Raw genomic sequence first — 41420 nt, 5'->3', positions numbered from 1 at the left:
AGCTTATGTACATCGCCTTCCCCGCCTCGGCGGGGAAAGCAACTCTTTTTAATACGTTATTCACTTTTCCCCTATACTTTGTTTCCTATATGTCACGATATTTATCCTCGCAAGTGTGAGGATCTTTTCCAGACAATGCCAACGGATACCAATAAATAATCCAAAACATTGCAGGAATTGAAAAACTAAGGTGGTTATAGCGACGGGGCTCACCTCTTACCATTCCGAACAGAGAAGTTAAGCCCGTTTGCGCCGATGGTACTACATCCTTGTGGAAGAGTAGGTCGCCGCCTTCCTTTAAAGACCCAATCATGTATTTGATTGGGTCTTTTTTTTGCGACAAACCTAAAAAGATTGAGCACTGCTTCAAATCTATAAATTGGGATGATTGCTTTTACTATACAGACACACTTTTTTGGACGGTATCGCTCATCTTTATGCGTAAAATTATATCCGTTGCGGGCTGAATATGTTCAGCAAGTCGTAATTGAACTTATAGTATAGCTCGATACGATTTTTAAATAATAATCACTTGAATTACCATCGGTTTGTCCAATTAAATCGATAAAAGGACAATGGGTATTATGCCTATATATTTAGCCTTTTGCTAATAAAGTGGATAGAAAGAAATGGTCTTACTTTTTGATGCAGTATTTGTGATTTCCTGTTCGTAAGTAAAGCTATGCATCAGGATGGAATGTGGTATCAAGAAGTTTGAGGAACCAATAGCGTCTTAAACTGTTATTTGCAGCGTCAAATTGTGGATTCAACAGAACAACTTATTAATATTCGTAAAAGCTGGATTATTTAAATCCGTAGCGGAACATAACTAGGACCAAATGCAGGAAGATGCTAAGCTTTAGTAATTCTCTGAGGTTATGCCTGAGTATTTATCAGTAACTGTTCCCTAAGATGGCTAAACTATTTTCCATCGGAACTAGTCAATAAAAAAGCGACCTATTCCTTGGAACGGCCGCTTTTTCAAAATTTCACGAACAATAGACTACTGCTTTAGAATTTTAAAAGTTTTGGTAGCATTTGCCATATTGAGCTTTACAATATAAACACCGTCATTAAGCCTTTCCAAATTTATGTTTTCGGCACTGTTTGATAGGTTTTTGTTCAGCACATTTTGCCCTAAAACATTAAAAATAGAAATTCCGCTAAAACGGGCGTCATTAGATTTTAAGGATAAGATTTTAGCCTCGCTATTGTAAAAATGACTTATGGTTTCCGTAGTTTCAAAACTGGATATGGCCAACGGCTGCGAATTGGTTTTAAAGTTGTCTATATATGCCGAGCCTTCGTAGTTATCGTGAACAAACCGTAACTGATCTACCTGCCCCACAGAAACGGAAGTGCCCTCATAAATTACTTCGCCATTAATGTAGAATTTAACATCCTCACCAACTGTTTTAATCTTTACGTTGTACCAAGTTTCTTTTTCCCAATTATGCCCGGTGTAAACAACCTGAATACCCGTAGGGCCACCTTTTACGAAAACGTTTATGGAACCATCAAAGAAAAAGTTGATATAGGTTCTATAACGAGACTCAGTGATGTCAACCAACGCCATCAAAAAATTGAAATTGTTTGGATCTTGCTCTGAAAAATATAGATCTGCGGAAAATTCAGTATCATCCATTGAGACTGGGTCAGAATAATTATAAAAAGCGCCAATATATGGATCCAGTTTTCCGGGAAGATCAGGTTCTTTATTCAGTTTTAAGGAATAATTGCCATTACTGGCAAGTTCATCAGTAATAATTTGGTTTTCGATAAAGCCTCCATTTTCATTGTCTGTTGTTTCCCAATTATTTTGCCCATATATATTGCCCAATTCGTAACCTTCAGAAATTTCGAAAGATATTTCCTGTGCGCTTAGGTTAAAAGCGAAGGCAGTAATAAGGGTAAGTGCCAATGTAATTTTTTTCATAGTTTTATTTTTTAATATTCTGACAAAACTACCCAAATTTAAGAGAAGAACTGGGGTGTTTTGGCTTCATTGTAATAATTAAAATACTGAGAATAGGTTCCCAAAAAAACAAATAAACTTGTGGTATATTTATAGAAATTTTCTTTCCGCTTGGCCATCTCGGATTTTCCAGAGAACAGAAAGGTCAAGAAGCTGAAAATTTATTCCAAAAATTAAAAAATAATTAGTCGTGTCCGACTAAGATATAAGACCGCTGCGCTGAAAGACATAAGACGTAAGACTTGCTTTTTAATAGATTGAAAACTAGATAAAATTGATTAAACATACTTTTTAATTGATAAACTTTGATGCTAAGCATAATAGCATGCTGTCATTAAATAAAAAATATTCTAATTGCCTATTATCTGTGACTCAACAAATTTTCTCACTCTTTTAATCGGACACTAATGAAAAATCATGATCAAATAATTTTTACCTCATTAATTCCAAGTGGTTATAGAACAACTAACTGGCCAAAAAAACTACCGTTAATAAATTGGTTGGCACTATGGCGGATAACATTTTAATTTTGTGATTGGGAATATATTGCACGAGCAGGAAACCCAGCCACCAACGAATATTTAATTATCCTCAATTTGCTGCCGTAGGAGCAAATAACAAGACGTTTAGTTGGGCAAATATTCTTTCAAGGCAATGCCATCTGCTAGATTCACCCGTCTATAGGCTTAGTCAAAGGTCAGGATAGGCTTTACTTCCCAATACAAAAATTAGCAAAAATATTCCCTAAAAGCTCGTCGTTACTTATTTCACCAGTAATTTCACCAAAGTAGTACAGCGCTTGTCGAATGTCTATTGCCAAAAGATCGCCGCTTAGGTTATTGTCTATTCCTTCCTGCACTTTAATGATTTCTTCCAGTGCTTTTAGCATAGAATCGTAATGGCGACTGTTGGTGACGATGGTTTCGTTATTGCGAAGGGCGCCGGTGTTTACAAAATCAAGCAGCTGTTCTTGAAGTTCGTGAACGCCTTGGCCGGTTTTGGCAGAAAGTAATTTGAGGTTTGGGATTTGGGATTTAAGGTCTGAGACTTCTTCCTCGGAAAGGGTATCAATTTTATTTGCAACAATAATGAGGTTTTTGGCCGGATATCTATTTTTAATTTTTTCTATTTCTAATAAAACAGATGAATATCCTCCCCCTCGGGGGGAGGTGCCGAAGGCGGAGGGGGAAGCATCAAACAAATAAACCACCACCTGTGCAGCTTCAATTTTTTCAAAAGTTTTCTTGATTCCCATGCCTTCGATGGTATCTGTGGTTTCACGGATTCCAGCGGTATCTATAAAACGAAAACCAATGCCGCCAATCACGATTTCATCTTCAATACTATCTCTTGTGGTTCCGGCAATGTCGCTTACAATGGCGCGTTCTTCATTTAAAAGCGCATTCAGTAGTGTAGATTTCCCAACGTTGGGTTCGCCAACAATCGCAACTGGAATTCCGTTTTTCAGCACATTTCCTGTAGCAAAGGAATCTATCAAGCGTTTAAGTACTTGTGTTATTCTAGAGATAAGTTTTTGGAAATCGTCCCTATTTGCGAATTCTACGTCTTCTTCAGAGAAATCGAGTTCCAATTCAATTAATGAAGCAAAGTTTAATAATTCTTCGCGCAGTTTTTTTATTTCCGAAGAAAACCCACCACGCATTTGCTGGATAGCCAATTGATGACTTGCCGCACTATCACTGGCTATTAAATCGGCTACCGCTTCGGCCTGGCTTAAGTCCATTTTACCGTGTAGAAATGCTCGTAGTGTAAACTCACCCGCTTGGGCCATTCTACAGCCGTTCCGAAGGCATAATTGTATTATTTCTTGTTGAATATAACTACTGCCATGACACGAAATTTCCACCACGTCTTCGCCTGTATAGCTATTTGGATTTTTGAAAATAGTAGCGAGCACTTCGTCAACTACTTTATCGCCATCCTTGATATGCCCAAGGTGGACGGTATGTGTTTTTTGTTCTGAAAGTTTTTTTCCTGAAATAGAAACAAATAGAGTAGAGGCTATAGCAATAGCTTCAGGCCCTGAAAGTCTTATAACGGCAATTGCGCCGGCACCCGCAGGGGTTGCCATTGCTACTATGGTATCTGTGTGTGTCATGGACTGCAAAGGTAAGATTAAGTTTGAGAAAATTTTTAATCTTTCTTGAAGTTGCCAATACAATGGGGTTTATCCAAGCTCAATTTGCTTTTTTACCCATGCCATATTTTTTTGAAGTCTAAAATTGAACCATTCTTCTCTATAATCGGAATCGTTTTCTATTAAATGTTTGAAATTTCGAAATGGGTTATGTCGGTCAAGAGCATCTAATAATTTTGACGATACGCTGAGGGAATCTACTTGTCGGGCAAACTCCTCCATAACCTTGAACGCTTGAGTGGAATGCATGGGGTCAATTAAAATATAATCATCTTCATTCTCTTCAACCTTCTCAATTACTTCTTGCCACGGATTTTCTTCTTCCATCATCAAGAAGTCTTCAGCTTCTTCGGGAATTTCAATAAAAGTATTCGTAGCTTTTTCGTAATAGCATACCATCCCACACAATAAACTGTCTGCAATTTCCTGGATGACATTCTTTTCGGTTTTCATATTAAATATGTTAGAATTAAAGGGGGTAAATTTAATTAAAAATATTCGCCAAAAATGAGTCTATGGTAGCAATAATTTCAATTTGATCTGGCAATGATTATCAGAGCTTGAATTCTGGTTATAGCGTTTTAATGCTATTTTTTATTAACGGCAACTAATGCCTATGCAGTAGTTATACCAACTCTTTAATTTGAATTAATTCAGCATATAATATGTGGGAATAAACAAGCTGTTTTTTAAGATGAAATAAATTTAAGCCCAACTATTGAGGCAATGAGGGTAGCAATAAAAAAGATACGCCAAAAGGTAGCCGGTTCGTTAAAATAAAAAATGCCAACCAAAACGGTGCCTACAGCGCCAATTCCGGTCCAGACGGCATAACCTGTACCTATGGGGATGGTTTTGGTTGCTTGTATTAGAAAATACATACTAATGGCCAAGCTTAAAATAAAACCTAAAAACCAAAGTCGCGACTCCATGCCTGAAGTTTCATTTGCCTTTCCCAGACATGCTGTGAAACCAACTTCAAAGAGGCCGCCGATTATTAAAAGAATCCAATGCATTACAAATGTTTAAAAGTGTGGTGAGTTTATAGCTGTTGAATTTTTAAACACACATAATTGTTGCCGGCATTCAAAGTGTATAATTTGAATAGGGCGTACATCAATCTAAAATAAAAATAATTCAATCGGCTGGAGCAAGTTTGCTTAACCCTCCACTCTCCCGATAGCTATCGCGGATCATTTTTTACGTAAAATTTTACTAGGCCAAAACAGCGTATTTAAAATTTTGATTTTTTTGAAAAAAATACTCACTTAAAACAACATAGAGCAATTATTACGAAGTATGCTCATAAATTCTCTCGTATAGATCAATATATTGCTTTTTAATAACTTTTCGCTTCATTTTCATGGTTGGCGTAAGCTGTCCGTCCTCTATGCTCCAAACATCGGGCGTTAATTCAAATTTCTTAACTTTTTCCCACTGTCCAAATCGTTCGTTATAGAAATCTACTTCTTGTTGAATTCGGTCTATTACGGCCTGATTCCTTACAATTTCCTTAGGATCTGACGGAATGGTCCTTCCTTTTCTGCTGCCCCAGTCTTTTATAAACTCAAAATCTGGCTGAATTAAAGCTGCTGGCATTTTTTCGCCTTCGCCAATAACCATAATTTGTTCTATAAAACGAGATTGTTTCATTATATTCTCGATGGTTTGTGGGGCTACGTATTTTCCACCGCTAGTTTTAAACATCTCCTTTTTTCTATCGGTAATTTTTAAGAAACCTTCGCTATCCAATTCGCCTATATCGCCCGTATGGAAATAGCCGCCTTCCATAACTTTTTCAGTTTCTTCTTCATTTTTAAAGTATCCAAGCATTACTTGGGGGCCTTTTACCAAAATTTCACCATCGTCTGCTATTTTTACTTCGGTTTCTCGAAGTGGTTTTCCAACGGTTCCAATTTTAAAACCATCTTCGCGCATATCGTTCACCGAGATTACCGGGGAAGTTTCAGTTAAACCATACCCTTCCATGACCGGAATTTGAGCCGCATTAAAAACACGTGCCAAACGCGGTTGTAGCGCTGCGCTTCCAGATGCAATAGCCTTAATATTACCGCCCAAAGCTTCTCGCCACTTACTAAAAATCAATTTGTTTGCCAGTTTCAGTTGCGTTTCATACCACCAGCCGTTTGCGCCATAGGGCTCGTATTTTAAGCCTAGGTCTATCGCCCAAAAGAAAAGCTTCTTTTTAATTCCAGAAAGTTCACCTCCTTTGGAATAGATTTTATCGTAAACTTTTTCTAATACCCGCGGCACTGCCGTCATCACTTCTGGATGTACCTCGTTTAGGTTTTCACTAATTGTATCGAGCGATTCAGCAAAATAAAGCTCAACACCGCAAAATTGGTACATATAGTGTAACATACGCTCGTAAACATGGCATACAGGCAGAAAACTTAAACTAGACGATTTACCATTAATAATTGGGAGGCGTTCCGCACTAAACTTGGCGTTACTGGCAATGTTTTTATGCGAAAGCATTACCCCTTTAGGCTTTCCAGTGGTGCCAGATGTATATATTAAGGTGGCTACATCATCTTCGTTAATAACCTCCATGCGTTTTTGCACTTCTTCTTGATTGCTGTCGTCCTTACCTTTTTCTAATACCTCGCTCCAATTTTTGGCACCTTCAATTGTATTAAAAGTAAAAACGTCTTTTAACGAGGGCACATTCTGCTTTATGGCCATTACTTTTTTATAGACTTCCTCATCAGAAACAAAACAATATACACACGCGCTATGGTTTAAAACATATTCGTATTCTTCCTCTGAAATTGTAGGATAAATAGGTACATCCTGGGCTCCAGTTTGCATAATTCCGATATCGCAAATGTTCCATTCCGTTCTATTGGTAGAAGAAATTATGGCAACTTTGTCATTGGGCTTTACGTCCATTCGCAATAGGGCGCGACTAATTGCATTGGCTTTATCTAGATATTCTTTAGTTGAAGTAGCTACCCATTTACCGTCATACTTGGTGTTGAGGGCTTTTTGTTGTGGGTATTTTTCAAGTTGATAGTATGGAAAATCGAAGAGTCTTTTTGGGTCGTTCATTATCTGAATTTGTTAAGGAAGTGAAAATAGCAAAATTATTTTAGATTCTCTTAAAAAGAAAAAGGAATGACGCTGTTACGCCATTCCTTAAAGATACAAGTTTTTAAATAATTCTTGAATAAAAATACAAAAAGCTACTATTTATTCGCTAACCATTTTTCCGCGTTTACAAAAGCTTCAACCCAAGGGGAAACTTCATCGCTTTTTCTTTTTTCAGGGTAGTGCGCCCAGTTCCAAGGGAATGTGGAGCGTTCTAAGTGTGGCATCATCACTAAATGACGCCCCGTTTTATCGGTCATCATTGCGGTATTAAAATCGCTGCCATTCGGGTTTGCGGGCAATTTATCATATCCGTATTTCGCAACAATGTTGTAGTGCGCTTCTTTTTTAGGAAAACTGAACTTTCCTTCACCATGGGCAGACCAAATTCCTAAAGTGCTTCCTGCCAATGAAGATAGCATAACTGAATTGTTCTCCTGAATTTTTACTGAAGTGAAAGCACATTCAAACTTACCAGTATCGTTATGAAGCATTTTTGGCTTTTCTTCGTCGTCTGGATTAAGCAATCCTAGTTCAACAAATAGCTGACATCCATTGCAAACACCCAGTGATAACGTATCATCTTTCGCGAAGAAATTCTTTAATGCTCTGTTCGCTTTTTCATTGTATAAAAATGCCCCGGCCCAGCCTTTGGCACTTCCTAAAACGTCGCTATTGCTAAAACCACCAACCGCTACTAATAGCTTTATATCTTCCAAAGTCTCTCGGCCTTCAATAAGGTCAGTCATGTGCACATCTTTTACGTCAAAACCAGCAAGATGCATCATATACGCCATTTCGCGTTCGCTATTACTTCCTTTTTCCCGAATAACCGCAGCCTTAGGGCGTTGGTTGCCAAGCGGAGTCGAGGTGGGAAGTTTTCCTGTGAAATTCTTCGGAAATTCAAACTTTAATTCCTGGTTTTTATAGTTTTCATAACGCTCTTTTGCCAATGTTTTACCGCTTTGGTTTTGGTCTAGCAAATAGGAGGTTTTATACCAAACATCTCGCATTTCTGGAATGCTGAAGCTAAGATCTTCAGAATTATTTTTTATATGAAGTGTTTCGTTTTCTGAAACAGTTCCTATCTTTTTGAAATCTATATTCTTTTCAGACAGTAATTTTTCAACTGAATCATCGTCACTAGCTTGAATTACAACTCCTGCATTTTCAGCAAAAAGTAATTTTACTAAGTCGTTTTCGCCTAAGGAAGAAAGATCTAGGCTAGCACCCAAATTAACAGCTGCAAAACACATTTCTAGTAAGGTGGTAATTAACCCCCCTGAAGCAATGTCATGGCCGGCAAGTATTTTATCGTCCTTGATTAATTCCTGTAAACCATTAAAAACAGTTTTAACGTATGCTGAATTTTTAACATCGGGAGTTTCATTGCCAATAGAATTTAAAATCTGTCCAAAGGAAGAACCACCCAGTTTAAATTCGTCTTGCGAAATGTTGATATAATAAATGCTCGCGCCGTTTTTCTGAAGTACAGGCTCAACCACCTTTTTTATAGCATTACAATTCCCAGCTGCCGAAATAATTACAGTTCCGGGAGATATCACTTCATCATCCTTATACTTCTGCTTCATTGAAAGCGAATCTTTTCCCGTGGGAACATTGATTCCTAAATCAATTGAAAAGTCTGAAACTGCTTTTACAGCCGCGTATAGTCTAGCATCTTCGCCTTCGTTATTACAGGGCCACATCCAGTTGGCAGAAAGTGAAACGCTTTTTAGACCGTCTTTTAATGGCGCCCAAACAATGTTTGTTAATGCCTCGGTAATTGCATTTCTGGAACCCGCGGCAGGATCAATCAAAGCTGTTAATGGAGAATGCCCAATTGAGGTGGCAACGCCTTCCTTACCTTGATAATCCAGCGCCATAACGCCGCAATTATTTAACGGAAGCTGTAATGGACCCGCCGTTTGCTGCTTGGCAACGCGACCGGTAACACAACGATCTACTTTGTTGGTAAGCCAATCTTTACATGCCACGGCCTCCAATTGAAGCACCTGCTCTAGGTATTCTTTTACTTTTGAAACCTCATAAGCAGCACTTTTATAATTTCTGTTTAAGGTTTTATCTTTCATTATTGTCTTTGGAGAGCTACCAAACATATCTTCCAAAGCGAAATCCATGGGTTTTTCACCTTTTTTATTTTCAAAACAAAAACGTTGGTCTCCGGTTACGTGGCCAACTTCGTACATTGGGGAGCGCTCACGATCGGCTACTTTTTTAAGGGTTTTCATATTAGCCTCGCTAATGATGAGCCCCATTCGTTCTTGGCTTTCGTTGCCCATAATCTCTTTGTCTGATAGCGTAGGGTCGCCAATAGGAAGTTTGTCCAGCATAATTCTACCGCCGGTATCTTCAACCAGTTCACTCAGGCAGTTTAGGTGTCCGCCAGCGCCGTGATCGTGAATAGAAACAATAGGGTTCTGGTCGCTTTCTACCATTGCACGGATAGCGTTTGCGGCACGTTTTTGCATTTCGGGGTTGCTACGCTGAATAGCGTTTAGCTCAATTCCGCTGTGGAATTCGCCAGTATCGGCAGAAGAAACCGCAGCGCCGCCCATTCCAATTCTATAATTTTCCCCACCGAGGACAACAATTTTATCGTCTTTAACAGGTTTGCCTTTAATGGCTTGGCTGGCTTTGGCGTATCCAATACCGCCCGCCAGCATGATTACTTTATCATAGCCTAACTTTCGGTTTTCAGCTAAGGCATCGTTTTCTGAATCTGCAGATTCGTTGTGCTCAAAAGTTAAAACTGACCCAGCGATTAATGGCTGGCCAAATTTGTTTCCAAAATCTGAGGCGCCATTACTGGCCTTTATTAAAATATCTAAAGGAGTTTGATACAACCAATCGCGTTCTTTCATGGGTTTTTCCCAAGGTCTGTTTTCTTCAAGCCTTGAATAGGAGGTCATATAAACCGCTGTTCCCGCCAAAGGTAATGAGCCTTTTCCGCCGGCAAGACGGTCGCGAATTTCTCCGCCACTTCCGGTAGCAGCACCATTAAATGGCTCAACGGTTGTGGGGAAGTTGTGCGTTTCAGCTTTTAATGAAATTACACTATCAAAGTCTTTTTCTGCGTACCAATCGGGCTTATCGCCACTTATTGGTGCCCATTGTTTTACTTTTGGTCCTTTTACAAAAGCTACGTTGTCTTTATATGCCGAAACGATATCATTTGGATTTTCAGCAGCAGTTTTTTTAATAAGCTTAAATAGCGATTCGGGCATTTCATGGCCGTCTATTTCAAATGTGCCGTTGAATATTTTATGCCGGCAATGTTCACTGTTTACTTGGCTGAAACCAAAAACCTCACTATCGGTTAATTTTCGGCCTATTTTATTTGATAGGTTTTCTAAATATTCAACTTCTTCAGCATTTAATGCCAGCCCTTCTTTTTGGTTGTATTCTGAAATATCTTCTATTTCTAAAATAGATTCTGGGGCAACATCAATATCAAAAATATCTTGATCTAATTTTTCAAATTTCTGCGATAGCATAGGGTCTAACACCACTGATTTATTTGAGCTATGGTGAAATTCTTCAATTCTAAGTATTCCGGTAATCCCCATGTTCTGGGTGATTTCCACCGCATTAGTACTCCATGGAGTGACCATAGCAGCACGTGGGCCAATAAAAAAATCCGTCGCGTTTGTCAACAGGACGGATTGCTTTATTTTAGGTTGGTTGCCAAAAAGCCAAACCAATTTTTGTATGTTTTCTTCTGAAATAGTTCCGTGGGCTTGGACTGCGAAAACGGTGTTTTCTTCATTCCCAAAAAAGTGAATCATTCTTCCTGATTTTTGTTGGTTTTACAAAACTTCACCTAAACAATAGCTTCGGTAAAATAAAGGTGCAAAGATAGCTATTTTTAGAGATATTTGATTCACTAAAAATACCGATATCAGAAAAAATAAATTCGAGGAAGAATCTAATCCTTAACAAGTAGAAAACCTAATTGCGAAGCCTTAAAATCTGTAATCTTTTATTGTTTTCCTTTTCTTTGTAGCAACGAGATATAAAATCCATCAAAACCACTTTTACTCGGTAATATTTTTTCCTCACGTACTAAGGTGAAATCTTTGCCTTCCTCACGTTTCAGAAAATCTTTTATTTGGTTTTCATTTTCTGACGGAAGAATAGAGCAAGTAGCATAAACTAACTGGCCGCCTGACGTTACCATTCTTGAGTAGCTATCTAAAAGTTCTTTTTGGGTATCGCGAATTTTATCTAGAAATTCAGGCTGCAGCTTCCATTTGGAATCGGGGTTTCGTTTTAAAACACCCAAACCAGAACACGGGGCGTCGATAAGCACCTTATCTGCTTTCCCAATTAATTTTTTGATTGCCTTTGTGGAGTCTATAGTCCGGGTTTCAATATTAAAAATCCCGTTTCTTTTGGCTCGGCGCTTTAGTTCCTTCAATTTGTTTTCATAGATGTCCATTGCAATTACGAGACCTTTGTTCTCCATCATGCTTGCAATATGAAGGCTTTTTCCGCCGGCACCTGCGCAGGCGTCAACTACGCGCATTCCAGGTTTTGCATCCAAAATTTCGGCTACTTTTTGTGAAGAAGCATCCTGTACTTCAAAATGTCCGTTTTTAAAAGCGTCGGTTATAAAAACGTTTGTGCGTTCCTTTAATTTTAAGGCAGTTGGATAGCCTGGGATGGTTTCGGTTTCAATGTCAAGATCAGCAAGTTCTTTTTGAAGCTGCTCAACCGTCGTCTTTAAGGTGTTTACACGTAAAACAACAGCTGCCAACTGATTTAATGCTGCAATTTCCTTGTCCCATTTTTTGCCTAGCTCTTTTGCTCCTAGCTCATCAAGCCAATCTGGAAGCGATTCACGGAACTTTCTGATTTTAGAAAGTTCATCGAATCTACCTTTAATACGCCGAGTTGGCGTGTCTTCAAACTGTTTCCAATCTGGAATTGCAATTCCGTTAAGCGTTGCCCAAACCGTGAAAAGCCTAAATAAGTTAGGTCTATCAAAGGGCTCGCGGACTTCGGCGATTTCGGCATACAGTCTTTTCCAACGCACAATGTCGTAGGTGGTTTCGGCTATAAACGCCCTATCTCTTGCACCCCAACGCTTATCGCGCTTTAAGGTGTTTTTTAATACTTTATCGGCCTGTTTGTTTTCATTGAAAATCAAGTGCAGGGAGTCTATTGTTGCAAATACCAGGTTTCGGTGTAGTCTCATTTTAAGGTGTGTTGGGTGTTTTTAACACGTCCCGAAAGCTGTCGGGATCAGAAATAATCTTTAATCTAATCGTGTTTTATTAAAGGTTTTCAATATGTAGAAAACTTTAATGGCTGCAAAGGTATCTCTTTGAAACTGAAATTGAAACTGAAATTGAAATCGAAATTGAAAAAAATCTTTCAGCTTTGTGCTATGAAGCTAAAATTGCTGGAGTATTTACTCAGAATATGAATTTCCTATTGATAGTTATACTATAGCTATGATGGAGTTCTGAAATTGAAATCGAAACTCAAATTGAAATCGAAAATATGGAAGCTTATGTTTTATAATTTGAAATGTTACTTTTGTCAAAAAAAATTACCAATGCGAATTACTATTTTTCTGCTTAGTTTCTTTACCATACTTTCCTGTAGCAACAGTCCTGAGGTTGCATTTAATTCGGTTAAAATAACTCCAGTATTTGTGGATAGCTTGAGTATTCGCGCTATAGAGCCTATTGATGCCGATAGGGTTTGGTTTGCAGCCGATAAGGGGAAAGTAGGGCTTATTGATGGCGATACGCCTAAACTTGCAGTAATTAAATACGGCGATTCCCTGCTTCACTTCCGGTCTATTGCAAGCACTAAAGATGCTGTTTTTGTATTGAGCATAGCCAATCCAGCGGTACTTTATAAAATAGATTTTAACGGTACTGAGGCTACTAATATTAATGAGGTGTATAATGAAAAGAGTGCCGATGTTTTTTATGATTCCCTGAAGTTTTGGAACGATAAAGAAGGAATTGCCATTGGCGACCCCATAAATAACTGTATGTCGGTAATAATAACTCGTGATGGTGGCAAAACATGGAATAAATTACCGTGTGACAATCTACCAGCTGTTGAAAAGGGCGAAGCAGCTTTTGCAGCAAGTAATTCTAATATTGCAATTTTTGGTGATAACGCCTGGGTGGCTACCGGCGGTAAGAGGTCGCGGGTTATGCATACTGCAGATAAGGGCAAATCTTGGGAGGTTTTTAATACGCCTATGCTTCAGGGGAAGGCGATGACGGGAATTTATAGCATTGACTTTTACGATGCCAAAAACGGTGTTATTATAGGCGGGAACTGGAATGACAAAGCTTTTAACGAAGGGAATAAGGCCATAACAAAAAATGGCGGAAAAACCTGGAAACTCGTAGGCAATGGAAAGGAGCCTGGGTACCGTTCTTCAGTAAAGTATATTCCCGGAACAAAAGGGCAGGGGCTTGTTGCTGTTGGCTCACCAGGGATTTCTTTTAGTAACGATAGTGGTGAAAATTGGACCGAATTATCGAAAGAAGGCTTTTATGCCATCGAATTTGTAAACGACAGTATCGCTTTTGCTTCAGGAGATAAAAAGATTTCTAAGCTCGTCTTTCAGAAAGAAGAATAACTTTAATTGTTTTTCCTGACATTTACCTATATAATACACACTTCAGGATAACTCGACTAAAACCTTTGTTTTAATAGGCTAAGGCACTGGGGTTTTAATGCTTCGGTGTGTGCGGCTATGGAGATTGCATTTCTGATTGCAATCAACCTCCGTTTCAACTGCATTGTTACATTGAAATTAACCATTTGCCAACAATACTTTATGAAACAATTAGCTTATCGTGCATATTGGTTTTCACATCTTGCACGTTCTTATTATTACTAATTCTATAAAACCCCAAACTTATGAAGTTATTGAAAAATTTTAAGGCACCTTTACTTGCAATTGCTGTGGCAGGTGTATTTACTGCATGTTCATCTGATGATGACAACACACAAGATCTTGAAAACGGCAAAGGCCAGCTTGGTATTTTTGCCGCAGCTAGTTATTCCCCAACGGCTGATAAAAACAATTTAGCTGGAAATTCAGTGATCGAACTTTCAAAATTCGCAGTGAATATCGATGAAATTGAATTGGAGTATGACGATATTATCGACGAGGACTCTTTTTATAATAGTGATGATGATATTGAATTAAAAGGACCTTTTGAACTTAACTTGCTAACCGCAGAACCAGTAGAAATTGTTACTGTTGAGCTTCCAAATGGTCGTCTTGAGGAAATTGAGTTTGAATTTGATAAAAATGAATTATCAGAAAGCGATCTCTATAATCAGAGTATTAGAATGGAAGGTACCCTAGATGGTGTTCCTTTTGTGTTCTGGCACGATTTTGAGGAAGAGCTGGAACTGGAATTTGACGAAGACGATAGCCCTCAAGGTCAAATTTATAATGATCAAAATGGGATCGTTATTAATTTTGACTTAACCGCCATCTTAGACCCTACAAGTGGCGTTGATCTTTCAACTGCAGTTGATAGAAACGGCGATGGCCTTATCGAAATTAGTCCAAACGATACCGATGGCAACCAAGACTTGGCCGAAGCCATGAAAGAAACCATTAAGAATCAGATTGATTTATTTGATTAAAGAATATCATTCTTTTAAATAACTAGACCGACTCCAGCTTTGGGGTCGGTTTTTTTATATATTAGGATTTTTTTTGGTGTATTTATTTATGGTTTATTAAGCGGTTTTAACCAATTAGAACTTCTAAAATTGCATAATATAAGGAACAAAAATAATTGAAATCACAACTTGTGCTTTACACAACCTTTAGGCTCTATGTTGTTTCAATTAGATGATTTTCTTCGAAGATACAACTAAGGGTTTTCTTACAATATTATAGTTTTCTTAAATTAAATTACAATTGGGTAGTAAAAAGATACACTTGGGTTGGTTTTATTCTGAAATATTATATCGAAATTTCATCTTTGAACTGAATATCAAACCAATAGACTATGAAAGTTTCAGTTATTACTTTTTTATTAGGGGTTTTTCCAAGCCTTATTTTTGCACAGCATATTGTTTCTGGAAAGGTTCTAGACAACAAAGAACAGCCTATAGTTGGGGCAAATATCTATCTTGAAGGTGCTTATGACGGCGGAACTTCTGATGAAAACGGAAATTTTTCTTTCGAAACCGCTGAAACAGGGCTACAAACCTTAGCAGTATCTTACATATCTTTTGAACCTACCAAGCTCAATATGGAGGTTTCAAAAATGAAGAACCTCAAAATTCAATTACAAGAAGATTTAAATTCCTTGGAGACCGTAACCATTTCGGCAGGTTCGTTTTCTGCTGGCGATAACAGTAAAATTTCGGTTTTAAAACCCTTAGATATTGTAACCACGGCAAGTGCGGTGGGCGATTTTGTCGGCGCCCTTCAAACACTACCCGGAACCACTACGGTAGCGGAAGATGGCCGGCTCTTTGTTCGGGGAGGAGATGCCAGTGAAACACAAATTTTTATTGATGGCATCCGTGTTTTTACGCCTTATTCCCCTACCGCCAATAACGTGCCAACGGGCGGTAGATACAGTCCGTTTCTCTTTGACGGAATAACCTTTTCTACCGGGGGATACTCCGCAGAATACGGACAGGCACTTTCTTCAGTTTTACTTTTAAATACCATTGATGAGCCAACTCAAGACAAAACGGATATTGGTATTATGAGTGTTGGCGGGAGCTTAGGACATACCAAAAAGTGGGAACGTAGCTCCTTGAGTGTAAATGCTTCGTATATAAACCTTGCGCCTTATATTGCACTCATCCCCGATAGAAACGATTGGAAAAAACCGTTTGAAACCGCCTCGGGGGAAGCCGTTTTTCGTCAAGAAATTGGAGATGGCCTTTTAAAGGTTTATGGGGCTTTTGATACTTCCAATTTTGAGCTTACCCAAGAAGACATCAACCAACCCGAAGGAACGCGCTTTAAACTTAACAATCAAAATTTTTATACAAACTTGAGCTACAGCGGAAGGTTAAAAATCAATTGGAAAATCTTTGGAGGCGGAAGTTATACCTATGGCAATACGAGGGTAGGAATTGATACCGCTAACATCAAAGACTTGGAAAATTCAGCACATCTAAAATTGAAGCTAAGAAAACGGTTTAGCAATTATTTTAAACTGAGTTTTGGAGTGGAACAATTCCTGACCGATTTCAACGAAAATTACGCCGAACCAAATTTTGCAGTAAAACTTGGTTACCAGAATAATATTACAGCAGCCTTTGCCGAAGCCGATATACTTTTTTCTCGAAACCTAGCCTTAAAACTGGGCGTTCGAGGAGGGTATAGTGCGCTTTTTGACGAGCTGACTATTTCTCCTAGAATTTCCTTTGCCTATAAAACAGGAAAAAAGAGTCAACTTTCTTTGGCCTATGGCGATTTCTTTCAACAACCGGATAAAGATGTATTAAAGTTCACTAATAAACTTCAAGCTCAACATACGCAGCATTATATTCTTAATTATCAATATGCAGCTAATAACAGAATTTTCAGAGCAGAGGCTTACAGAAAGGAATACAATAAACTTGTAACCTATGCCGAAGAATTTCCAGATGTAAACAGTCAATTTTTAAATAATGGTGAAGGTTTCGCGCAGGGAATTGATTTATTTTGGCGTGATAATGAAAGCATTAAAAATGTGGACTATTGGTTAAGTTATTCCTATCTGGATACGGAACGGCAATATAAAAACTACCCCGCTAAGGCAACTCCAAATTTTGCAAACACCCATAACCTTTCAGTCGTGGCGAAGTATTGGATTGAAAATTGGAGAAGCCAGATAGGTTTTAGTTATCAATACGGGAGTGGACGTACTTATACCAACAAGAATGCTCCTGGATTTCTTCAGAATAAAACCAAAAGCTATAACAGCCTTAGTTTAAATTGGGCGTACCTTATTTCGCAGCAAAAAATTCTATACGCTTCCATAAACAACGTACTTGCCATTAAAAATGTAAATGGGTACCAATATGCAAACACACCGAATGCAAATGGAACTTTTGACAGAAGGGCGCTTCGGCCAGCGGCAGATCAGTTCTTTTTTGTAGGCTTTTTCTGGACTATAAGCGACGACGGAAAGGATAACCAGTTAGACAACCTGTAAAGAATGTGGCTGTATTTTGATTGAAATAGATGTAGAAGTACAGTTCAGTCACCAAATTCAACACTTCGGAATAACTGAATTGTTTTAGTACCAGATTTATAGGAAATTTGAATTAAGTTTAATATAAACCATAAATAACCAGAACTATCATGCAGAACGTACTCACTTACCTAAGCTTAATTTTTACAGCAATTGTAATGCAAGCGCAGACCGAAACATTGCCCCAAAGCAATAAAGTTGCAGAACAAACTAAATATGAAAAAGGAATGACCAAAGCCATGCAGCTCTGGCAGAATGACAAATCTTGGGAAGCCGCCAATGTGTTTGAGCGAATTGCCAAGGCAGAACCCGAAAACTGGTTACCGCCGTATTATGTGGCTCAAATAAATATAATTAATAGTTTTACCGAAAAGGACGGTACCAAGTTGAAAGCACAGTTAGATAAAGCCCAAAACTTCATAAATGATGCGAAGGTAATATCTAAAGAAAACCCAGATTTACTGGTTTTACAAGCCCAACTTTACACGGCATGGATTGTTTATGACGGGCAACAATACGGCATGAAATATTCGGCCAAAGCAACTGAGCTTTACGATAAAGCCTTGGCGCTTGCACCAGATAATCCGCATATGATAATGGCCAAAGCCGAATGGAACATGGGTAGCGCAAAATATTTTGGTGGCTCCTTAGATCCATATTGTAAAGAGATTCAACGTGCTTTAGCTGTTTCTGAAAGCTATAAACCAGCGGGTAAATTCTACCCAAGATTCAGTGTAGATCGGGCGAAGCAGGTTCAGGCAGAAAACTGCAAATAATAAGATCACAATAAATTTCTTAACCTTATAATATGAGTGTTCGTGAATTTGTTCACTAAATAAAAATATTTTTAATGCGTGTTTTAAAAGATTTTGGAAAAGCTTTTTTTGTTGGAACCTTGGTGTTTATCATTTTGGCTATTATCCAGTATATAAACGGCTATACCTTTTCCAGCACTAAAGAAATACTTACTATGTTTATGTACAACCAGATATATGCGGTTGTACTGTATATGGTCAATGCGCAATATTTTGGGTTTTTGTTGAAGTGGTTTCCCAACCAAGCTTTTAAACCAAGAAACCTGCTTAAAGGCGCTGTTGGAGGAATTGCGCTTACCATTCTCGCCTTATTTGTTATACGAGCTTTTAACGAAACCATAATAGGAGGTAAAACTTTTTCAGAATTTATAGAAGCTGAAAGATTAGCGTTCTATTATGTTGGGTTTATAATTTCGGTGGTGGTTACCGCTATTTTTTATGCGGCTTATTATTACCGAAACAAACAGGAAACCATCGTAACCGAGCAAAAGATAATTGCGGGTACGGCTTCGGCGAAATTTGATGCATTAAAAAACCAATTAGATCCGCATTTCCTGTTTAACAGCTTGAATGTACTTACCAGTTTAATTGAAGAAAATCCTGAAGCGGCAACGCGATTTACCACTTCACTTTCAAAAGTATATCGGTATGTTTTGGAGCAGAAAAGTAAAGAGCTGGTTACTCTTGAGGAAGAGGTGAATTTTGCTAAACTTTATATGTCGCTTTTGGCCGTTCGGTTTGAGGATAGTATTGTTTTTTCACTTCCTTCACAGTTAATAAATCCACGGGCAAAGGTGGTGCCGTTATCGCTTCAGCTTTTGTTGGAAAACGCGGTAAAACACAACCAGGTAATGCCATCTAAACAGCTTCATATAACCATTTCAGAAGAAAACGGAAATCTAATCGTGACGAATAATTTACAGCCAAAGCAGGTTTTAAAGGAAAGCACAGGCGTTGGTTTACAGAACATTCGAGATAGATATGCGCTTTTAACGAAACGTCCGGTACTTGTAGAAAAAAGTGAAAATAACTTTAGAATAGCAATTCCTATTCTAACCGAAAAAATTGAAGTTATGAATGCCTCTGAGACATTTATTTCAGAAAAAAAATATACGCTTGCTAAAAAGAAGGTAGAGAAACTCAAGTGGTTTTATGTACACTTAACTATTTACGTCATTTTTATCCCGGTACTTATTTATTTAAACTTTCTATCACGTACAGGATTCCCTTGGGCCTTGTTTCCTATTTTCGGCTGGGGTTTTGGAGTTATTGGCCATGCTTCAGAAACGTTTAATTACAATCCCTTCTTCGGAAAAAACTGGGAGGAGCGAAAAATCAGGGAATTGATGGATAAAGATGAATAAAATACAATTCAACCATCTAAAATTACGGTTCAGGAATCAGATTTTTTTATCGAATTGAATATTGGTTACCTTTAATAAACACATACAAAACAAGCAAAATGGAAATAGACAAAGAAGATAATAGATACTTGCGTGCAAAAAAACGAGTGGAACGCATAAAGGGGTTTTACACTAACCTTATGATGTACATTATTTTTATAGCGGCACTTGCTGGCCTAAATTATTATACAAACCAGTTTCGGAACCCTTGGTTTTTATGGGCAGCCTTTGGTTGGGGAATTGGCCTTTTATTTCAAGCAATGAATGTGTTTAATTGGAGTTTTTTTGTTGGGAAAGACTGGGAGGAGCGAAAGATAAAAGAGTTTATGGATGACGATGACGACCGAGAAAACAACAATCATTTTTAAAATGAAGCAGATGGAGACAAAGCGAAGCTTAAAATATTTAAAGGCAAAGAAAAAAGTGGAAGCTCTAAAAAGTTTTTACAGCCACTTGGTGATTTATGTCGTTATTAATGTTGGAGTTATACTAATGGCGGCAAATGTTTTTAACGCTAAAGCGATAGATTTTTCAAATTGGACCAATTACATAACTGCAGCTTTCTGGGGAATAGGTTTGATATGGCATGGCATTTATGTTTTCTTTGTGATGCATGTAAAAAACAATTTTTTAGCGCGCTGGGAGGAAAAGAAAATAAAGCAAGTTTTAGAGAAAGACCAACATTAAAAAATCAATAAAAACTTATCAAAACACAAACAATAAGAATTCCATAAATTAACGAATTGTGGACGCTGAATCAACAAATTTATGAACGTATTAATCATTGAAGACGAAAGACCTTCAGCGCGCTATCTTCAGCGTATGTTGGAAAAGCAGGAAGTTAATGTAAACCAAATGCTTCACAGTGTTGCGGAAGCTGTTTCTTGGTTTCAGAATAATGAGCACCCCGATTTAATTTTTTTGGATATTCAATTGAGTGACGGACTTTCCTTTGAAATTTTTGATCAAGTTGAAGTAAACAGCGCCATTATTTTTACAACGGCTTTTGATGAATATGCGCTTCAAGCTTTTAAGTTAAACAGCATAGACTATTTGTTAAAACCTATTGACGAAGAGGAACTACAAGCTGCCGTTAAAAAATACAGATCGTTTAAACCTACCCCTAAAAATGTGCAGCTCAATTTTGAGGATATTAAAAAAATGCTCGTAAACCCAATAGAACGCGAGTATAAAAAGCGATTTACGACTAAAATAGGGCAACATATAAAAATGATTTCGGTAGATGAAATTGAGTGTTTTTATTCCCAAAATAAGGGAACTTATGCCCATACTACAGAGAATCGTGATTACCTTTTAGATACCACCTTAGAGCAATTGGAACAAGAACTAGCTCCAGAAACCTTTTTTAGGGTGAACCGGAAGTTTTATGTCAATATCAATTTTATAAAAGACATTGTTTCTTATACAAACGCCCGGCTTCAATTGAAAGTTAACACCTATAAAGATGAATCGATAATTGTAGCGCGTGAACGAGTAAAGGATTTTAAACTTTGGTTGGAGTAAGATTTAAGGCCTTAGCTGTAAAATGTAAGTTTAAGGTTCTGCTTTGTTTACTGAGGATAAACTTTTTAAACAATTAATTAATTCTATTATCCTGAAATGATGACGGTAAGAGCTTTGGAATAAATTTCACCAAAAGCGGCAGAAGAACCGTGCCTCCTGGAAGCAAGAAAATTGTTAGCGACGGAATGGTTTTACAGATGTCTAACAGCTGCTCTCTTACTTTTACCTTTTCCTCAGGTTTCAATTCGCGCATGGTTGATTGTCTTAAAAGTAGAATCAGTTCGCTACTTTCTTCCAATTCTTGGGTTAGGCGGTGTTTATTTCGAATTATTAAGAGCTTTACCGTAGCTGAAGATTGCTTGTAAAACTGCTGCATCGGATTTGAATATTCTAAATGAAGAACTTCCTTGGTGTGGTTTTCTGCAAATGTTTTTAGAGCATCAAGGTGTTTCGGCAACTCATCTAAAGTGAAGTTTAAAGTTACTAGTAATTGCTGTAAAAACTGATGTTCGGAATCGTCTAACAGAAGATCTTCCCAAACTACAAGGCAGCACAGGTCTAACATATAATTTTTTTCCAAAGAAAAACTCTCAGGATCCAAATAGTTTAGACTTTCTAGAAAAGTGGCTGCACCTGCCTCGGTTTCATCAATTAAATAGGTTGCTGATGATTCAAAAAGTTCGATTAATAAATGGTCGTACTTGGTTTTATTCCTTTTAGACTTCAAGGTATAAAAACAAGCTGTTAGAACATTTTTTTCCTTTTGAGCATAATATGTTTTGGCAGAATTTGGATCTTTTTGCCATTGCTTATACACTAGCAGGTCTAAAAACAATAGCGAATAGGTAAGTTGCGAAACGGTGTTTTTCTTAAATAAGGAGTTAGGGCCATTTAACCGTGCCGCTAAAATATGCTCCAAGGCATTCGATGGGCTTTGGACAATTGAAAATTTATAAAAGAACCCTGTTTTTCCTCTTTCAATATCCCGGTAAAACGCAAGGATGTCTGTAATCGCTTCGTTGAAATTAGCTTCTGGCTGGTTTTGAAAAAACTGAAAAAGCAGCGCGTGAAACAGGTTAACCTTTGTGAGCTCCTCTGTGGTTAACTCTAAACTCCCCAGCGACTTGTTGGTCATTGTCGTTACCGAAACCCCATAAAGAAAACCGGTTTGCTTTAAACTTTCATAAAAGCTATGTTCATTTTTGAAAATACCAATTAGCTCTTCTTTTTTAAAGAGGTTTAAATATTTTAAGATCCAATCTGATGCCGAAGGATTCATGTTTTTCTATGCTTGTTTTTAAAAGTAAAAAACAAATACGCAGTGCGGCATGTTCTGAACTTTTCTAACCGAATTAAGAACGTAAAATTAAATAATTTAAACCAAAATCAGCTGGTTATTCTGCTAACTGTATTGATTTTATAAATCAAAAAAACTCATGGTTGCCGGCAAATTGTAGCAGATAATTTGATAAACTTCAACTCATTAAAAAACCAATACGCTAATGTTTACGTAAATATCAGTGAGGTTGGTTATCTATCAAGAAGTTGATAGATTTTAAAAACCGGTTTAATATCGGTTTTTTAGAGTTTTTTTGTTAGTTAAAGCGTCTGCCATTGTGGTGGGCGCTTTTTTAAACAAAAAAGCCCAAACATAGGTTTAGGCTTTTAAATACTTTTTTAGTGTAATATTTAGGAGCTTATCGCGCCAAGAATATATAGTTGTGACAGTGTAGGCGTTTCGCTACCTCCCTCGGGTTCTAGGGTAATTCCGAAAGCTTCAGGCACTGGGAAATCCATAAATTTATAAATATCTGTACCAGCTTCACTATCTGCCGAAATTAAACCCATACTCGTTGGGGTTAAAGGCTCCATTTTAAGAGACCAAACCTGGTAAACTTTTCCGCGTGGCGGAGTTGGCAGACCCTTAGTGTCAATATACGCTACGTTTTCACGTTTGTTTAAATATACTTTAGCAAATGCTTCTGGTGCTACGGCTTGGTTTCCCGGTAAGGTGTATACTTGATAATCTTTAGACCGTAATACCTCTAGTACTTTAGTGGTCGCGGCTAATTGATCTTCAGCGGTGTTTTTTTCTTCCTCTAAAACGGAATTCTTTGTAGTGGTAACTTTTAAGGCATTGCTAATGTCATTGTTTTCTTTCAACATCCACATAATACCACCCATAAACAAAATGGCGGCCGCCCAACCCGTAATTGCTGCCCAGTTGAGTTTACGTACCTTTCCATTGTCAGCGTTTTCTACACCTCTAATTTTATTGAGAATATAGGTCCACGTCATTGCCTGTAAGCTTGGCGATACGGTTTCAGCCAAATTCAACAGCGACTTTTCTATTTGCTCTATTTCGCTTTTAAGTTCTGGATAGGTTTCAATTGCATCTTCCACCTCCAATGCCTCATCTGGTGGCAGTGCGCCGCAGACGTACATTTCTAGTTTTCCTGATTCTATAATTTCTTCGGGGGTCATATTTTCTATCCTAATATCATTACCCGTAAATCTTTAATACAGGTTCTGTTTCGTGTTTTTAATGTACCTAAGGGTATTTCTAAGGTTTTTGAAGCCTCAACTTGCGTATAACCTTTAAAATATAAAAGATCAATAATCTTAATGCAGGCCGGATAAAGGGCGTCAATAAACTTCTTGATTCCAATTGCGTTCGTTTTCTTATTTAAACTATCAGAGGAGGACAATATATCTACGAAGTTTGTCGTGCTGAGGTTTTTTCTCGAGTTTTTAAAGGCTTTGGAACGCGTTTTATCAATTGCAGTATTTCGTGCAATATTTAAAAGCCAAGTAAAAAACCGTCCCTTTTTAACAGAATAGCGCTTGGCATTGTTCCAAACTTTAATAAATACGTCCTGCAGTACTTCCTCGGCTATTTTTTCGTCTAAAACGATGCTGTAAACTATTCCGAAGATAGCTTCGCCATACATGGTATATAAACGGGAAAAGGCTTTTTCATCTCCATTTTGCATGGCAATGATGAGATCATCGGGTTGTTCCATTCGCTTTTTTTGAAAGTAAATGTAAGAAATTAATGTACAAGTTTATTGAAATACCTACCTACAATTGGAAGGATAATCATTTTATACCAGAATTAGTCGTGTCCGACTAAGATATAAGGCCGCTGCGCTGAAAGACGTAAGACTTGCTTTTTAATAGATTGAAAACTAGATAAAATTGATTAAACATACTTTTTAATTGATAAATTTTGATGCTAAGTATAATAGCATGCTGTCATTAAATAAAAATATTCTAATTGCCTATTATCTGTGACTCAACAAATTTTCTCACTCTTTTAATCGGACACTAATGTACCAGAATATTTAACTTGTGTTTTTTTAATAACTTTGGCAAATGAAAAAAATTCTTGTCTTTGCAGGCAGCAACAGTACCACGTCAATTAACCATAAACTTGTGCGTTATGCAGCTTCACAAATTAATGGGCATACTGCGGAAGTAATTAAGCTAACAGATTATGGGTTACCATTTTTTAGCGTAGATATGGAGCGCGAAGAAGGCTTTCCCGAAAACCTAAAAGCACTCAATATAAAAATTCAGGAAGCCGATGCCCTTATTGTTTCGGTCAACGAGCACAACGGAAGCATTTCAGCTTTTTTTAAAAACACCTTAGACTGGCTTTCTAGGCTTGACAGAAAGTTTTTATTAGAAAAGAAAGTATTGCTTATGAGTACCTCTACAGGGAAGCGCGGTGGGGCAGGAGCTCTGGAATATATGAATTATATTCTGCCAAAATACGGAGCCAATATTGTTGAAAGTTTTAGTTTCCCTTCCTTTGCACTCAATTTTTCAGAGGATTCGCAAACAATTTCCAACCAAGTATTATTATTGGGCTTTACTGACGTTCTTCAAAACTTTGCACATCAAATAGGACAGGAATGCGTACAGTAAAAAATATTTCTTTTACCTTAACTGAGGATACGAAAAGTCAGTTTCTGTCGTGGGCACAGCAGTTTACAGAAGTTGTATGGCTAGATAGCAACCAGCATGCGCAAAACCATGGAACCTATCAGGCAATTTTGGCGGTTGATGCTTTTACAAGCTTAAAAACTGACTCCCACAGTGCTTTTGACAAGTTAAGAGAGTATCAGGAAACTACTGCAGATTGGATTTTTGGCTACCTTTCCTACGATCTTAAAAACGACCTTGAAAATCTGACTTCTAAAAACTTTGACGGTTTAAATTCTTCTGACTTATATTTCTTTCAGCCCCAAAAAATATTTCTTTTTTCCGAAGGAAGTCTTGAGGTGCATTACCTCAATATGGTTTCAGATGAAATAGAAGAAGATTTAAAAGCAATTTCTGAGATTAGCTACAAGCCCAAAGACACAGTGGTTTCAAAAACGATTGACATTAAAGTTAGAACTTCAAAAGAACGCTACATCCAAAAAGTAAACCGCTTACTAGAGCATATTAAACGCGGCGATATTTATGAGGCCAACCTGTGTAAGGAGTTTTATTCTGAAGCAACGCAGATAGATCCCTTAGCCACTTTTTTTCATCTCAACAAAATTTCAACCCCTCCTTTTTCAGTATTTATGAAATTGGAAGAGCACTATGCACTTTCGGCCTCGCCAGAGCGTTATTTAAGGAAAATTGGCAATAAAATTATCTCGCAGCCCATAAAAGGTACGGCAAAACGCTTGCCCAAAAAGGAGGCTGACATTAAAATGGCTCAACAACTGGCTAAAGATCCTAAAGAGCGTAGTGAAAATATAATGATTGTAGACCTGGTGCGGAATGATCTTTCGCGGTTTGCAATAAAGGGAAGCGTAAAAGTGGAAGAGCTTTGTAAGGTTTATACTTTTGAACAGGTGCATCAAATGATCTCTACTATCTCGTGTGCTGTATCTCCTAACTTTTCTAGCGCTGAGGTGTTGCGAAATACTTTTCCTATGGGCAGCATGACGGGGGCGCCAAAAATTTCAGCAATGCAAATAATTGAAGAAATGGAAGATGCCAAACGCGGACTATACAGTGGGGCGATTGGATACTTTACCCCTTCGGGCGATTTCGATTTTAATGTTGTTATACGTAGTATTTTGTATAACGCTGAAACGGAGTATGTCAGTTTTTCTGTGGGTAGTGCCATTACGGTTAACTCCATTCCCGAAAATGAATATAACGAGTGTCTATTAAAGGCAAAAGCAATGCGACAGGCCTTAAACAAAGATACTGCCGATTAAACCTGAATTGTATTAGTGCTTAAGCTTATAGGTTATATTTATTAGTGTTTAAGCTAATGTTTTATGTTTATTAGTATTTTAACTTATAAATGCATATATTTGATGCTATTATCAATGTTGTGGAATTGATTTGTCCAACTTGAGCCATAGAACTAAATAGTCTATTGTTTCCTGCAAGGTTTCAAAAAAGAGCTTACAAGATAATGCCAAGCCGCATTTGTTAAAGTTGGAGTTAGCAATTTAAATTAAATAACTACACAGCAATTTTTATGTCTGTAAAGTCCTACGTCTTTTATTCTAACGCAAGACTTTAAGAATTATAAATTTCAACCATATAAATAATAGTAGAACCATATATTTGATTAAAACTATTTAAATGAAGTACGTTGTAATTTCTGGAGACATTGTTTCTTCCACCAGTTTAAATAATGAAGACCGCCATTGTGTTGAAGAAAATTTTAAGACGCTGCTTAAAGATCTTAAGCAAAAGTACAATGTGTATGGTCGGGTTTTAAAGGGAGATTATTTAGAGTGTGTTGTTCCAGATGCTTCTGTGGGGCTGCGTGTTGCATTGGCAATTAAGAGTTTTATAAAGTCAACACCCATTGATGCCAGCCAATATACAAAGGCTAACAGTAGAATAAAGCAATTTAAAACGCATGGAATCAGGCTTGCCATTGGTTATGGTACATTAAGTAGGTTTCAACCCGAAGCAGGAATAATTGACGGAGACGCAATTTATTTTTCCGGTCGCGAAATAAGTGGTGAAACTACTTACGACAAAGAGCGTATTGTTATAAAAAATACTTTATTTTTTGCATCGAAAGACGAAGCGTTAAATAAAAATTTTAAACCTTTATTGGCACTATTAGATGTCTTGCTCAGTAAAGCAACTGCAAGACAGTGCGAAGTATTGTACTTAAAACTGCTAAACCACCAAGAAGAAGAAATAGCAAAACAACTTGGCATAGGTCAGTCTGCCGTGAATCAGCATTCAACCAGCGTGGGCTGGAATGCGATAGAGGAAGCTGTTGATTATTTCAAGATGTTAACTTCAAACTAATAATTATGGGCTTGGAAGAACTTTTATTACTTCAGTTTATTGCACATTTATGTTTGGATTATTTTTTCCAAACCAATAAACTTGCCCAACAAAAAAATGCAATTGGCTTTAGGAGTCCGTTTTTGTACTGGCACGCGTTAACGTGTTTTGTATTATCGTGGCTTTTTTCACTACAGTTTAGCTTTTTTTGGGGAGCAGCGGTGATAACAATTACCCATTTTTTAATGGATGGATTTAAACATCATTTAAACAATAGTCGGCTTTTAGGGCGCTATGCCTATTTTATAGATCAAGCTCTGCATATTGTTATCATGACGATTGCGGTAGTACTGTTTAATAAATGGCATGGAATAGCCCCGTCTTTTGATGTTTCGCTCAATTTTAAATACCTATTGATGGTAACAGCCTATTTAGTATGCTTAAAACCTGCAAATATTTTTATAAAAGAAGTCTTTAAATCTACCGAAATACAGGTAAGTAGCGACAACGAAATGCCAAATGCAGGCAAGGTAATCGGCGTTTTAGAACGAATATTAACCCTTACCCTGATTATTGTTTCGCAATATTCGGCAGTAGGCTTTCTTATTGCGGCCAAATCGATTTTACGTTATAAAAGTGACGAAACCTTAAAGAGCGAATACGTATTAATAGGCACCCTGCTAAGCTTTGGAATAGCCGTTATTGCCGGAATTATAATTAACTTGTTTTAAACCTTTTTAAATTGATCCAGAAATTTAAAAAACATATAGCCACAAGCTTTCAGTACCTTATAGATAAAAAGTTACTCATTGCATGTAGCGGTGGGTTAGACAGCGTAGTACTTACTTATTTAATGAAACGCGCTGGGTTTGACATTGGCCTAGCACATTGCAATTTTTCCCTACGTGGAAAAGAAAGCGACGCAGATGAAATGTTTGTTATTGGCTTAGCCAAGCAACTGGATATTGCCGTTTATGCTGAAACTTTTAACACCCATAAATTTGCAGACGAACACAAGGTTTCTACCCAAATGGCAGCGCGAAGTTTGCGCTATAACTGGTTTGAAGAAGTTTTAAAAGACTTTAAGTACGACTACATCTTGACCGCTCACCATCTGGATGACGATTTGGAAACCTTTTTTATAAACCTTTCTCGCGGTACAGGGCTAAACGGTTTAACTGGAATTCCAAAGAAAAATGATAAAATAGTCCGGCCAATGCTGAGTTTCTCTCGGAACGAGCTTTTGCGATATGCCAAAGCAAATAAATTGAAATGGCGGGAGGATAGCACCAACCAAAAAGCTGATTACCTAAGAAATATGATTCGGTTAGAGGTTTTGCCGAAATTCAAGGAAACAAATAAAACGATTTTAAGAAACTTTCAAAAAACCCAAAAAAACCTAAACGCCACTCGACATTTGGTTGATGATTATATGGCCTTAGTATATAAACTTGCGGTTTCTGAAGAACAGGATGCTTACAAAATAAATATTCAAAAACTTAATGAGCTTCCGCATACCAAGGAGTTGCTTTACGAACTTTTGAACGGTTTCGGGTTTACAAACTGGGACGATGTTTCTAACTTACTCCATGCACAGACTGGAAAACAAGTATTTTCAAAAACGCATCAACTTTTAAAAAATCGAGATGATTTGATTCTTTCTGAAGTTAATCAGGAAAATCCAGATGAAACCTATTTAGTTTCCGAAGCGGGAACTTCTTCACCCATACATCTAAAAATAGCACCTTCAGAATTTATTGGGGAAACCGAAAAAAACTTGGTGTACTTAGACGGCGATAAGTTGCGCTTCCCTTTAAAGCTCAGAAAGTGGCGAAACGGTGATACATTTCACCCTTTTGGAATGAAGGGAACTAAAAAGTTAAGTAAGTTTTTTAAGGATGAAAAAATTCCTTTGACCGAAAAGAATAAAATTTGGCTACTTTTAAGCGAAGATAAAATAGTTTGGATAATTGGTTACCGAATGGACGATCGTTTTAAAATTACCCGAAACACGAATAAAATACTGAAAATCGAGCTTACCCCAAAACCCTAATATATGTTGAAACCTTTAAAGCTTACGCTTTTATTTTTGCTTATTGCCAGCTCATTATGGGCACAAGATGAAAACTTTGTACGAGAAAATTACACAAAAACGGAAACCGCGATTACCATGCGGGATGGTGTTAAACTTTTTACGGTAATATACGCTCCAAAAGACACAACTAAAGAGTATCCAATACTGTTTCAACGAACGCCGTATAGTTGCCGGCCTTATGGCGAAGATCAATTTCGTTCTAAAATAGGGCCGAATAAATTTCTGATGAAAGAAGGAAATATCATAGTATATCAAGATGTGCGCGGACGCTGGATGAGTGAAGGGGTTTATGATAACATGCGTGCGTACATTCCCAAGAAAACAAAAAATCAAATTGATGAAGCCAGCGACACCTATGACAGTATTGATTGGTTGATAAAAAACGTTCCGAATAATAACGGAAACGTTGGTACTTGGGGAATCAGCTATCCCGGCTTCTATGCAACGTATTCACTATTAGACGCCCATCCGGCATTAAAAGCAGTTTCGCCCCAAGCACCAATTGGCGATTTCTTTTTTGATGATTTTCATCATAATGGTGCCTATTTGCTGAGCTATTGGTTTGCAACTTCGGTATTTGGCTACGAAAAATCAAAGCCTACAGATAAACCGTGGTACACCTTTCCAGAAATTAACTCCAAAGATCAATACCAGTTCTTTTTAGACGCAGGCCCATTGTCTAATCTTGACAAATACTATAAGGAAGACAATGTTTTTTGGCAGCAATTAAAAGAGCATCCCAATTACGATGAATTTTGGAAATCGCGTGGCATCATCCAACATTTAGATAATATAAAGCCGGCGGTCATGGTAGTTGGTGGTCTGTTTGATGCCGAAGATCTTTACGGGCCGTTTCAAACCTATAAATCTATTGAAGAATCGAGCAAGAATTACAATACGGTAGTTTTTGGTCCATGGAGCCATGGCGATTGGGCAAGAGAGTCAAAAAGACAAGCAGTAGGGAATGTGTTTTTTGGTGACGATATTTCTTTGGATTATCAACGAGATGTAGAAACGAAATTCTTTAATCATTTTCTGAAAAATGGGGGTTCGGCAGAAACCGGACTTCCCGAAGCTTATGTATTTGATACCGGTTTAAAACAATGGAAATCGTTTGACAATTGGCCGCCCCAAAGTACCCATACCAAGACATTCTTTCTTCAGAAGAACCAGCGTTTAGATGATACTCTGGAGAATACTTCCACTTTTGAGGAGTTTATCAGCGACCCTAAAAAACCTGTGCCGTATTCCGAAGATATTAAATTAGTTTTTACGCCTCGAAAATACATGACAGATGACCAGCGTTTTGCAGCTCGCCGTCCAGATGTGTTGGTTTTTGAAACTCCCGTGCTTAAAGAAAATGTAACTATGGCTGGGCCAATACGTGCCAAGCTCAAGGTTGCGACCACTGGAACAGCTGCAGATTGGATTGTAAAAGTTATAGATGTTTTCCCTGATGGTACAGAAAGCACCGAAGAGACCCAGGACCATTTAAAAATGGGTAATTATTATATGATGGTTCGCAGTGAGGTAATGCGCGGTCGTTTTAGAAATAGTTTCAGTAAGCCTGAAGCTTTTGTTCCGAATGAGAAAACTGCGGTTAATATAGAGCTTCAGGATATAAACCACACCTTTAAAAAAGGCCATAAAATCCAGATTCAAGTTCAGAGCACGTGGTTTCCGTTGATTGACATAAACCCACAGACCTTTGTTCCTAATATTTTTAATGCAAAAGTTGAAGACTTTAAAAAGCAAACTCATAAAGTCTATAACGATTCGGCAATTGAATTTACCATTTTAAACAACTGACATGTAGTGACTTAAAACAAAAATCCCGACCAATGGCCGGGGTTTTTTAACAAACCTAACTTAGTAAACTTTAAATTGTACAAATAATATTTTCTATCCCCACAAAAAATATTTTTTTGCACATTATCCACTAATTCTATAGGTCAAAGATAGAGCAGCATTAGAAGTTTCACAATACGTACTTACACGTATATTTATCTGACTAAAATCATTTTGTGTTTTAAACAATAGTAGTAACTTTCCCGTCATGAAAAATCCACAGAAAATAGGAGTGCTCACAAGTGGAGGAGATGCTCCCGGGATGAATGCCGCAATACGGGCGGTAGTGCGTGCATGTGCGTATAATAACCTTGAATCGGTAGGAGTCTATCGCGGATTTCAAGGCTTGATTGAGGGTGATTTTAAACCATTGGATGCGAGAGCGGTAAAAAATATGATCAACAGGGGCGGTACTTTTTTAAAATCGGCTCGCTGTAAGGATTTTTTAACCGCCGAAGGAAGGAAAACAGCTTATAACAACCTTAAAAATGAAAATATTGACGCTTTAGTTGTAATTGGAGGAGATGGAAGTTTTGCTGGTGCCTCTGTTTTTGGTAGGGAATTTAAAATTCCTATTATCGGGATTCCGGGAACCATAGATAATGATATAAACGGAACGGATTACACCATTGGTTATGACACTGCTCTAAACACCGTTGTAGAAGCAATTGATAAAATTCGCGATACGGCAAGTTCACACAACCGACTTTTTCTAGTAGAAGTAATGGGGCGTGATGCTGGTGATATTGCGCTTAACGCAGGAATAGGAGCTGGGGCTGAGGAGATTTTGATACCAGAACAGGACAGAGGTCAAGAACAGCTTTTAGAGTCTTTAAACCGAAGTAAAAAAACTGGAAAAACTTCGAGTATTGTCGTTGTTTCAGAAGGAGACCAAGTAGGTAAAAATATCTTTCAACTGGCGGAGTATATTGAGGAAAACTTGCAGGAATATGAAGTTAGAGTTACTGTTCTTGGCCATATTCAGCGTGGTGGAGCCCCCAGTTGTTACGACCGTGTTCTCGCCAGTAGGTTAGGAGTAGGTGCTATTGATGCGCTATTACGAGGAGAAACAAATGTAATGATGGGAATAATTCATAACCGAGTTATTTCGGTGCCTTTTTCAGAGACTATTAAAGGCGATAATGAAATTGACACCGAATTGATTAAAGTAGCCGATATAATTTCAATTTAAATCTTTTTTAAAAATACTAAAGGTAAAATTGTATGTTGAAATTACTAGGTTTAAAAATAATTAAGGAATAAGAATTTAAACAGTAAAAACGAAAATGGTAAAAATAGGAATTAACGGCTTTGGTCGGGTAGGAAGATTAGCTTTTAGAGAGGCGTTTAATCAAGATAATATTGAAATAGTAGCAATAAATGATTTACTTGAGCTAGACCACTTGGCATATTTGTTAAAATATGATTCTGTGCATGGAAGATTCCCAGGAAACGTTGAAGTTAAAGAAGGTAATCTGTTTGTTAATGGAAAAAAAATAAGGGTTACTTCAGAAAAAAACCCGGAGAAACTAGACTGGAATGCAGTAGATGCCGCAATTATCCTTGAATGTACAGGTGTTTTTAAAGAAACCGATACCGCTTCGGCACATGTTAAGGCTGGCGCAAAAAAAGTAATTATTTCGGCACCTTCAAAAACGGCTCCCATGTTTGTTATGGGCGTAAATCATAAAGACGTAAAAGCAACCGATACTATAATTTCCAATGCTTCCTGTACTACCAACTGTCTTGCTCCAATGGCGAAAATAATCAATGACGCGTACGGTATTTCAGAAGCTTTAATGACTACAGTACATGCCGTTACCACCTCGCAGGCAACTGTAGATCAGCCTTCAAAGAAAAACTTCAGAATTGGAAGAAATGCGCTTAGCAATATAATTCCTTCCACAACGGGAGCGGCTATCGCAGTTACTAAAGTGATTCCTGAGTTGGAAAATAAACTTACCGGAATGGCTTTTCGCGTACCAACTACAGATGTTTCAGTGGTTGACTTAACGCTACGCACCGAAAAAGCAACAACCTATGAAGAAATTAAGGCGCTATTTAAAAATGCTTCGGAAAATGAATATAAAGGAATAGTTAACTATACCGAAGACGAAGTTGTTTCGCAAGACTTTATTTCCGATCCGCACAGTTGTACTTTTGATGCAAACGCGGGAATTGCGCTTAACGATAATTTCTTTAAGCTAATAGGCTGGTACGACAATGAATATGGCTACGCTACAAAAATGATTGACCTGGCCGCTCACGTTGCAACCTTATAAATTATGACCTTAATAACCGACAGCGGTTCTACAAAATGCGACTGGGTATTGCTTGACGCAGCAGGGAATGTTGTGCTAAAAACAAAGACTAAAGGCTTAAACCCAGCCATTATTGATGCGGAGGAGTTACACGCCCTTATTTCTGAAAACCTTGAGCTAGTTGCTATTTCAAATAAAGTTGAAGTTTTGGATTTTTATGGGGCCGGATGTGGTACTTCAATTCCGTGCAAAGATTTAAAAGGGGTTCTTACTGCAATATTTCCCAATGCAAAAATAATGGTTCAGGAAGATTTGGCTGCTGCAGTTTTTGCCGCAACCACTGAGCCTGGCATTGTATGCATTTTGGGTACGGGAAGCAATAGTTGCTATTTTGATGGCGAGGAAATACATGCACCAATAGCATCTTTAGGTTATGCGCTTATGGATGAGGCAAGCGGAAACTATTTTGGAAAACGTCTGATCAGAGATTACTATTACAAGAGAATGCCTGCTGAAATTGCTTCAGAATTTGAAAAAAGCTTCAACCTAGACGCAGATGAAATAAAGAAAAACCTCTATAAAACACCCAATCCCAACGCCTATTTAGCCTCATTTGCCCAATTCATTTTTGCCAACCATAAAATAACACCCTATTTTCATAACCTGATTAAGGAAGGTATTGAAGCTTTTATTACATGTAGAGTACTCACGTTTAAAGAAGCACATCGGGTTCCAATTCATTTTATAGGTTCAATAGCGCATTTTTCTCAAGAAATTATCAAGGAAAGTCTTCATGAGCACAATCTAAGTTTAGGTAATATTGTGCAACGCCCTATTGACGGATTAATTGGGTATTACAAAAATAAAATTACAGAGTAACATGTCTTTACCTACTATAAACCCTACTAAAACTGAAGCCTGGAAGGCATTGGAAAAGCATTTTGAAACCATGCGAACTATCGAAATGCAGGATGCTTTTTCCAAAGATCCAGAACGTGCTTCTCGTTTTTCCATAGCGTGGAAGGATTTCTATTTGGATTATTCTAAAAATAGAATTGATGAAACTACCATGAGTTTGCTATTAAACCTTGCTGAAGAAGTAAAGTTAAAGCAGGCTATTGAAGCGCAATTTAAAGGAGCTAAAATCAATAAAACCGAAGATCGCGCCGTACTACACTCAGCCTTGCGTGATTTTAATAATATGAAGCCGGAGGTAAAGGCAACCTTGGAGAAAATGAAACTTTTTTCTAATGAAATTAACAGTGGTGCCCATAAAGGCTTTACCGGTAAACCTATTACCGATGTGGTTAACATTGGCATAGGCGGTAGTCACTTGGGGCCAGACATGATTGTTGAGGCGCTTCAGCATTATGGCAACCACCTTAAAATTCACTTTGTAGCAAATGTAGATGGAGATCATGCTGCAGAAACCTTGAATATGTTAAACCCTGAAACTACTTTATTTATAGTTGTTTCTAAAAGTTTTACTACGCAGGAAACCCTTGCCAATGCCGAACTTATAAAAAAATGGTTCCTAAAAATAGCTTCTGAAAAAGATGTACCAAAACACTTTGTAGCGGTATCGGCAAATGAAACTGGTGCAAAACAGTTTGGGATTTTAGAAAATAATATTTTCCCTATGAACGATTGGGTAGGGGGCAGATTTTCTTTGTGGAGTGCTGTTGGACTTTCTATTTGCTGTTCTTTGGGGTATAACAACTTTGAAGAACTTTTAAGGGGTGCTTTTGAAATGGATACCCATTTCCAGAGTGAAGATTTTGAAAACAACATGCCCATTGTGCTTGCTTTGCTATCAATATGGTACAACAACTTTTTTAAAGCAGAAAGTGAAGCGGTTATACCGTATTCCCAATACCTTAATAAGCTAGTTCCCTATTTGCAGCAAGCGGTAATGGAGAGCAACGGAAAGCACATAGACCGAAATGGGGACGCAGTAGATTACCAAACGGGAACCATTGTTTGGGGGAATGTAGGGAGTAACTCGCAACATGCTTTTTTCCAATTGCTGCATCAAGGCACAAAAATGATTCCCACCGATTTTATCGGCTTTAGCGAATCTTTGCATGGAAATACTGAAAATCATGCTATTTTAATGGCTAATTTCTTTGCGCAAACCGAAGCTTTATGGGAAGGAACATTCGATAAATCGGTTGAGAGTCCATATAAAAAATTTGATGGCGGTAAACCTACTAATTCGCTTTTAATAAATAAGTTAACACCTAAAAACTTAGGTAGCCTCATAGCGCTTTATGAACACAAACTCTTTGTGCAGGGCATTGTTTGGAATATTTTTAGCTATGATCAATGGGGCGTAGAACTTGGGAAAGTTGTAGCAAAAGGAACTTTAAGTGCCATTAAGGAACAAAATTCCTCCTTATCTGAAAACCCTTCAACAAAAGCCTTGTTAGAGAAGTTCTTTGCTAAAAACCAGGTTTCAAAATAGTCTTTATTGCAAATCATTAGTGTCCGATTAAAAGAGTGAGAAAATCTGTTGAGTCAAAGATAATAGGCAATAAGAATGTTTTTATTTAATGACAGCATGCTATTATACTTAGCATCAAAATTTATCGATTAAAAAGTATGTTTAATCAATTTTATCTAGTTTTCAATCTATTAAAAAGCAAGTCTTACGTCTTATGTCTTTCAGCGCAGCGGTCTTATATCTTAGTCGGACACGACTAATTGCAAATCAACTTTTTGTTTCATAAGAAGAAAAGTAGTCTGCAATCTTAAGTTTTACTAATCTCAGCTGCCTGAGCGGTATTTCTTGATTCATCAGAAATACAAAGGATTTTTTAATAGCTTTCAACAACAAATTTTCAATAAACGATTTTCTAAACACTAAACCACAGACATTTTTAGTATCTTACAACTGTAAACTCCCCGTTTATAGCTATTTATTATGCTTACAAAAGTCTATGGAAGTGCCGTTTTTGGGGTGGAAGCAACTACAATTGCGGTAGAAGTAAATGTTGATAAAGGAGTGGGGTACCATTTGGTAGGCCTGCCAGACAACGCTATTCGGGAAAGTAATTATAGAATTGCAGCCGCACTACAAAATAACGGCTATAGAATTCCTGGTAAAAAACTAATCCTTAATATGTCTCCGGCCGATCTTCGCAAGGAAGGTTCGGCTTATGATCTTACCCTGGCAATGGGCATTCTGGTGGCTACAGAACAAATTAAGGAGAAGAATCCACTATCGGAATTTATTATTATGGGTGAGCTGTCTTTAGATGGAAAGCTTCAGCCTATTCGGGGCGCTTTGCCTATTTCACTTAGAGCGAAGGAAGAGGGCTTTAAAGGGTTTATACTTCCAAAACAGAACGCGAAAGAGGCGGCTATTGTTGAGGGCATAAGTGTTTTTGGAATTGAAAACATAAAAGAGGTTATCGATTTTTTTAATGAAGGCATCCCGCTGGAAAAAACCGAAGTTGATATAGAAGCTGAGTTTTACAATCATTTAGAACACCCCGAATTCGATTTTGCCGATGTAAAAGGCCAAGAATCCATAAAACGATGCATGGAAATTGCTGCGGCAGGAGGGCATAATATTATTTTAATAGGTCCGCCAGGCTCTGGAAAAACAATGCTAGCCAAACGCCTACCGAGTATTCTGCCACCAATGACCTTGCAGGAAAGTTTGGAAACTACAAAAATACACAGTGTAGCAGGCCGAACGTTAGAAAAGGCTGGGGTAATGACTTCAAGACCGTTTAGAAGCCCACATCACACAATTTCTGATGTTGCTCTTGTAGGTGGGGGGCAATATCCGCAGCCTGGTGAAATTTCCTTGGCGCATAATGGCGTTCTGTTTTTAGATGAACTACCCGAATTTAAACGAGGTGTTTTAGAAGTAATGCGACAACCCTTGGAAGATCGTGATGTTACAATTTCCAGAGCAAAATTTACTGTGACCTATCCCTCTAGCTTTATGTTGGTTGCAAGTATGAACCCAAGTCCCGGTGGGTATTTTAATGATCCCGATGCTCCGGTTATGTCTTCTCCAGCAGAAATGCAACGCTATTTAAGCAAGATCTCAGGTCCGCTTTTAGACAGAATTGATATTCATATTGAGGTAACGCCAGTTCCTTTTGAGAAGTTGAGCGATGAGCGCAGGGGCGAATCGAGTATTGTTATTCGCGAACGGGTTACCAATGCCAGAAAATTGCAGTCCGCGCGCTTTTCAGATATAGATAATGTACATTATAACGCGCAGATGGGAGTAAAACAAATTCGCCAATTCTGTAAGCTAGACGAAGCTTCGCTTGAACTTCTAAAAACCGCCATGGAACGTTTAAATCTTTCGGCAAGAGCTTATGATAGAATCTTAAAAGTAGCCAGAACCATTGCCGATTTAGAGGCTACGGAAAAGATTAACGGCAACCATATTTCTGAAGCTATCCAGTACAGAAGCTTAGACCGGGATGGCTGGTTTGGATAAAAGATTAAAGCCTTAATCGTTAAACCGAGCAATAGCCAAATAGAAACACTATAAGCGTCAAAATATTATATTCTCACCTCAATAGTAAGCAGGTTCATTTAACTTTAATTTAAGAGTTTAAAATACATCACGTTGTATCTTTAGAAATTTACTAAAAATCAACACATTATGTTTAAACATTCTCTTAAAATAAGCTTCATTGCCTTGGCTTCTGTTGCGCTATTCGCTATTTCTTGTAAAAACGAAAAGTTACCTGCTACGGATGACAGTGCGAAACTCTCTGTTCCTTTTGAAAAATATGAACTGGAAAACGGTCTGGAGGTCATTCTTCATCAAGATAAAAGCGACCCTATAGTTTCCCTTGCAATTCAATATGGCGTAGGTTCCAATCGTGAAAAAAAGGGACGTACCGGTTTTGCCCATTTGTTTGAGCATATGCTCTTTCAGGAATCTGAAAACGTACCCCAAGATCAATTTTTTAAAACCATACAAGATGCCGGAGGTACTTTAAATGGCGGTACATGGAAAGATGGAACCATTTATTACGAAGTAGTTCCGAAAAACGCTATGGAAACCGTAATGTGGTTAGAAAGTGACCGAATGGGGTTTTTGATAAATACCGTAACCGAAACGGCTTTTGAAAACCAACAAGAGGTTGTACAGAATGAAAAACGTCAACGTGTTGATAACAATCCCTATGGCCATACAAACTGGGTAATTGACAAAAACATCTACCCAGAAGGACATCCGTACAATTGGCAGGTTATAGGCGAACTGGAAGATCTTCAGAATGCTACCGTGGAAGATGTAAAGGAGTTTTATGACCGCTTCTATGGGCCTAACAACGCTACTTTGGTTTTGGCTGGAGACTTTAAAACTTCAGAAGCAAAGGAAATGATTGAGAAATATTTTGGTGAAATAAAGCGGCGTCAAGAGGTGCCACCTTTAAAACCGCAACCCGTAACTATTTCAGAAACGAAAAGACTTTACCACGAAGACAACTTTGCCACCGCTCCGCAATTGAATATGGTTTGGCCTACTTTGGAACAATATACAGACGATGCCTATGCCTTAGATTTTTTAGGTCAAATTCTTTCCGATGGAAAAAAAGCACCATTATATAAGGTCCTGGTTAAAGAAAAAGATTTAACCTCAAGAACAACTGCATATAATAACGCTAGCGAGTTGGCTGGTAGTTTTAAAATCGTCATCACTGCAAATAATGGGGTAGATTTAGACGCTGTAGAGCAGGGAATCTCAGAAGCCTTTGCGTTGTTTGAAAAAGAAGGCGTTACCAATCGTGATATTGAGCGTATAAAAGCAGGATTGGAAACTCAGTTTTATAACGGAATAAGCAGTGTGTTGGGAAAATCATTTCAGCTTGCACGTTATAACGTCTTTACCGGAGATCCCGGATTTATTACCACAGACATTGAAAATATTAAAAAAGTTACAAAAGAAGATGTTCTTCGGGTTTATAATGAATATATCAAGGACAAGCCTTACGTAATGACTAGTTTCGTGCCAAAAGGAAAACTTGATCTTATTGCAGAAAACTCAGAAAAAGCTAATGTTGTTGAGGAGGAAATTGAGGAAAATGTAACCAAAGAGATAGAAGAGGCAGATACCGAGGTGGTAAAAACGCCTTCTAATTTTGACCGGTCTACGCCGCCAGCCCAAGGCGCGGCTCCCGAACTGAGTATTCCTGAAACGTGGAACGCAAACTTGGACAACGGTTTAGCGGTTTCTGGAATTGAGCAAAATGAAATTCCAACCGTAAGTTTTAGCTTGGTTATTGAAGGAGGCCATTTGCTAGATGATATGGAAAAAAATGGTGTTGCAAATTTAATGAGCGATATCTTAATGGAAGGTACCGCAAACAAAACACCTGAAGAACTGGAAGAAGCGATTGATCTTTTGGGAGCAAGTATAAATATGTACACCTCGAATGAATCTATAGTAATTCGCGGTAATACATTAACCCGGAATTTTGATAAAACAGTAGATTTGGTTACCGAAATTCTTCTTGAGCCCCGCTGGGATGAGGCCGAACTAGACCGCATTAAAACCAAGACTATTAATCAGATTGAACGTTCTGATGCAAACCCCAATACCGTAGCGCGTCGTGTTTACAACAAATTGCTTTACGGCGAAGACCATATTTTCAGCTATCCCATCTCAGGAACCGTGGAATCTGTAAAGGCTATCACGATGGATGATTTAAAATCGTACTACAAGGCTAATTTTTCGCCATCGGTAAGTGCGTTTCAGGTGGTTGGTAAAATTGATAAGGCTACCGTTCTTAAGCATTTAAACGGTCTTGAACAGCGGTGGGAAGCTAAGGATGTAACAATTCCAGAATTCCCTGCAACGAATACGCGAGATAAAGCTTCGTTGTATTTTGTAGATATACCAAATGCTAAACAATCTGTAATTAACATCGGTTATATTGCTATGCCGAGAACCGATGCAGATTTTTATCCAGCAACAGTGATGAATTATAAGCTGGGCGGCTCTTTCTCTGGAAATGTTAATTTGATTCTTCGTGAAGAAAAAGGCTATACCTATGGTGCTAGAACGTATTTTAGCGGTAGTAAAACCCCTGGGACTTTTACAGCTTCTTCAAGTGTGAGAACAAATACTACTGGGGAGTCCGTTGAAATATTTAGAGATGAAATTTCAAAATATAAAGAAGGAATTTCTTCAGAAGATCTTGAATTTACTAAAAATGCACTTATAAAATCGAATGCACGTCGTTTTGAAACGCAGCGCTCGCTTTTAGGGATGTTACAAGAAGTAAACAAATATAACTTACCTGCCGATTATATTGAAAACGAGGAAACCCTTGTTAGAAATATGACTTTAGAAGAACACAAATCCCTTGCTAATAAATATTTAGATGCTTCAAAAATGGCTTATCTGGTTGTTGGAGATGCAGCTACACAATTCCAGCAGTTTAAAAACATGGGCTTTGATGAAGTTAAGCTTCTAGATAAAGACGGAGAAGAAGTAAGACTAGAAGATGTGAAGTTGTAATACGCATATTCTAAATAAATTAACTACGAATACACGAAAATGCTACAAGACCTGAAGGCTTTGTAGACTAATGTTTTTCGTGTATTTGTGGTTTTATACCAATAGCGTCCTAAACGTTCATAAGGTAACCATTGAAAGCCTTTGTTTAATGGGGCTTAGAGATAATATGAAGCTTAGGGGTCTGTAATTGAGAATTCCTGTTTTTTGGCCTATCGAAAATTTATCGTAAAATTTGAAGT

30 protein-coding genes and 1 rRNA gene are annotated in these 41420 nt (G+C 37.8%); 21 read left to right on the top strand and 10 right to left on the bottom strand.

What is annotated here, in order from left to right; translation table 11 throughout:
• Positions 1-186 precede the first annotated feature (186 nt).
• Positions 187-296, top strand: a 5S ribosomal RNA gene (gene rrf / locus QPK98_RS14660).
• A 707-nt stretch (positions 297-1003) separates the two neighbouring features.
• Here rrf and QPK98_RS14655 read toward each other — a convergent pair.
• From QPK98_RS14655 to QPK98_RS14625, 7 genes are all read right to left on the bottom strand, one after another.
• A complete protein-coding gene (locus tag QPK98_RS14655; protein WP_310994218.1) occupies positions 1004-1936 on the bottom strand; it encodes a T9SS type A sorting domain-containing protein in 933 nt (310 codons plus the stop codon).
• Between the two features lie 748 nt (positions 1937-2684).
• Positions 2685-4094, bottom strand: coding sequence for a tRNA uridine-5-carboxymethylaminomethyl(34) synthesis GTPase MnmE (gene mnmE, locus QPK98_RS14650; RefSeq protein ID WP_310994217.1), 1410 nt, complete (start codon positions 4092-4094; stop codon positions 2685-2687).
• A gap of 69 nt (positions 4095-4163) precedes the next feature.
• On the bottom strand, positions 4164-4586 hold the full coding sequence (locus QPK98_RS14645; protein WP_310994216.1) for a UPF0158 family protein: 423 nt from the start codon (positions 4584-4586) through the stop codon (positions 4164-4166).
• Positions 4587-4822: 236 nt separating this feature from the next.
• Positions 4823-5149, bottom strand: coding sequence for a DMT family transporter (locus tag QPK98_RS14640; RefSeq protein WP_310994215.1), 327 nt, complete (start codon positions 5147-5149; stop codon positions 4823-4825).
• Positions 5150-5423: 274 nt separating this feature from the next.
• A complete protein-coding gene (locus tag QPK98_RS14635) occupies positions 5424-7205 on the bottom strand; it encodes an AMP-dependent synthetase/ligase (RefSeq protein WP_310994214.1) in 1782 nt (593 codons plus the stop codon).
• A gap of 137 nt (positions 7206-7342) precedes the next feature.
• Positions 7343-11053 carry a phosphoribosylformylglycinamidine synthase gene (purL, locus tag QPK98_RS14630; protein ID WP_310994213.1) on the bottom strand — a complete coding sequence of 1237 codons (3711 nt, stop codon included), beginning with the start codon at positions 11051-11053 and terminating at the stop codon, positions 7343-7345.
• 194 nt (positions 11054-11247) lie between these two features.
• Positions 11248-12465, bottom strand: coding sequence for an RsmB/NOP family class I SAM-dependent RNA methyltransferase (locus tag QPK98_RS14625; protein ID WP_310994212.1), 1218 nt, complete (start codon positions 12463-12465; stop codon positions 11248-11250).
• Between the two features lie 363 nt (positions 12466-12828).
• Between QPK98_RS14625 and QPK98_RS14620 the strand changes: the two genes are divergently transcribed.
• The 8 genes from QPK98_RS14620 to QPK98_RS14585 all read left to right on the top strand — a co-directional run bounded on the left by QPK98_RS14620 (position 12829) and on the right by QPK98_RS14585 (position 21209).
• Positions 12829-13878, top strand: a complete 1050-nt coding sequence (locus QPK98_RS14620; RefSeq protein WP_310994211.1) for a WD40/YVTN/BNR-like repeat-containing protein — start codon at positions 12829-12831, stop codon at positions 13876-13878.
• 284 nt (positions 13879-14162) lie between these two features.
• Positions 14163-14903, top strand: coding sequence for a hypothetical protein (locus QPK98_RS14615; protein WP_310994210.1), 741 nt, complete (start codon positions 14163-14165; stop codon positions 14901-14903).
• Positions 14904-15274: 371 nt separating this feature from the next.
• On the top strand, positions 15275-17428 hold the full coding sequence (locus QPK98_RS14610; protein ID WP_310994209.1) for a TonB-dependent receptor: 2154 nt from the start codon (positions 15275-15277) through the stop codon (positions 17426-17428).
• A 149-nt stretch (positions 17429-17577) separates the two neighbouring features.
• Positions 17578-18243 (top strand): hypothetical protein, encoded by a 666-nt coding sequence (locus tag QPK98_RS14605; protein ID WP_310994208.1) that lies wholly within the window; start codon positions 17578-17580, stop codon positions 18241-18243.
• Between the two features lie 74 nt (positions 18244-18317).
• Entirely contained in the window at positions 18318-19646 is a 1329-nt protein-coding gene (locus QPK98_RS14600; protein WP_310994207.1) for a 2TM domain-containing protein, read from the top strand.
• A 98-nt stretch (positions 19647-19744) separates the two neighbouring features.
• Positions 19745-20053, top strand: coding sequence for a 2TM domain-containing protein (locus tag QPK98_RS14595; protein WP_310994206.1), 309 nt, complete (start codon positions 19745-19747; stop codon positions 20051-20053).
• Positions 20054-20063: 10 nt separating this feature from the next.
• Complete coding sequence (locus tag QPK98_RS14590; protein WP_310994205.1) at positions 20064-20372, top strand: 2TM domain-containing protein; 309 nt, start codon at positions 20064-20066, stop codon at positions 20370-20372.
• Between the two features lie 81 nt (positions 20373-20453).
• On the top strand, positions 20454-21209 hold the full coding sequence (locus QPK98_RS14585; RefSeq protein ID WP_310994204.1) for a LytR/AlgR family response regulator transcription factor: 756 nt from the start codon (positions 20454-20456) through the stop codon (positions 21207-21209).
• Positions 21210-21282: 73 nt separating this feature from the next.
• On the opposite strand, the gene QPK98_RS14580 is transcribed toward QPK98_RS14585, so the two are convergent.
• The 3 genes from QPK98_RS14580 to QPK98_RS14570 form a co-directional block, all read right to left on the bottom strand.
• Complete coding sequence (locus QPK98_RS14580) at positions 21283-22488, bottom strand: LETM1-related biofilm-associated protein (RefSeq protein WP_310994203.1); 1206 nt, start codon at positions 22486-22488, stop codon at positions 21283-21285.
• 410 nt (positions 22489-22898) lie between these two features.
• Positions 22899-23693 (bottom strand): anti-sigma factor, encoded by a 795-nt coding sequence (locus QPK98_RS14575; protein WP_310994202.1) that lies wholly within the window; start codon positions 23691-23693, stop codon positions 22899-22901.
• A 5-nt stretch (positions 23694-23698) separates the two neighbouring features.
• Complete coding sequence (locus QPK98_RS14570) at positions 23699-24232, bottom strand: RNA polymerase sigma factor (RefSeq protein ID WP_310994201.1); 534 nt, start codon at positions 24230-24232, stop codon at positions 23699-23701.
• 352 nt (positions 24233-24584) lie between these two features.
• On the opposite strand from QPK98_RS14570, the gene QPK98_RS14565 reads away from it, so the two are divergent.
• The 12 genes from QPK98_RS14565 to QPK98_RS14510 all read left to right on the top strand — a co-directional run bounded on the left by QPK98_RS14565 (position 24585) and on the right by QPK98_RS14510 (position 41181).
• Complete coding sequence (locus QPK98_RS14565; protein ID WP_310994200.1) at positions 24585-25139, top strand: NADPH-dependent FMN reductase; 555 nt, start codon at positions 24585-24587, stop codon at positions 25137-25139.
• Positions 25127-26434 carry an anthranilate synthase component I family protein gene (locus tag QPK98_RS14560; protein ID WP_310994199.1) on the top strand — a complete coding sequence of 436 codons (1308 nt, stop codon included), beginning with the start codon at positions 25127-25129 and terminating at the stop codon, positions 26432-26434. Before QPK98_RS14565 ends, QPK98_RS14560 begins: the two co-directional genes overlap by 13 nt.
• Before the next feature lie 376 nt (positions 26435-26810).
• Complete coding sequence (locus QPK98_RS14555; RefSeq protein ID WP_310994198.1) at positions 26811-27497, top strand: fumarate hydratase; 687 nt, start codon at positions 26811-26813, stop codon at positions 27495-27497.
• 5 nt (positions 27498-27502) lie between these two features.
• On the top strand, positions 27503-28207 hold the full coding sequence (locus QPK98_RS14550; RefSeq protein ID WP_310994197.1) for a DUF3307 domain-containing protein: 705 nt from the start codon (positions 27503-27505) through the stop codon (positions 28205-28207).
• A gap of 11 nt (positions 28208-28218) precedes the next feature.
• Positions 28219-29529: a tRNA lysidine(34) synthetase TilS gene (tilS, locus tag QPK98_RS14545; RefSeq protein ID WP_310994196.1), complete on the top strand. Its 1311-nt coding sequence runs from the start codon at positions 28219-28221 to the stop codon at positions 29527-29529.
• Positions 29530-29532: 3 nt separating this feature from the next.
• On the top strand, positions 29533-31380 hold the full coding sequence (locus QPK98_RS14540) for a CocE/NonD family hydrolase (RefSeq protein ID WP_310994195.1): 1848 nt from the start codon (positions 29533-29535) through the stop codon (positions 31378-31380).
• A gap of 247 nt (positions 31381-31627) precedes the next feature.
• Positions 31628-32611, top strand: a complete 984-nt coding sequence (gene pfkA, locus QPK98_RS14535) for a 6-phosphofructokinase (RefSeq protein ID WP_310994194.1) — start codon at positions 31628-31630, stop codon at positions 32609-32611.
• A gap of 94 nt (positions 32612-32705) precedes the next feature.
• Complete coding sequence (gene gap / locus QPK98_RS14530) at positions 32706-33701, top strand: type I glyceraldehyde-3-phosphate dehydrogenase (protein WP_310994193.1); 996 nt, start codon at positions 32706-32708, stop codon at positions 33699-33701.
• Positions 33702-33704: 3 nt separating this feature from the next.
• The gene (locus tag QPK98_RS14525) at positions 33705-34559 is read left to right on the top strand and encodes an N-acetylglucosamine kinase (protein ID WP_310994192.1); all 855 of its coding nucleotides are present in this window, start codon (positions 33705-33707) and stop codon (positions 34557-34559) included.
• A 1-nt stretch (position 34560) separates the two neighbouring features.
• On the top strand, positions 34561-36144 hold the full coding sequence (gene pgi, locus QPK98_RS14520) for a glucose-6-phosphate isomerase (protein ID WP_310994191.1): 1584 nt from the start codon (positions 34561-34563) through the stop codon (positions 36142-36144).
• A gap of 459 nt (positions 36145-36603) precedes the next feature.
• Positions 36604-38145 carry a YifB family Mg chelatase-like AAA ATPase gene (locus QPK98_RS14515; RefSeq protein WP_310994190.1) on the top strand — a complete coding sequence of 514 codons (1542 nt, stop codon included), beginning with the start codon at positions 36604-36606 and terminating at the stop codon, positions 38143-38145.
• A gap of 168 nt (positions 38146-38313) precedes the next feature.
• A complete protein-coding gene (locus QPK98_RS14510; protein ID WP_310994189.1) occupies positions 38314-41181 on the top strand; it encodes a M16 family metallopeptidase in 2868 nt (955 codons plus the stop codon).
• Positions 41182-41420 lie beyond the last annotated feature (239 nt).

This window comes from Aequorivita marina, from assembly GCF_031631895.2.
GTDB lineage: Bacteria > Bacteroidota > Bacteroidia > Flavobacteriales > Flavobacteriaceae > Aequorivita > Aequorivita marina.
This window is presented reverse-complemented; position numbering and strand designations above follow the sequence as displayed.

Excerpts from the sequence above, each read along its gene's own strand:
- QPK98_RS14655 (WP_310994218.1), bottom strand. The coding sequence starts at position 1,936 with ATGAAAAAAATTACATTGGCACTTACCCTTATTACTGCCTTCGCTTTT.
- mnmE (WP_310994217.1), bottom strand. The coding sequence starts at position 4,094 with ATGACACACACAGATACCATAGTAGCAATGGCAACCCCTGCGGGTGCC.
- QPK98_RS14645 (WP_310994216.1), bottom strand. The coding sequence starts at position 4,586 with ATGAAAACCGAAAAGAATGTCATCCAGGAAATTGCAGACAGTTTATTG.
- QPK98_RS14640 (WP_310994215.1), bottom strand. The coding sequence starts at position 5,149 with ATGCATTGGATTCTTTTAATAATCGGCGGCCTCTTTGAAGTTGGTTTC.
- QPK98_RS14635 (WP_310994214.1), bottom strand. The coding sequence starts at position 7,205 with ATGAACGACCCAAAAAGACTCTTCGATTTTCCATACTATCAACTTGAA.
- purL (WP_310994213.1), bottom strand. The coding sequence starts at position 11,053 with ATGATTCACTTTTTTGGGAATGAAGAAAACACCGTTTTCGCAGTCCAA.
- QPK98_RS14625 (WP_310994212.1), bottom strand. The coding sequence starts at position 12,465 with ATGAGACTACACCGAAACCTGGTATTTGCAACAATAGACTCCCTGCAC.
- QPK98_RS14620 (WP_310994211.1), top strand. The coding sequence starts at position 12,829 with ATGCGAATTACTATTTTTCTGCTTAGTTTCTTTACCATACTTTCCTGT.
- QPK98_RS14615 (WP_310994210.1), top strand. The coding sequence starts at position 14,163 with ATGAAGTTATTGAAAAATTTTAAGGCACCTTTACTTGCAATTGCTGTG.
- QPK98_RS14610 (WP_310994209.1), top strand. The coding sequence starts at position 15,275 with ATGAAAGTTTCAGTTATTACTTTTTTATTAGGGGTTTTTCCAAGCCTT.
- QPK98_RS14605 (WP_310994208.1), top strand. The coding sequence starts at position 17,578 with ATGCAGAACGTACTCACTTACCTAAGCTTAATTTTTACAGCAATTGTA.
- QPK98_RS14600 (WP_310994207.1), top strand. The coding sequence starts at position 18,318 with ATGCGTGTTTTAAAAGATTTTGGAAAAGCTTTTTTTGTTGGAACCTTG.
- QPK98_RS14595 (WP_310994206.1), top strand. The coding sequence starts at position 19,745 with ATGGAAATAGACAAAGAAGATAATAGATACTTGCGTGCAAAAAAACGA.
- QPK98_RS14590 (WP_310994205.1), top strand. The coding sequence starts at position 20,064 with ATGGAGACAAAGCGAAGCTTAAAATATTTAAAGGCAAAGAAAAAAGTG.
- QPK98_RS14585 (WP_310994204.1), top strand. The coding sequence starts at position 20,454 with ATGAACGTATTAATCATTGAAGACGAAAGACCTTCAGCGCGCTATCTT.
- QPK98_RS14580 (WP_310994203.1), bottom strand. The coding sequence starts at position 22,488 with ATGAATCCTTCGGCATCAGATTGGATCTTAAAATATTTAAACCTCTTT.
- QPK98_RS14575 (WP_310994202.1), bottom strand. The coding sequence starts at position 23,693 with ATGACCCCCGAAGAAATTATAGAATCAGGAAAACTAGAAATGTACGTC.
- QPK98_RS14570 (WP_310994201.1), bottom strand. The coding sequence starts at position 24,232 with ATGGAACAACCCGATGATCTCATCATTGCCATGCAAAATGGAGATGAA.
- QPK98_RS14565 (WP_310994200.1), top strand. The coding sequence starts at position 24,585 with ATGAAAAAAATTCTTGTCTTTGCAGGCAGCAACAGTACCACGTCAATT.
- QPK98_RS14560 (WP_310994199.1), top strand. The coding sequence starts at position 25,127 with ATGCGTACAGTAAAAAATATTTCTTTTACCTTAACTGAGGATACGAAA.
- QPK98_RS14555 (WP_310994198.1), top strand. The coding sequence starts at position 26,811 with ATGAAGTACGTTGTAATTTCTGGAGACATTGTTTCTTCCACCAGTTTA.
- QPK98_RS14550 (WP_310994197.1), top strand. The coding sequence starts at position 27,503 with ATGGGCTTGGAAGAACTTTTATTACTTCAGTTTATTGCACATTTATGT.
- QPK98_RS14540 (WP_310994195.1), top strand. The coding sequence starts at position 29,533 with ATGTTGAAACCTTTAAAGCTTACGCTTTTATTTTTGCTTATTGCCAGC.
- pfkA (WP_310994194.1), top strand. The coding sequence starts at position 31,628 with ATGAAAAATCCACAGAAAATAGGAGTGCTCACAAGTGGAGGAGATGCT.
- gap (WP_310994193.1), top strand. The coding sequence starts at position 32,706 with ATGGTAAAAATAGGAATTAACGGCTTTGGTCGGGTAGGAAGATTAGCT.
- QPK98_RS14525 (WP_310994192.1), top strand. The coding sequence starts at position 33,705 with ATGACCTTAATAACCGACAGCGGTTCTACAAAATGCGACTGGGTATTG.
- pgi (WP_310994191.1), top strand. The coding sequence starts at position 34,561 with ATGTCTTTACCTACTATAAACCCTACTAAAACTGAAGCCTGGAAGGCA.
- QPK98_RS14515 (WP_310994190.1), top strand. The coding sequence starts at position 36,604 with ATGCTTACAAAAGTCTATGGAAGTGCCGTTTTTGGGGTGGAAGCAACT.
- QPK98_RS14510 (WP_310994189.1), top strand. The coding sequence starts at position 38,314 with ATGTTTAAACATTCTCTTAAAATAAGCTTCATTGCCTTGGCTTCTGTT.